Annotated in this window: 56 protein-coding genes; 28 read left to right on the top strand and 28 right to left on the bottom strand. The window is 40.4% G+C overall.

What is annotated here, in order from left to right; all coding sequences use genetic code 11:
• Positions 1-208 precede the first annotated feature (208 nt).
• Positions 209-1,210: a c-type cytochrome gene (locus tag MMU05_RS07145; RefSeq protein ID WP_241140990.1), complete on the top strand. Its 1,002-nt coding sequence runs from the start codon at positions 209-211 to the stop codon at positions 1,208-1,210.
• A 113-nt stretch (positions 1,211-1,323) separates the two neighbouring features.
• Here MMU05_RS07145 and MMU05_RS07140 read toward each other — a convergent pair whose 3' ends face one another.
• From MMU05_RS07140 to MMU05_RS07130, 3 genes are all read right to left on the bottom strand, one after another.
• A complete protein-coding gene (locus tag MMU05_RS07140; protein WP_241140989.1) occupies positions 1,324-2,709 on the bottom strand; it encodes a Gfo/Idh/MocA family oxidoreductase in 1,386 nt (461 codons plus the stop codon).
• Between the two features lie 206 nt (positions 2,710-2,915).
• Positions 2,916-4,100: a Gfo/Idh/MocA family protein gene (locus MMU05_RS07135; RefSeq protein ID WP_241140988.1), complete on the bottom strand. Its 1,185-nt coding sequence runs from the start codon at positions 4,098-4,100 to the stop codon at positions 2,916-2,918.
• 3 nt (positions 4,101-4,103) lie between these two features.
• On the bottom strand, positions 4,104-5,018 hold the full coding sequence (locus MMU05_RS07130) for a sugar phosphate isomerase/epimerase family protein (RefSeq protein ID WP_241140987.1): 915 nt from the start codon (positions 5,016-5,018) through the stop codon (positions 4,104-4,106).
• A gap of 188 nt (positions 5,019-5,206) precedes the next feature.
• Between MMU05_RS07130 and MMU05_RS07125 the strand changes: the two genes are divergently transcribed.
• Positions 5,207-5,566 carry a cupin domain-containing protein gene (locus MMU05_RS07125; protein WP_241140986.1) on the top strand — a complete coding sequence of 120 codons (360 nt, stop codon included), beginning with the start codon at positions 5,207-5,209 and terminating at the stop codon, positions 5,564-5,566.
• 204 nt (positions 5,567-5,770) lie between these two features.
• On the opposite strand, the gene MMU05_RS07120 is transcribed toward MMU05_RS07125, so the two are convergent.
• Complete coding sequence (locus tag MMU05_RS07120) at positions 5,771-6,523, bottom strand: SDR family NAD(P)-dependent oxidoreductase (protein ID WP_241140985.1); 753 nt, start codon at positions 6,521-6,523, stop codon at positions 5,771-5,773.
• A gap of 362 nt (positions 6,524-6,885) precedes the next feature.
• Here MMU05_RS07120 and MMU05_RS07115 point away from each other — a divergent pair, with 362 nt between their 5' ends.
• Together MMU05_RS07115 and MMU05_RS07110 are read left to right on the top strand one after the other, a co-directional pair.
• Entirely contained in the window at positions 6,886-7,752 is an 867-nt protein-coding gene (locus tag MMU05_RS07115) for an AraC family transcriptional regulator (protein WP_241140984.1), read from the top strand.
• Between the two features lie 90 nt (positions 7,753-7,842).
• A complete protein-coding gene (locus tag MMU05_RS07110; protein ID WP_241140983.1) occupies positions 7,843-8,619 on the top strand; it encodes a hypothetical protein in 777 nt (258 codons plus the stop codon).
• Positions 8,620-8,634: 15 nt separating this feature from the next.
• On the opposite strand, the gene MMU05_RS07105 is transcribed toward MMU05_RS07110, so the two are convergent.
• From MMU05_RS07105 to MMU05_RS07065, 9 genes are all read right to left on the bottom strand, one after another.
• Positions 8,635-9,321, bottom strand: a complete 687-nt coding sequence (locus MMU05_RS07105) for a CPBP family intramembrane glutamic endopeptidase (protein ID WP_241140982.1) — start codon at positions 9,319-9,321, stop codon at positions 8,635-8,637.
• Positions 9,322-9,337: 16 nt separating this feature from the next.
• Complete coding sequence (locus MMU05_RS07100; protein WP_241140981.1) at positions 9,338-10,411, bottom strand: Gfo/Idh/MocA family protein; 1,074 nt, start codon at positions 10,409-10,411, stop codon at positions 9,338-9,340.
• Positions 10,412-10,602: 191 nt separating this feature from the next.
• Complete coding sequence (locus MMU05_RS07095; RefSeq protein ID WP_241140980.1) at positions 10,603-12,216, bottom strand: glycoside hydrolase family 99-like domain-containing protein; 1,614 nt, start codon at positions 12,214-12,216, stop codon at positions 10,603-10,605.
• Between the two features lie 246 nt (positions 12,217-12,462).
• On the bottom strand, positions 12,463-13,431 hold the full coding sequence (locus MMU05_RS07090) for a transketolase family protein (protein ID WP_241140979.1): 969 nt from the start codon (positions 13,429-13,431) through the stop codon (positions 12,463-12,465).
• Between the two features lies 1 nt (position 13,432).
• A complete protein-coding gene (locus tag MMU05_RS07085; protein ID WP_241140978.1) occupies positions 13,433-14,284 on the bottom strand; it encodes a transketolase in 852 nt (283 codons plus the stop codon).
• Positions 14,285-14,293: 9 nt separating this feature from the next.
• Positions 14,294-14,743 carry a thioredoxin-dependent thiol peroxidase gene (bcp, locus tag MMU05_RS07080; protein ID WP_241140977.1) on the bottom strand — a complete coding sequence of 150 codons (450 nt, stop codon included), beginning with the start codon at positions 14,741-14,743 and terminating at the stop codon, positions 14,294-14,296.
• 29 nt (positions 14,744-14,772) lie between these two features.
• Positions 14,773-16,629, bottom strand: a complete 1,857-nt coding sequence (locus MMU05_RS07075) for a M23 family metallopeptidase (protein WP_241140976.1) — start codon at positions 16,627-16,629, stop codon at positions 14,773-14,775.
• The gene (locus tag MMU05_RS07070; RefSeq protein ID WP_241140975.1) at positions 16,616-17,227 is read right to left on the bottom strand and encodes a fumarylacetoacetate hydrolase family protein; all 612 of its coding nucleotides are present in this window, start codon (positions 17,225-17,227) and stop codon (positions 16,616-16,618) included. The genes MMU05_RS07075 and MMU05_RS07070 overlap by 14 nt, the downstream gene beginning before the upstream one ends.
• Before the next feature lie 284 nt (positions 17,228-17,511).
• Entirely contained in the window at positions 17,512-18,063 is a 552-nt protein-coding gene (locus MMU05_RS07065) for a hypothetical protein (protein WP_241140974.1), read from the bottom strand.
• 199 nt (positions 18,064-18,262) lie between these two features.
• On the opposite strand from MMU05_RS07065, the gene MMU05_RS07060 reads away from it, so the two are divergent.
• Both MMU05_RS07060 and MMU05_RS07055 read left to right on the top strand, forming a co-directional pair.
• The gene (locus MMU05_RS07060) at positions 18,263-18,724 is read left to right on the top strand and encodes an antitoxin Xre/MbcA/ParS toxin-binding domain-containing protein (RefSeq protein WP_241124672.1); all 462 of its coding nucleotides are present in this window, start codon (positions 18,263-18,265) and stop codon (positions 18,722-18,724) included.
• 6 nt (positions 18,725-18,730) lie between these two features.
• Positions 18,731-19,186 (top strand): RES family NAD+ phosphorylase, encoded by a 456-nt coding sequence (locus MMU05_RS07055; RefSeq protein WP_241140973.1) that lies wholly within the window; start codon positions 18,731-18,733, stop codon positions 19,184-19,186.
• A 259-nt stretch (positions 19,187-19,445) separates the two neighbouring features.
• Here MMU05_RS07055 and serA read toward each other — a convergent pair whose 3' ends face one another.
• The 4 genes from serA to MMU05_RS07035 all read right to left on the bottom strand — a co-directional run bounded on the left by serA (position 19,446) and on the right by MMU05_RS07035 (position 23,446).
• The gene (gene serA, locus MMU05_RS07050) at positions 19,446-21,338 is read right to left on the bottom strand and encodes a phosphoglycerate dehydrogenase (RefSeq protein ID WP_241140972.1); all 1,893 of its coding nucleotides are present in this window, start codon (positions 21,336-21,338) and stop codon (positions 19,446-19,448) included.
• A gap of 134 nt (positions 21,339-21,472) precedes the next feature.
• Positions 21,473-21,964: an NUDIX hydrolase gene (locus MMU05_RS07045; protein ID WP_241140971.1), complete on the bottom strand. Its 492-nt coding sequence runs from the start codon at positions 21,962-21,964 to the stop codon at positions 21,473-21,475.
• A complete protein-coding gene (locus tag MMU05_RS07040) occupies positions 21,961-22,584 on the bottom strand; it encodes a CatA-like O-acetyltransferase (protein ID WP_241140970.1) in 624 nt (207 codons plus the stop codon). Before MMU05_RS07040 ends, MMU05_RS07045 begins: the two co-directional genes overlap by 4 nt.
• 10 nt (positions 22,585-22,594) lie before the next feature.
• On the bottom strand, positions 22,595-23,446 hold the full coding sequence (locus MMU05_RS07035; protein WP_241140969.1) for a DUF2911 domain-containing protein: 852 nt from the start codon (positions 23,444-23,446) through the stop codon (positions 22,595-22,597).
• 202 nt (positions 23,447-23,648) lie between these two features.
• On the opposite strand from MMU05_RS07035, the gene MMU05_RS07030 reads away from it, so the two are divergent.
• Complete coding sequence (locus tag MMU05_RS07030) at positions 23,649-24,569, top strand: 2-hydroxyacid dehydrogenase (protein ID WP_241140968.1); 921 nt, start codon at positions 23,649-23,651, stop codon at positions 24,567-24,569.
• Positions 24,570-24,581: 12 nt separating this feature from the next.
• Positions 24,582-25,424, top strand: coding sequence for a universal stress protein (locus MMU05_RS07025; protein ID WP_241140967.1), 843 nt, complete (start codon positions 24,582-24,584; stop codon positions 25,422-25,424).
• Between the two features lie 5 nt (positions 25,425-25,429).
• Here MMU05_RS07025 and MMU05_RS07020 read toward each other — a convergent pair whose 3' ends face one another.
• The gene (locus MMU05_RS07020) at positions 25,430-26,155 is read right to left on the bottom strand and encodes a tetratricopeptide repeat protein (RefSeq protein WP_241140966.1); all 726 of its coding nucleotides are present in this window, start codon (positions 26,153-26,155) and stop codon (positions 25,430-25,432) included.
• A 106-nt stretch (positions 26,156-26,261) separates the two neighbouring features.
• Here MMU05_RS07020 and holA point away from each other — a divergent pair, with 106 nt between their 5' ends.
• The 9 genes from holA (at position 26,262) to trmB (ending at position 36,834) form a co-directional block, all read left to right on the top strand.
• Positions 26,262-27,284: a DNA polymerase III subunit delta gene (holA, locus tag MMU05_RS07015; RefSeq protein WP_241140965.1), complete on the top strand. Its 1,023-nt coding sequence runs from the start codon at positions 26,262-26,264 to the stop codon at positions 27,282-27,284.
• A gap of 15 nt (positions 27,285-27,299) precedes the next feature.
• Positions 27,300-30,287: a tetratricopeptide repeat protein gene (locus MMU05_RS07010; protein WP_241140964.1), complete on the top strand. Its 2,988-nt coding sequence runs from the start codon at positions 27,300-27,302 to the stop codon at positions 30,285-30,287.
• A gap of 16 nt (positions 30,288-30,303) precedes the next feature.
• Positions 30,304-31,980: a TonB-dependent receptor gene (locus MMU05_RS07005; protein WP_241140963.1), complete on the top strand. Its 1,677-nt coding sequence runs from the start codon at positions 30,304-30,306 to the stop codon at positions 31,978-31,980.
• A 97-nt stretch (positions 31,981-32,077) separates the two neighbouring features.
• A complete protein-coding gene (locus MMU05_RS07000; protein WP_241140962.1) occupies positions 32,078-32,827 on the top strand; it encodes an SPOR domain-containing protein in 750 nt (249 codons plus the stop codon).
• Between the two features lies 1 nt (position 32,828).
• The gene (locus MMU05_RS06995; protein ID WP_241140961.1) at positions 32,829-33,521 is read left to right on the top strand and encodes a MotA/TolQ/ExbB proton channel family protein; all 693 of its coding nucleotides are present in this window, start codon (positions 32,829-32,831) and stop codon (positions 33,519-33,521) included.
• 1 nt (position 33,522) lies between these two features.
• Entirely contained in the window at positions 33,523-33,915 is a 393-nt protein-coding gene (locus tag MMU05_RS06990; RefSeq protein ID WP_241140960.1) for an ExbD/TolR family protein, read from the top strand.
• A gap of 1 nt (position 33,916) precedes the next feature.
• A complete protein-coding gene (locus tag MMU05_RS06985) occupies positions 33,917-34,876 on the top strand; it encodes an energy transducer TonB (RefSeq protein WP_241140959.1) in 960 nt (319 codons plus the stop codon).
• Between the two features lie 3 nt (positions 34,877-34,879).
• Positions 34,880-36,169, top strand: a complete 1,290-nt coding sequence (locus tag MMU05_RS06980; RefSeq protein ID WP_241140958.1) for a bifunctional folylpolyglutamate synthase/dihydrofolate synthase — start codon at positions 34,880-34,882, stop codon at positions 36,167-36,169.
• Positions 36,170-36,171: 2 nt separating this feature from the next.
• Positions 36,172-36,834, top strand: coding sequence for a tRNA (guanosine(46)-N7)-methyltransferase TrmB (trmB, locus tag MMU05_RS06975; RefSeq protein ID WP_241140957.1), 663 nt, complete (start codon positions 36,172-36,174; stop codon positions 36,832-36,834).
• Positions 36,835-37,063: 229 nt separating this feature from the next.
• Here the strand turns inward: trmB and MMU05_RS06970 are convergent, their stop codons facing one another.
• Positions 37,064-37,567 (bottom strand): GNAT family N-acetyltransferase, encoded by a 504-nt coding sequence (locus tag MMU05_RS06970; protein ID WP_241140956.1) that lies wholly within the window; start codon positions 37,565-37,567, stop codon positions 37,064-37,066.
• Between the two features lie 603 nt (positions 37,568-38,170).
• Complete coding sequence (locus tag MMU05_RS06965; protein WP_241140955.1) at positions 38,171-38,332, bottom strand: hypothetical protein; 162 nt, start codon at positions 38,330-38,332, stop codon at positions 38,171-38,173.
• Positions 38,333-38,367: 35 nt separating this feature from the next.
• On the opposite strand from MMU05_RS06965, the gene MMU05_RS06960 reads away from it, so the two are divergent.
• The 3 genes from MMU05_RS06960 to MMU05_RS06950 all read left to right on the top strand — a co-directional run bounded on the left by MMU05_RS06960 (position 38,368) and on the right by MMU05_RS06950 (position 42,969).
• The gene (locus tag MMU05_RS06960) at positions 38,368-41,061 is read left to right on the top strand and encodes a formylglycine-generating enzyme family protein (RefSeq protein WP_241140954.1); all 2,694 of its coding nucleotides are present in this window, start codon (positions 38,368-38,370) and stop codon (positions 41,059-41,061) included.
• A gap of 14 nt (positions 41,062-41,075) precedes the next feature.
• Positions 41,076-41,492 (top strand): alternative ribosome rescue aminoacyl-tRNA hydrolase ArfB, encoded by a 417-nt coding sequence (gene arfB, locus MMU05_RS06955; protein WP_241140953.1) that lies wholly within the window; start codon positions 41,076-41,078, stop codon positions 41,490-41,492.
• A 70-nt stretch (positions 41,493-41,562) separates the two neighbouring features.
• Entirely contained in the window at positions 41,563-42,969 is a 1,407-nt protein-coding gene (locus MMU05_RS06950) for a hypothetical protein (protein ID WP_241140952.1), read from the top strand.
• On the opposite strand, the gene MMU05_RS06945 is transcribed toward MMU05_RS06950, so the two are convergent.
• Positions 42,963-44,369 (bottom strand): tagaturonate reductase, encoded by a 1,407-nt coding sequence (locus MMU05_RS06945; protein WP_241140951.1) that lies wholly within the window; start codon positions 44,367-44,369, stop codon positions 42,963-42,965. The genes MMU05_RS06950 and MMU05_RS06945 overlap by 7 nt on opposite strands.
• 107 nt (positions 44,370-44,476) lie before the next feature.
• Here MMU05_RS06945 and MMU05_RS06940 point away from each other — a divergent pair, with 107 nt between their 5' ends.
• Together MMU05_RS06940 and yiaK are read left to right on the top strand one after the other, a co-directional pair.
• On the top strand, positions 44,477-44,764 hold the full coding sequence (locus MMU05_RS06940; protein ID WP_241140950.1) for a DUF1330 domain-containing protein: 288 nt from the start codon (positions 44,477-44,479) through the stop codon (positions 44,762-44,764).
• A 45-nt stretch (positions 44,765-44,809) separates the two neighbouring features.
• A complete protein-coding gene (yiaK, locus tag MMU05_RS06935; RefSeq protein ID WP_241140949.1) occupies positions 44,810-45,808 on the top strand; it encodes a 3-dehydro-L-gulonate 2-dehydrogenase in 999 nt (332 codons plus the stop codon).
• 94 nt (positions 45,809-45,902) lie between these two features.
• Here yiaK and MMU05_RS06930 read toward each other — a convergent pair whose 3' ends face one another.
• Positions 45,903-47,558: a UxaA family hydrolase gene (locus MMU05_RS06930; RefSeq protein ID WP_241140948.1), complete on the bottom strand. Its 1,656-nt coding sequence runs from the start codon at positions 47,556-47,558 to the stop codon at positions 45,903-45,905.
• Positions 47,559-47,663: 105 nt separating this feature from the next.
• Here MMU05_RS06930 and MMU05_RS06925 point away from each other — a divergent pair, with 105 nt between their 5' ends.
• The 5 genes from MMU05_RS06925 (at position 47,664) to MMU05_RS06905 (ending at position 52,343) form a co-directional block, all read left to right on the top strand.
• Positions 47,664-48,659, top strand: a complete 996-nt coding sequence (locus MMU05_RS06925; protein WP_241140947.1) for a PfkB family carbohydrate kinase — start codon at positions 47,664-47,666, stop codon at positions 48,657-48,659.
• A 95-nt stretch (positions 48,660-48,754) separates the two neighbouring features.
• Positions 48,755-49,417, top strand: a complete 663-nt coding sequence (locus MMU05_RS06920; protein WP_241140946.1) for a beta/alpha barrel domain-containing protein — start codon at positions 48,755-48,757, stop codon at positions 49,415-49,417.
• A 23-nt stretch (positions 49,418-49,440) separates the two neighbouring features.
• Positions 49,441-50,466: a TRAP transporter substrate-binding protein gene (locus MMU05_RS06915; protein ID WP_241140945.1), complete on the top strand. Its 1,026-nt coding sequence runs from the start codon at positions 49,441-49,443 to the stop codon at positions 50,464-50,466.
• Positions 50,467-50,555: 89 nt separating this feature from the next.
• Entirely contained in the window at positions 50,556-51,041 is a 486-nt protein-coding gene (locus tag MMU05_RS06910; protein WP_241140944.1) for a TRAP transporter small permease, read from the top strand.
• Positions 51,042-51,044: 3 nt separating this feature from the next.
• Positions 51,045-52,343, top strand: coding sequence for a TRAP transporter large permease (locus tag MMU05_RS06905; RefSeq protein WP_241140943.1), 1,299 nt, complete (start codon positions 51,045-51,047; stop codon positions 52,341-52,343).
• Positions 52,344-52,727: 384 nt separating this feature from the next.
• On the opposite strand, the gene pfkA is transcribed toward MMU05_RS06905, so the two are convergent.
• Together pfkA and MMU05_RS06895 are read right to left on the bottom strand one after the other, a co-directional pair.
• Positions 52,728-53,714, bottom strand: coding sequence for a 6-phosphofructokinase (pfkA, locus tag MMU05_RS06900; RefSeq protein WP_241140942.1), 987 nt, complete (start codon positions 53,712-53,714; stop codon positions 52,728-52,730).
• Positions 53,714-54,088, bottom strand: a complete 375-nt coding sequence (locus MMU05_RS06895; RefSeq protein ID WP_113924876.1) for a methylglyoxal synthase — start codon at positions 54,086-54,088, stop codon at positions 53,714-53,716. The genes pfkA and MMU05_RS06895 overlap by 1 nt, the downstream gene beginning before the upstream one ends.
• A gap of 227 nt (positions 54,089-54,315) precedes the next feature.
• Between MMU05_RS06895 and mscL the strand changes: the two genes are divergently transcribed.
• Positions 54,316-54,720 (top strand): large-conductance mechanosensitive channel protein MscL, encoded by a 405-nt coding sequence (gene mscL / locus MMU05_RS06890; protein ID WP_241140941.1) that lies wholly within the window; start codon positions 54,316-54,318, stop codon positions 54,718-54,720.
• Between the two features lie 34 nt (positions 54,721-54,754).
• Here the strand turns inward: mscL and MMU05_RS06885 are convergent, their stop codons facing one another.
• From MMU05_RS06885 to MMU05_RS06870, 4 genes are all read right to left on the bottom strand, one after another.
• Positions 54,755-55,207 (bottom strand): Spy/CpxP family protein refolding chaperone, encoded by a 453-nt coding sequence (locus MMU05_RS06885; protein ID WP_241140940.1) that lies wholly within the window; start codon positions 55,205-55,207, stop codon positions 54,755-54,757.
• A gap of 13 nt (positions 55,208-55,220) precedes the next feature.
• Entirely contained in the window at positions 55,221-55,595 is a 375-nt protein-coding gene (locus MMU05_RS06880) for a hypothetical protein (RefSeq protein WP_241140939.1), read from the bottom strand.
• A gap of 36 nt (positions 55,596-55,631) precedes the next feature.
• Positions 55,632-56,180 carry an RNA polymerase sigma factor gene (locus tag MMU05_RS06875; RefSeq protein WP_241141010.1) on the bottom strand — a complete coding sequence of 183 codons (549 nt, stop codon included), beginning with the start codon at positions 56,178-56,180 and terminating at the stop codon, positions 55,632-55,634.
• 156 nt (positions 56,181-56,336) lie between these two features.
• Entirely contained in the window at positions 56,337-57,260 is a 924-nt protein-coding gene (locus MMU05_RS06870) for a universal stress protein (protein ID WP_241140938.1), read from the bottom strand.
• Between the last annotated feature and the right edge of the window lie 153 nt (positions 57,261-57,413).

Genomic DNA, 57,413 nt, shown 5'->3' with positions numbered 1-57,413 from the left:
AAAAGCTTTACGCTGTAAATGTTGAGTTTTGATTTTATACAACTATCTCTTTTTCAAATACTTTACAATTCTTATAACCTCCCGGTCAAAGGGAAAGTTTTTAGGCACTTTGGGACAGAATATGATGCATTTCGTCCAAAGGCGTTTGATATCAAACAAATAATCCAGTAAATTCTCCCAGTACTTACCCCTAAACCATGACTTCGATATGATCAAGAAGATTTTGCTCGGTATTCTGACAGTTCTCTTTGTTGTGGCAGGAGCTTTTGTCTCTTACGTACTGCTTTCTTGGAACAAAATCTACGATATTCCCTATCCCGAACTTCAGGTCAGCAGCGACTCCACGGTGATTGCAAGAGGAAAATACCTTGTTCACGGTCCGGCCCATTGTTCCAACTGCCATGTGTCGAGCTTTGAAGACATGGTATCCGCGGATCAGGGAAAAGAGATACCGCTCAAAGGTGGCGCCCCTTTCCCGTTGGGGCCACTTGGGACTTTGTATATTCCCAATTTGACTCCTGATCCCAATACAGGAATAGGTAGGTATAATGATGGCCAACTTTTTAGGATGATGCGTCATGTGGTAAAGCCTGACGGGACGGCCTCCCTTTCGATATTGATGCCATTTTGGAACATGGCTGATGAGGACCTTGTCGCAGTTGTATCTTATCTGCGGAGCATGGAACCTGCGGAAAATCAGGTTCAAGAGTCTGAATGGTCTTTTATGGGCAAGGCAATCAAGGTTTTTGCATCCTCCTTTCATCCGGTTGAAAATCCTACACCGCCTTCCTATGCGCCGCCTATGGCCGCAACAGTGGAAAGGGGCGAATATCTTGCCCGATATGTGGCCAACTGCGTGGGATGCCATACAAGACGGGACCCAATGACATTTGAAGCGTTGAGTCCTGAATATTCCGGTGGGTTTGAATTCGAACCTTTTCCTGAATTTCATAAATACATTGGTGAAGATCCCGAATTATGGACCAGAAGTCCCAATATCACTCCCCACCCAAACAGTGCACTTTCCAAATTCAAAACAGTGGAGGAATGGAAGACACGATTTAGACAGGGAAGGATCATCAAGATTTCTCCCATGCATTGGGGTCCGTTTTCAAGGATGACTGACCCGGACCTTGAGGCACTTTATATTTACCTTAACAGTCTGGAACCGGTAGAAAACGACGTTACAGAGACGGTTTTTAAGAAATAGGCGGCAAGTAAAGGAGAGGGTAATCAGAACCATTATTCTAAATTCCCTTTTCTAACCAAAAAAATGAGATCTAAAATTCTCCAAGTCTTCGTCAATATTTCACTAGTCAAATTTCAACCCATTTTCATCGCAACAGGATCCCAAAGGATTGGTTTTTGCAAATCGATACTCAGGTTGCAGGCAAGGGAAGGGGCTGCCGCCCGTAATCCGAAGGAGGCATCCTCCAAGATGGGAGTTCCTGATCGGATTCCGTTGAAAAATGATATCAGATGGTCTAATCGGTCGTCATAACCTTTTGGAGCGTTGAAATTCACTTCTTTTCCCATTTCATAACCTCCCTCCCCATTGCCATAGGTCTCTTTGTACAACTTTTTGAAATCCGCTTTTTGTTTGGCTGAAAAGCTGTTAAAGGAATCATAACCTCCAAATCCCGGTTCTGCATGTCTTTTGATCGTACTGACTTTAAAGTCATTCCATCCAATATCAATGACACCTTCAGTGCCATACACTTTGAGTCCAAATCCCCCTTTGCCTTCACCGTCTGCAAGGTTCACTCTGGTATAAACCTGAAATGACCCATGTTTCTCATTTTTAGGATAATCCATTAGGGCATTGAGGATGTCATAGGCATCTCTGCCATCTTTCCAATATTTCAATTCCCCGATGCTGTAGATTTTATTTGGACCATAAGAATCAGTGATGGTATGGATGCTTGTCAGCAAATGCACAATCAGGTCACCTGCAGCGCCTGTCCCATAGTCCTTGTAATTTCTCCATCTGAAGAATCGCTTGGCATCAAAATCAGTTTTGGGGGCTTGGCCCAAAAAGGTATCAAAATCTACAGTAGCAGGGGAGGCGTCGGTGGGAATGGAGTATTGCCACGCGCCACGTGCATCCGAGCGGTCGCAGAAAGCCTGGACATAGGTAAGTTCACCGATCATCCCGCTTTGAAGGATTTTTCTTGCTTCCAAAATGGCCACAGAACTTGCCCTTTGGCTCCCTACCTGAAACACTTTTCCGGTTGCTTTTTGGGTATCGATGATGGCATGTCCCTGGGTGATTTGTTGGATCATGGGTTTCTCGCAATAGACATGCTTCCCAGCTTTCATGGCATCTACAGCCATACGCTCGTGCCAATGGTCCGGGGTGCATATCAAGACCGCATCAATTTCAGGCCTTGCCAATAATTCCCTATAATCCCTTGTGGTATAGAAATCCTTCCCCCATTTTTCTTTGGCGTATTCCAGTCTGCCTGTATACAAATCGCATGCACCGATCAATTCGACCCCATCCACCAAAAGTGCCGTATCCGTGTCATAGTGGCCGATGATGCCTGCACCGATCAAACCGATCCTGATTTTATCATTGGCACTGACTTTCATATTGGATCTTAGCTCAATTGATTTGGCATTCGCCTCATTTTGTAATCCCGTACCCAATCCTGCTAAGGCCAAAGACCCGCCGACCTTTTTCAAAAAATCCCTGCGTTGATTTCCCATTTTTATTTCTATCTAAATTGATTTTTCTAATGACTTTAATTCCTACATGCGTAGATTATTCAAATAACCCAATAACCAATAAACCTACCCATCGACACGATCAGTTACCTAAATCAAATAACCAAATAACCATTAACCAAATAACCAACCCTTCGACAAGCTCAGGGACCTTCAACAATTAACCAAATAACCAATTAACCAAATTGTCACCTCATCACAATCTCCCCGGTTTCTTTATTCTTCAATATCAGCTTTCTGTCCCCATTGGGAAGGATTTCTTCTTTGATAAACCAATGAAGGGCATCATGCTCCTGGTATACGGAAGGTTTGATCAAGCCTCTTTTTCCCCTCCAAACAGGAAGTTGGACCGGTTCCCAAAGTTTTGTTTTGGCTGACTTGTACGCAGCATCAATGATGGCATTGACCACGTAGCCGTCGTAAAAAGTTTCACGCGGTTGGACCCCTTTTTCGAATGCGTCAAACATGTCGTTGAACATATTGGGATAGCCTAATTCGTGGGCTTCGTCACCAACCGGAAACTGCCATCCTGAAGACGATTCTGCCTTTTCTGCTACATAATCATTTCCCGCACCACTAGTGAACATCTCAAATCCTGTCCTCAAGAAGGAATTGATCCAAATCGTGCCTTCCGTTCCCATCACTTCATCCCGCAAATCCATTCCTCCTCGAAATGTCCATGAAACTTCAAATTGGCCAATCGCCCCATTTTCATATTTGACCAGACCGATGGCGTGGTCCTCTGCATCAATGGGTTTGACTTGGGTATCTGCCCAACACATTACTTCCACAGGCAAAACAGCTTTTCCGATAAAATTCCTTGAAATCTCCACACAGTGACATCCCAAATCGAGAATGGCACCTCCACCGGCTTTTTCGATATCCCAAAACCAGTCTGAATGTGGGCCGGGGTGAGTTTCCCTTGACTTGGCCCAAAGCACTCTGCCTATTGCCCCCGATTCCACGCTTTTGACAGACTTGAGAAATTTGGGTGTGTAACAAAGGTCTTCTAAGTAACCTCCAAAGACCCCTGCTTCCTCACATGCCAAAGTCATCCGGAGTGCCTCCTCGGCATTTCTTCCCAAGGGTTTGGTACAAAGCACCGGTTTTTTGTGTTTGACACAAAGCATGACCGCTTCTTCGTGGACATAGTTTGGCAGGGCGATGACGACAATATCGGTTTCAGGATGGGTAATAGCTGCCTCCATATCGGTGGTAGTATGGGGGACATTATAGTCCTTGGCAAATCTCAATGCAGTTTCTTCCTTTCGTGCATAAACGACTTTTACCTGGTCTTTTCCCCTTCTTCCTATCAGAGAATCTGCATAAAAGCGACCGATAAAACCTCCTCCGAGAATACAAATGTTTACCATGTTTTAGCTGTTAAAGAGTTTGTTGATTGCTGCGTAATTGATTTTGTGCGCCTCGACAACGCTGTTGTTTTGGACGGTATTTTCTTCCAGACATTGCTCGATCACCAAATGGGCATTGATTCCCATTTTCTTGACTTCCTGCGCAAACCTGACATAATCTATATCACCTTCGGGTTGAAAAGTGTCAGTCCAGATTCCGTTTTGGGATTGTCTGAGGTGAAAAGATACAATTCTGTTACCGTACATTTTGAGCGTATCAAAAACCGCAACCTGTGAATTTCCCGAGCCCCGATAGATCCAATGAACATCCATGCAAAAGCCTAGGTTTTCGGGTGAAGTATTTTGGAGTACATGGTGAAATTCCCTTGCTCCGGCCTGCAACTCGACATCATGGGTATGGTAGGCCAACTTGATCCCCATATTCTTGAGGGATTTTCCAAGCTTATCCAAATGGCTACTTTGACATAGGAGTTGGCTGTCATTTTTGAGTTGTCCGCTTCCCCAACTTATCGGGTTGGGATTGGTCACGATGATTTTGGTACCCAATGGCTTGGCCTTTTGGGCTATTTCTAGAATTTGCGCAGTTGATCTTTGGGCGAGATCTTCTTCATGCATCAGGCTGCCGACATAGATGGATGGCAGCTTAATCCGGTATTTTTCCAAAAATGGAATCAATTCCTGGAGATGGGCGGCATCACTGATGGAAGGCTCAAATGCCGGAATTTTGGTTTTGGCAAATTCTGCCAAACAAGCATCCCAATCCTTTCCCCATTCTCTACCTTCACGGTTGTAAAAAGTGATCCAATTGTATTCATTGGCAGAAATAGGTAGGTTTTCTTCCCTTTCCAACAAAAGTTTTTGGCTGGAAAACAGTACAGCCAATCCGGGCAACATTCCTACAAAGTTTCGGCGGTTCATTGGGTTTGGGTTTGCGCAAGTTGTAATTTTGAATATACCAAAAAATGGTTTGGTCCACAAACAGCAATAGTGCAACCGGTTATGTCAAAAAATGGGATAAGAAAAAATAAACCAAATTCGTATCATTGCTTCAATGGAAAAATTCCTTGTTACTCAATAATTATTTCCAAAACCAAAATTCTGATTCCATGCAAAAAGTCAATCTCTCAGAAAAATTTTCTCTCTTTCAGGATTATTGGAATCCAAGGATTGCCGGTGAACTCAATGGGCAGCAGGTCAAGCTCGTCAAATTCAAAGGAGAGTTTGTCTGGCACAAACATGACCACGAAGACGAACTGTTTTTTGTCGTCTCAGGTAGTTTCAGAATGGAACTTAGGGACAAAGTTATTTTCCTTCAGGAAGGAGAATTTTTGGTTGTTCCCAAAGGGGTTGAACACCGGCCTGTAGCAGAGGAAGAAGTATCTATGATGCTCTTTGAACCTGCCGCTACTTTGAATACAGGAGATGCAAAAAGTGACTTGACAAAAGAAACGTTGGAAAAGATTTGATTTTAGTTATTTCGTTTTTTTAGGATTAAGTATATGCGCAATGATGGCAGTATATTTATTAACAGATATAAATCATGGATGGAAACCAAAATGTCCGGTACATCCCTGCCCGACGGCAGGCGGGGGTCTTCCGACTTCCGTCTTCCAACCCGTTTGTAAAAGAATATTGGCATACTGTCAAAGAAGCGGATACCAATTTTCTATTTAAACCTTCAATCCCATAAAACCACCGTCGATATTGAAATTGCTTCCTGTGATGAAGGATGCTTCATCCGAACCTAAGTAGTAGACCAAGCCTGCGATCTCTTCGGGAGTTCCCATCCTGCCTATTGGTTGGGTGGCGGCCAATTTGGCAAACATTTCTTTTTCCTGTCCCGGGTAGTTTTTTGCCAAAAAACCATCTACGAAGGGTGTATGAACCCGACCGGGAGAGATGGAATTGCATCGGATATTGTGACTCACATAATCCCGTGCGATAGAAAGTGTCATGGAATATACCGCGCCTTTGGTCATGGAATACGCAAATCGATCCGGAATACCTATGATTGCTGCGACAGAACACATGTTGATGATACAGCCGCCTCCATTTGCTTTGAGTTTGGGAATGGCAGCCTGACTACAGGTGAATACACCTTTTGCATTGACTTGAAATACCTTTTCAAAATCTTCTTCACTTGTATTTTCCAAGTTTCCAATATGAGAGATTCCTGCGTTGTTGACCAACACGTCGATTTTTTCAGGCAATCTTTCGAAAGTCTTTTTGACCTCCTCTAATTTTGAAACATCGGCTTGGAGGAAAGTAATTTTATGGCCTTTTTCAAGAAGTTCTTTTTCAACTTCATTTCCCAAGGGTTCATTATAATCAAGGAAATACACGTTGTTTCCTTTTGAAGCAAAAAGCTGGGTGATAGCCAAGCCTATTCCACTTGCCCCACCGGTGATAATGATGTTTTTCATGAGCTAAATATAAGAATGTGATTCGAAATAAGTAACCTGTGGTGGGGTGGGGGAGAGGCTATTTTGAAGTTGGTGGGTTGTGATTCTCCTTTTTCTTCAAGCTCAAAATGTAAATAATTGAAGTCATCTTTCGGAAGGGCAACTATTTTAAAATAGAAAGCAACAGGTGATATGGGTTAGGTTTTTCGTATCAACTGGCATCAGTTATTAAAATGCAGTTATAGGTATTAGTTAATTATATCCAAAACATATCAAAATATCGATATTTTGAACAAAATACAGTCAGAATAAGCAAAAAAACAGTAAGATTGCAAATTGATTAATGTGGAATTTAAATCTTCGTAAGAACCCCAAAATTCAACATGAAAGCAAAATTACTTGAGCGAAGGAAGCCTTTTGACAAATCCTTTATCTCTGCCATCCACAACTACCCGCATTTTCTCAATATCTGGCATTACCATCCCGAGCTGGAATTGGTATGTATGGTCAAGAGCACGGGGACGCGCTTTGTAGGCGACAGTATTCTTCCCTTTTCTGAAGGAGAATTGGTTTTGATAGGAGAGAATGTGCCCCACATGTGGCAAAATGACAAGCCGTATTTTGAGAAAGAAAGTGGCCTGACTGCAGAATCCATCACGCTGCATTTCAGAAAGGATTTTGCCGGAGAAGGTTCACTGGATATTCCTGAAATGATCCAAATAAAATCACTCTTTGAAAGGGCTTCACAAGGAATACTCTTCACAGGAACTCTGAAGGAATCAGCCAAAGAGAAAATGCTCGCCATTCATCATGCGGAAGGTTTCCAAAGGTGGGTGGGATTGATGCAACTGCTTCAAGAGCTTTCTGAAGAAACCGATTTTAGGTATTTGTCTTCAAAGGGTTTCCAACATCCAAAGGAAAAAAACGGTGATAGCAGGATCGATAAAGTGTATTCATTTACCTTCAACAATTTTCATAGAAACATCACGTTGGAAGAGGTGGCGGACCTCGCCAATCTCAATCCAACGGCATTTTGCAGGTTTTTTAAGAAAAATACCAAGAAGAACTATTCCAAATTCCTAAATGAAATCAGAATAGGGTATGCCTGTAAGTTGCTTTTGGAAGAGAAGATGAATATTTCGGAAATAGGCTATGAATCAGGGTTTAACAACCTGTCTAATTTTAACAGACAATTCAAGTCTTCCATGGGTTTGTCACCCACTGAGTACCTTGCCAAACACCAACCTTAATTAAAGTATTACTTTAATTGAATTACACTAACTAATTGGCATAAAATTTGGTATAGTTTCTCTCCCGAGATAATTACAAACCAAATAGCCATGAGAAAGAAATTAAGCAGTTACATTTTTTTGATTTTCATTTTATTGGGATCCTGTATGACGGGTTCGGAAGATGAGGATCTCAGCCCGGTTTATGAAGATTATCTTGTCCTGATGGCTATCGATGAAAGCAGCATCGACAATGGAAATGAACCAAACAACTTTTCTGAAACAGATGTCAATGATCAGATTGCAGCTGTGGGCCAAAGAACACAACTGAAATTTTTTAAGGATAATGTGGGTAAGACAATTGATCTACATACAGGACAGGTGGGTGATGAAGGCTGGTTTGCTCTAAAGAATATTCCAAATAGATGGGTCAATGCCGGACCTTCTGACAATGGTGCCAAGAATTACCTCACTCCCGGTCCGGGATTGGGTGCTCCCAATATTGACAATGACCGGGAAGTGCTATTGGATGAAATACCTTTGGTGACTCCTATGAGGGCTACGGGATTGAAAATGCTAGTGGGTTCCAAAGTTTTGGCTGTGGTTTATGACGGTGACATAAATGTTAACTATTCGCCATTGGAAGGCAATCTTCAGGGAGCCAATCTTGGATTGGTTGCATTTGAGGTAATTGAAATAAAAACAAACACAGCCGGAAGCGATTCAGATTTACCTGTAGTAACCATTAAAATATTAAATGTAGATTCCATCAGTCAGTTTGGAATTGTTCTTTTTTCAAACGCACCAGAACCACAGTCCTCTTCTGTACCAAAAGATACCAACCCACCCGCCTCGGGAGATTTACCGGTTTTTGTGTTGGCAAATTGACTTTTGAATTTCCATTTATTCTAATTTTTCAATTCCGGTTTTGAGTTTCTTTGCAAAAAAACTTGCTTCGTAGCCAAATGATATTGAAAGGTGAATGATGATAGCCGTCCACAGATTTCCAAAGTAGACTACCATCAAGCATAAGATAACCCCGAATAAAATGCTTCCCAACGCTTCTTTTTGTCCGCCTAAAATATGGAGGAGTGCGTAAAAAAAGACATTAATACCGATTGCTACAGGTATGGAAAATATAGAAGTCAAATCATCCAAAAAATAACCTCTAAACCATATTTCATAGGAAATTAGAAAAAGAAAGCGGATGACAAAATAAAGTAAAATGACAACAAGGGATGGATTTGGTTGAAGATTACCAGAATTAACATCCAACTTTTTTGATTGTGATCTACCCGCTAAGAATGCCAAAGTAGAAAGTCCAAAAACCAAAAGCAATTGGATTGAACTGACTGAATTTTCATCAGAGGCAAAAAGTAAAGAAAGGCTGTGCTGTGACAGGATTGTTGGAACCACTGCCCAAACCATAATCCCCCAAGTCAAGAGAAAAAACTGAAGGCTATTGTATTTGGCCCAGCCATTTTGAGAAAAGAACCTGAGGCTATTTTTTCTAAATGCCCACCAACTCACTAAAAACATGCTCAAAAAAGCAAATCCGTGGTAAACGAATCCTAGGCTTGGCACGTCCATCCTTTTTTAATTGGTTTTAGAGGAAAACTATATTTCCGGATTTCACAGATTCATCACAGGCGAAGGCAATCCTTAGGCTATTGATGGCATCTTCCAAATGATCAGTCAGGTCAATGTTTTGCTGGATAGCCTTAAGGAAATACTGTTGCTCCCGGTCACAAAGCCCTTGATGATCAGGTTCATCCGTCATATCGATCCAAAAATCTTTTTTTGTAAAATGATTTTTTTTATCTAAATCAGCATGATGGACTTTGATGCTTTCGGTTTTGGTATGGGAATCCACATTGTCTGATTTCCCGGCTGACCCAGCAGATTTTGCTACGATTGATACTGCTCCTTTTGGGCCAAAGACATCCTTGATAAAAAAGGCATTGTCGGAAATCATTGGCCCCCAACCTGCCTCATACCATCCTACTGAACCATCCTCAAACCTGATCTGAAGTTGGCCATAATTGTAATTGTCAAGGGGTATTTCATCAGATAACCTTGCCCCGATAGCAGATACAGAAACTGGCTTTGACCGGGTCATTTGGCACATCACATCAATATAATGCACGCCACAATCCACAATCGGACTCAAACTTTTCATGAGATTTTTATGCACATCCCACATGTAACCATGGCTTTGCTGGTTGAGGTTCATCCGCATGACTAGAGGTTTGCCGAGTTTATGTGCTTCTTGTATAAATCTCTCCCAAGAAGGATGATGTCTCAAAATATAACCTACAACCACTTTTTTATTGGCTTTTTTGGAAGCGTCTATGATTCGTTGTGAACCTTCTACCGTGTCGGCCAATGGTTTTTCGATAAAGACATGGCAACCACTTTCCAAAGCTTTGATGGCCATTTCCTCATGCGTATCGGGATAGGTAGAAATGCACACCGCATCCGGTTTCGATTTGTTCAGAGCCAATTCAAAATCATCGAATAAGGCATATTTACTTCCTAATTTCTCATTCAGTCTGAGTTTACTTTCTCCTCTTGCCACAAGGCCACAGATTTCAAATTCAGGCATATTGTGATAGGAGGTGGCATGGGAAGCTCCCATATTTCCACAACCAACTACAAGGATTCTTATTGGTGTCGACATTTTTTATCCTTCGTTAATTATTCTGAATTATTTCAATATGTATGTATGCTTTTTGCCACAAACCATGTAAAACCCGGATTGAAAATCCATTGCAGTGGCTATGGACTGTCGACAGTGGTCTATGGACTGATTATCTGCAGTTTAAATCATTATTTTTGGGATAATAGCAAAGTAGCGGATAATCATATATTTCAATTTCCCTTAGCAAATACCTCCTTAATGGCCTCCAAATAATCAAATCCATGACCTTCGGTAGGTTCGATATAATTGCCTTCAAGGTATTCATTCCAACAGCATATCATCACCGTGTTTCCGTTTGATGCCCTGTATTTTTCTGAAAATTTCTGAGCTTCAAGAAGTTTATCCCTGAATGTTGATTTCGTGCTGTGGACATTGTCTTTGATTGGCTCGCTCGGGAATCCTGTTTGTTGCGGCCATGTACCTCCCATCGGTCTCATGTCCCAACCCATGGCCACAGGAATTTGGTATTCAAAATTGGGATCATTTTTGAACATCTCAGACCATTTTTCCCAATGACTTCTGTAAGTAGACCGCATGTCACCGAAGCTTTTATTATCCCTTTCCATAAAAGTATGGTAAAGATATGCCGTCATTCCCTCAAATCCCATTCCCTTCAATCTGGGTACATAATTTTGAAAAAGCAGTTTGTTGGTATAACTTCCACCTCTCCAGGGCTCCTTCGCATTCACTGCTACCCATTTGGTCGGAAGTGCATATAGTTTTTCTCTTTGAGCCATGGCTCCTGCGGCTGCAGCGATGAATTTTATTCCTTTGTATCCTGCTTTTTGTGCTAAATTTTTGGACCTGTCAAGCAATTCCTTCATGGTAATGCCATAGAAAGCAGCCCTTGATTCCAGATCTTGTGGAAAATAGAGATACACTATCGGTCTTCCCGTTTCATCCTTGAGATAATCTTTTCTGCCAAAATATTTGTCAATCCATAGTTGGGTGATTTTATCATGGACTTTGAGAAAAAGTTGCTTATCTGGAATCTCTCCCGGATAATTCCTTCCGGCTGCAAGGCTTTCTGGAGACCCAAGATCCAGCCAAAGCCTCCACCTGTCTTCACTGTCATCTACCCAATTGATGGCCCATTTCATTTGTTTGTCTTCGGGTAATTTTTCATTCTCACTCAACAAAACAGTCAATTGTTCATTCCATTGTTCGATTCCAGGAACTTCGACACGGCCATCTCTTGCGGGATCTGTTTTCCATCCTGCCGGATAGTAAGTATCTGCCTGTGGTGCAAAATTCAAATGGTAATAATAATGCCTTCCAAAGAACCAATTGAAAGCAAAAAAATCAATACCATAGCTTTTCATATATTCCAGCTGCTTTTTGGCAACTTCAGGATCATTTCTTTTGTAAAAACCCTTGAGACTAGAGTGCGGTTTCCTTTCCAAAAATGGGCCCTCGTAAGGATAGCTTGCATTGTAAATTCGGCCTTTTGGGCCCCAAATAGCAGTATTGTTTGTGTGACCACAGTTCTCATTTCCAGTTAGGCAAGACCAAAAACTATCAATGTCATTGTTTGGATCTGCTGAAAGATTCCACGACGGCATAAAATAAACACCGACCAAAGTTCTTTTTTCTGCCTTGAAGTTTTCAAGATTGATGTTTCCCACAGGACTTTTAGCAAAAGAATTTGAAGTGGAAAGCTGGGAAGTGGCAATATAGTCTGAATCCAATGCACCGGTTTGGAAGGCTGTTTTTTTGGAAGAACAGTTATCAGGACCAAACATGAAAAGGGACAAAATAAAAAGGTAGAGCAGGAATTTCATCATGATTATCATGTTGGGTTAAGGATAACCTAAAATTAAAAAAACCGTGATGGAAAAGCCACCACGGTTTCAAATTTTTACGCTTTATATTTTATTTATGTGTATCCGTTTTATTACACTTAACCAAATAAATTATGGTTGGGGAACAATTAGCGGTTCTGTGGACAATGGACTGTCGTCCGTGGACGAATATCCGCATTCGATAAAGTCTCCAAAAGCCCAACGTGCAACATTGCGGATATTCATATTTTATTTTCTTGCGATAGCTTTTTTGGCTGCCTTCACAATATTTTCTGCATTCAAACCATATTTTTCCAATAATTGAGTGGGCGTACCTGATTCTCCAAAGGAATCCAATACTCCGATATATTCTAGCGGAGCAGGGTTGTTTCTTGCCAAAGACTGTGCAATGCTATCTCCCAAGCCACCGTTGATCTGATGTTCTTCTGCGGATACAGCACATCCTGTTTTGGCAATGGAAGCCAACACTGCCGCTTCATCAAAAGGCTTGATGGTGTGGATATTGATCACTTCTGCATAGATGCCTTCTTCGCGGAGCATGGCTTCTGCCACGACAGCTTCCCAAACCAAATGTCCTGTTGCGAAGATGGTTACATCTTTACCTTCGATCATTTTCCATGCTTTACCGATTTCGAATTTTTGGTCTGCCGGTGTGAAAATTGGCCAAACAGGACGTCCAAATCTCAAATATGCGGGACCGACATGGTCTACCAAGGCTAAAGTTGCGGCTTTGGTTTGATTGTAATCGCATGGATTGATGACAGTCATATGCGGCAACATGCGCATCATGCCCACATCTTCCAAAATTTGGTGTGTTGCTCCGTCTTCTCCCAAAGTCAAGCCTGCATGAGAGGCACATATTTTGACGTTTTTGTCGGAATAAGCCACAGATTGCCTGATCTGATCATAAACCCTTCCTGTGGAAAAGTTGGCAAAAGTACCCGTAAAAGGAATTTTTCCTCCAATAGCCATACCTGCAGCCAAACCTATCATGTTTGCTTCAGCGATACCTACCTGAAAAAATCTTTCAGGAAATTCTTTTTGAAAGGCTCCCATTTTCAATGATCCGATCAGGTCAGCACAAAGTCCTACGACATTTGGATTATTACGTCCTGCTTCCAACAATCCGTCACCGAATCCTGAGCGGGTATCTTTTTTATCCGTGTAGGTATATTTTAAGTCTAAGGTCTTTTCCATTTTAATAGTCTCCTAAAGTTTCTTCCAATTGTCCCAAAGCATTTTCAAGTTCAGCATCACTCGGTGCCACACCATGCCATTTGTGAGTGCCTACCATGAAGTCTACTCCGTAACCCATTTCGGTATACAGGAGAATCATCACAGGTTTTCCTTTTCCGGTAAGTCCTCTTGCTTTAGCCAGACCATTTACTACTGATTCTATATCGTTTCCTTTTTTTACTTCGATCACATCCCATCCAAATGCTTCCCATTTTGCTTTCAGATTCTTCAGATCCATTACCTTGAGTGTTGGTCCATCTATCTGTTGCCCGTTATAGTCAATGGCCGCAATCAGGTTGTCTACTTTGTGGTGCGCAGCGTACATGCCGGCTTCCCAAATCTGACCTTCCTGTTGCTCGCCGTCACCCATCATCACATAGACAAGCTTGTCGTCCTCATCAATTTTTTTGGCTTGGGCAACACCGATGGCTACAGAAAGTCCCTGTCCCAATGAACCGGAAGCGATTCTGATTCCCGGAAGTCCCTCATGAGTAGCCGGATGCCCCTGAAGCCGTGAATTCAATTTCCTGAATGTCTCCAATTCCTCTGTGCTGAAGTATCCGCTTCTGGCCAATACACTGTACCAAAGTGCAGAAACGTGCCCATTGGAAAGAAAGAACATGTCTTCACCCTTGCCATCCATCTTGAATTTGCTGTCGTGCGTCATCTCATTGAAATAGAGCGCAACAAAATATTCAGTGAGGCCTAAGGCAGCGCCAGGGTGTCCTGACTGTACGGCATGAACCATACGGAGGCAATCCCTTCTAACTTGAGAACAGATTTGTTTGAGTTGATCGATAGATTGTTTTTCCATTAGTTGGAATTATTTGAGTATTTGATTGGTATGGTTTTTAGTATCTACTTTTTCGATTATTTCTGTCAAAATCCCATTTTCATCTATGACAAAAGTGGTTCTTGCAGTTCCCATATACTTTCTGCCATACATGGATTTTTCTACCCAGGTACCGTATGCTTCATGGACTGTGAGGTCTTCATCAGCAATGAGCGGGAAGGGGAGATTTTGTTTTTCGATAAATTTGAGGTGGGATTTTTCAGAATCTGAACTTACTCCAATCACGATAAAACCTGCTTTTTGCAATGCTTCATAATTGTCTCTGAGGTTGCAGGCTTGTGCCGTACATCCCGGGGTGGCATCTTTTGGATAAAAATAAAGGACGACTTTTCTTCCTTTGAAGTCGGAAAGTTTGATGATGTTTCCGTTTTGGTCTTTGGCTTCAAAACTTGGCGCCGGATTTCCTACTGCTAATGACATAATGGTTTTTGTTTAAAGTTGAAGATTGATTAAAGTTTGGTGGTATAGCGTTTTTCATTCCCTGCCATATCCCTTACTATCAATAGAACTTCTCCTTTGAATGGTTGTTTATCTAATTTTTCGGACCAGATCACACTTTGTTTGTGTTCATACCTCATGAGTATCCATTTTCCGTCAACGTAAGCTTCAAAATCTTTGATACCGGATTTATTATCTTTGATCACAAATCTCAACTCTGAGGCATTGACCCTGACCGGGGCAATTGTAGGAGCGGACCTATCGACGTCCAGAACAAAAGTACCAAAATTTCTGGTTTTGAATCTGATATCTTCTGATTCCCATTCACCACCAACGAAGGATTTTCGTCCATTATCTGCCTGAAAATAGACATGGGTGTTTTTTTTGTCTCCTATATATCCGGTATTTCTGATAAGTACTTCCATGTTGCTTTGAAGGTATTCAGAAGGACTGTTGATTCTGATGGATGGCCCATTGCCATTTTTTTTCCTTTCTATGCGGAGAAATAGATCATCCAAAAGTGTGTTTTCTGAAAATTTGATTTCGACATCATTATTGGCAAAAGAGATTTCTTCGCCAAAGGGAATTTTGACAAGGACACCGGGTTTAATGATTTCTGTACAAAGGTCTACCGAGTCAGGAACGCCATAGCGCATATCCCAAAGGTAGTTTCTTCGGCCATCTTGGATATAGGCAGGAGGGATTTCCATTTCAAGACTGTTTACAAAAACCTTGGCCAAAGTACCCCATTCTGAACCGGCAGTCTGAATGACCATCACTTCCTTATTGAATGATATATTGGTAGTCTTATTTGCAGAAATGGCCTGGCTTCCTATCTGAGTTTTTGCATCTTCTCCCTCGACCTGCAGACTTAGAACCCGGGCATTGCCGAAGTAGTCTTTCATCGTGACTTTTAGCTGCTTTTTCTCCCCTGTTTTGGCAGAGATAGCGCCGGCAGTCAGGGAATCCGGTTCGTATATCTTGAGTTGATTGTTGGGATACTGGTAGAGTCTGATAAACCTGTTTTGGTACATATGACTCAAAAAGAACCTCCCTTTATTGAAGTCGACATGGTCAACATTGATACGGTAAAGCGGTTTTTCGTTTTCGAGCATTTCTATGACCGGAATCCCAAAAATATTATTGACACCGTCCATTTTATCCACCGCATAGATTTCTACACCAACCCGTCCAGTAATTTTTACAGGTTGGTGAAGAATATACCTTCCGCCTTCGATGATGGGGGTAAATTCTTGTCTTTGGTATCGGCCATTGACCCTAGCATCAGAATCGAGTGGGCTTAGGGCGATTTTGTATAAAACCGGAGGTGTTTTGTCCACTACTTCTTTGAACCTAAAAATAAATGGGTCTATGGCACGGTCAAGGCTATCTCTGATTTCGAAATGTAAGTGCGGTCCGCCTGAACTCCCTGTATTGCCACCATTTCCTATGATTTCCCCTTTTTTGATGGGGAGGAATTCAGGATCAGGAAATACTTCCAATTCGTTTTTCTGGGCAAAGTACATCTCCTTCCGCATGAATTCCATGATCTTGGGAGAGAGATTCCGAAGATGGGCATAGACGGAAGATTGGCCGTTGGTATGCTTGAGGTAGATGATATTGCCATAGCCAAAGGAAGAAATTTTGATCCTGTACACGTATCCATCAGATATGGCGAGGATGGGTTCTCCATCGACACCGCCGATTTTGACATCTATTCCCGAATGGAAATGGTTGGGACGGATCTCACTGAAATTTCCTGATAGGAGATTTCTGCTTCCGGGCTTGACCGGAAAAAGGTATTCCTGGGCATGGAGGAGGAAAGGAAAAAATAAAAATAAAATGAGGAGGTATTTACTTGACTTCAAAATCCAATAGCTTTTTGTCTTCTATAAACGCTTCTAACCTATCTCCAACAGAGACTTTTCCAACCCCCGCAGGAGTTCCTGTAAAGATGAGGTCCCCTTTTTTCAAGGTGAAAAATTGGGACACATATTCAATGATTACAGCAAAATCAAACAACATCGTGGAAGTATTTCCTTTTTGCCTCAACTCCCCATTGATATGGAGGTGAAAATTGATATCTGCAAAATTTTTGAACTCCGACACAGGTAAAAATTCCCCGATGGGAGCGGATCCGTTAAAAGCTTTGGCGATTTCCCAAGGAAGTCCTTTTGCTTTGCATTTATCCTGCAGGTCTCTTGCAGTGAAGTCAATCCCGATCCCGATTTCATCAAAGTACCGGTCAGCAAATTTTTTTTGGATATGTTTGCCTTCCTTACACACCTTCAAAACCAATTCTACTTCATGGTGGATATTTCCCGAAAAGTCAGGATGGTAGAAGGGAGCGTTGTTTTTGAGAACGGCTGTATCAGGCTTCAGGAATACGACAGGGGCGGAGGGGCGTTCGTTTTTCAGTTCCTCGATATGTTCCGCGTAGTTTCTTCCGATGGCAATAATCTTCATAAGGGAAGGGGAATTTTGACTAGGGCAAAGAAAGGGATTTTTTGTGGAAAGACATAGGGGTATTATCCAGGAGGCTGACCCTTAAGCTGGTAAAATTGGTGTTTTTTTTAATTTAAAAAAGCCTATAGTTCAAAACCTTCAACCAAAATGGAAAGAGCCCTAAAGGTCAGACTTGATTTTATTAAGGAACTTAAATCAGGACTAAGAATGATTAGTGGGTTGAAAAATATTTACTGCCTCCAAATACTCACAGAAGAGTTTTTTCTTATTTCCGACATCCAATTTCAATGATTAACCTTTTGGAAAGAATAGGTAACCTTTGCATCTACCCATTCATTTGTGGAATGGTCAAACAGTCTTTGTGAAGTCACCAATTCCACATAGTTATTTCCAAGATTGGTTTTTAGAGTTTCAATGACAATTTCCTCATGGATTTGCTCTGGAAACTCAAATTGATAGGGATATGTATTCCAAGATAAAGTAAGTGCTCCATTACTTTCTTTGTCGACTCTTCTTCCATTCTGATAAAACTCTAAGTAAACTTTGTTTTCAAATTCAAAATGATGGGGAAGCCTAAGAATGACTTGAGAAAAATTAACGTTAAAATATTCAGGGCTATAGAGATTTAGAAAAGTTAATCCTGAATATTCACCTTTACTTTCTAGTTGTGCGAGTAAATTCTCTGAAACATAACCATCTCCCGTGAGATCCAATGGTTGTTCAGCAATTATTGATTGTGGCAGATATTCACCAAAAATAGTTTCAGGATCTTCTTTTTCTGCACAAGAAATAAAAAGTAAACCAGTGAGTACGAAGCTGAGGATTTTCTTAATCATAGCAAAGTGGCGAAAGTTGAGTTTAAATTTCGTGAAAGCTTATAGTTTTTCCAAATTTAAACTAAACTTATTCTGATAAATTTTCGAGAAATTAATTGAAGAGAAAGGAAGGAATTTTGTCTCCGAAAAAAAGTGAGAAAATATATAGATTTACCGGACAAATTACGTTATCTTAGAGGACAAATTACGTGATATTGGAATGGAAAAGAAACCCTCAATTGTAAGCGAGCCCGCGGTGGCCTATTACAAAAAGTCCCGATTGTCTGCCCATGACATTTTGAATGTGGAATACGGAAGATTGGATGAGCCATTCCAAAGGGTGGATACTTTCCGTAAAGGCCTAAAAAAGAGATCCTTTGAGGGATTGAAAGAAATATCGGGTCTTGATAATAATACTTTGGCGGCAGCTTTGGCTGTCTCCGCTAAGACACTTCAGAGAAAAGATGTTTTTGATGTCGTTCAATCTGAAAAGATGTATGAATTGGCAGAGTTATATGCTTTGGGTACCAATTATTTTGGCAGTGAGGGTTTTAGGCGTTGGATGGAGAGGCCACTTTTTACCATTGGTAATAGAATTCCACTTGATCTTCTTGATGTTTCTGAAGGCCTTGATATTTTAAAGACCGAGATTATGCGCCTGCAGCACGGTATTGCTATTTGAGGATAGATGAAAGTTTACCGTATTGCTTTGAATCAATATTGCGATGTCAGTGGTGAAGGTGCCAAATTGTATGGAGGCAGGTGGAATTTTCAAGGTTTTCCGGCTTTATATGGGAGCGCATCCATTTCTTCTTCTTTGTTAGAAAGACTTACGATTGATTCCGAATTATTTTCTTCAGAAAGGTATGTGTTGTATTCGGTCATGGAGTTTGATGTTCCAGACAAAAGTGTATTTGTTCCGGACATGAATGAGTTACCGGAAGGGTGGGATGCAATACCACCTTTGAAAGTTTCTCAGGATTACGGAACTCAATTACTTCAAAGTGGAATCCTTTGTTTTGGTGTGCCTTCTATTGTCGATAAAACTTCACTCAACTTTGTGATCAATCCATTATCCCAAAATTTTCCTTCAGTTACTTTCCGGGTTTATCCTCTAAATTTAGATCTACGGATTATCCGTTAAAAAAGAAAAAAGGTCCAAGATTTGATCTTGAACCTTTCAAAGGAAGAATTTCATTTCTTCTTTTCATCAGTTTTTTTACCTGGTAACATCAGTTTGATTATAAAACCAAAGCCTATGATCAGGTGGAGAAGAATCAGAAACAGGATTATTTTTGTACCGAAGGTCATAACCTAATTTTAGAGATTGTACAACTTTCCAAAACCTCAGTTCCACTTTATTTTAGCATTAAAATCTAAAATCTTTCAATTGCTTTAATATCTCAATAAAGTACCCTAAATCTGATCGTACCAGGAATTTCTTTCATAGCTTCAATCATTTCAGGAGAATAAGCCTTATTGATATCAGAAATCACATATCCGATTTTTTCATTGGTCTTGAGGTATTGGCCTACAATGTTGATGTTGTAGCTGGCTAGGATTTGGTTGATTTTAGCCAAGACGCCTGGTTCGTTATGGTGGACATGGATCAACCTGTGGGCATCTTTTAAGAATGGCAATTGGATATTGGGGAAGTTTACTGAATTGTAAGTATTTCCTGTATTGATGTATTCCATGATTTTTCCCGGAACAAATCTGGCAATGTTTTGCTGGGCTTCCAGGGTAGAACCACCGATGTGAGGTGTCAGGATGGTGTTTTTCATACCTATCAATTCTGAAGCGAATGGCTCATCATTATTTTTTGGTTCGTGAGGGAATACATCCACTGCAGTACCGGCAATATGTCCTGATTCCAAAGCAGCTTTCAGTGCAGGAATATCTACTACATGGCCTCGGCTGAGATTGACGAGATATGAACCTTTTTTCATCATCTCAATTTTAGATTTGTCGATCAGGCATTTGTTGTCTTTTCGGCCGTCCACATGTAGGGTTATCACATCACAGGTCTTGAGCAATTCATCCAAAGAATCGATTTTTGTGGCATTTCCGAGCGCAAGTTTTTCGATGACATCATAGTAGTAGACATCCATGCCCATGTTTTCTGCCAAAACTGAGAGTTGGGCACCGATATTTCCATATCCTACAATTCCTAACTTTTTACCTCTGATTTCAAAACTGCCTGAGGCAGATTTGTCCCAGATTCCTTTGTGCATTCCGTGGCTTTTGTCATGGAATCCGCGCATCAGGAATATGATTTCAGCAATAGCCATTTCTACTACCGAACGGGTGTTGCTGAAAGGAGCATTGAACACAGCAATGCCCTTTTCTGTACAAGTTTCCAAATCAATCTGATTGGTACCGATGCAAAAGGCGCCGATAGAAATCAGCCTATTCGCATTTTCAAGAATTTTTTTGGTTACATTGGTTTTGGAGCGTATGCCAAGGATACTGACGTTTTTGATTTTTTCGGCAAGTTCTTCTTCGTTAAGGGCAGAGCTGATGACTTCTACATTATAGCCTTCATGTTTCATCAATTCCACGCCGATTGGGTGGACATTTTCTAGAAGGAGTACATTGATTCGGCTTTTTGGGTAAGAGAATTTCTTGTTCATTTTATTGACGTAAAGGATTTCATCTAAACTAGGGGCAATGTGGTCCGCTTTGGAGGTCACTTTTGGTCTTTTGACATTTTCAGTGAAGGCGTAGAATTTATTGGCAAGGCCTGATTCTTTGATTTCATAATCCGTGTAGCCATCTCCAATTACGTAGATGTCTCCTTCGAGATTGAGTGTTTTGATGGTTTTGGATTTACCGCCGTTTTTGGAAAGGACATTGTCACGGTTGAAATCTATGATTTTGCCGGCATCGTCATAGATAAACTCATTGGCAAAAACATTTTCAGCTTTGATTCCATACTCCCCGACTATGGGCGTGATAAAATCCTTGAAACCGTTGGAAATGATGATGATATTGTCTGCGTTTTCTTCAAAAAATTCTTTGTTCCGCTGAAATGATTTGGAAACTTTTGTTTTCAGTTCGGTGATCAACTCAGAGATTTGAGGCTTGGAAGCTTCCAAGATATCCAACCTTCTTTCGAGACTTTCGCGGAAGTTGAGACTTCCTTCCATCCCAAGATCGGTGATGTCTTTGATTGCTTGGATTTTTTCAGCTCGTTTTGGATCATTCTTCAGACTGATTTCTCCCAGCACATCCAAAGCTTCAACCTGTGTAAATGTACTGTCAAAATCAATAATAAATTTCTTATTGTGGGGCATTATTGCTGTGGATTTTTTATGATCTAAGCTCAAAATTAGCATATTATTAAAAAGTAATCCCTTTTATTGAACAAAATACTTTTGTGATTTTTGGCACTTAGTCCTGAAATCGATTGAGAAGCTTACATTCATATTTATCCGATCAGTCTTTCGCCCGTCAACTCATTGACCAACCATTTGATCTCCATGTTTTCATCATATTCGGAATCAAGAACGAATTTTTCTTTGTCCAAAAGAAATCTGTAAATATACCAATCTGTCTTTGGGGTAGGGATATTTAATATCTGATCAAATGAAATCCACTCCAACGTGCCTTCATTACAATCCGGAGGTGGTATTTTGTCAATTTCGGCCAAGTATATATAGCTGATCCAATTGTAGTTGATAGGGGACGTTTCAGTCAGGATGCCACAAAAATCCATAGTTTTGATCAAGATTCCTGTTTCTTCCATTGTTTCCCTAATGGCACCGTCAAGTGGAGTTTCGTACGGATCTAATTTGCCTCCGACAGGGGTATAGAGGTCTTTATTGGGTTCCTTTAGTCGTTTTAAGAGCAGGAAACTATCTCCGTTTTTGAGTACACAGATTGTTGCTGCTTTTTTTATGCCAATGGGAATGCTGCTCATCTATCCAATAGTTTTTGAAATTCATCTATAAACTGACCGACATGATGCCCATCCATCAGGGCATGGTGTACGTGAATGGATACTGGCATGGTTTTATTTCCCCCAGAATCTGTGACTTTACCAAATGAGATCTTTGGGCATGAATCAGAAAATGAAAAACTTCGGGCGTGTGACAATGAAGTAAAGTCAATCCAAGGAATGGAAGAGAAATGGATGACATTTTCTCCTGAACCCGAATGATCAAGCCCGGTGCTGTTTCTCACTTTTTCTATTTCAATTTTGGCATATTTCTCAAATTCCTTAAAATTCTCAAAGTAATCCATGTAAGAAAAGCCAAATGTCCCATTTTCACGGTTGATGGTGGGGGAAGCATTGATTTTTTCAAATATCAATACTTGGCCATCTCTGATTCTATACCGGAATGGTTCTATGGAATTTGCAGCCTGAAGGGCAGAATGGAGATAATATAGAAAAAACGAACTTCCGGTTAATTTGGCGTTTTGATAGGCTTTTGTACAGTTCAGCCTTACCGTCACCCCAAAAAATGGTTCTTCAAATTTGCTGAAAAACAAAAAGTGGTCTTTGCGGGACCACTTTTCAATATCAAGAATCTTAAACATGTTGTAAATATTATTTAATGGATTTGATCAATCTCTCATTAAGACCGACGTAATCAGGATTTTTAGCTTCCTTGGCCATTTCCATAGATTTTGTAGCGCTTTCTATTGCCTCTTTTTTCTTGCCCAAAGCCAGCTCAATTTTAGCTTTTAAGTGCATTGTCCAGTATTTTGGATCTTCGCTGACAGATTTTGTAATCCATTCATAGGCCAGATTCATATCTTTATTATTGGTAAAATAATAATTGGCAGCCTGATATAACAAACCGGGATTTTCAGCTTCCTTATCAATGACCAATGCTTTGATTTCAGCCATTACGATACTGTCTACCTCGGTTTCGATTCTGAATTTGACCCTGGTGGTTTCCCATTTCATGGCAATGGTAGCTCCTGTGTCGGTCATGTCCACAAAATTGATTTCCATGGTTTCGTATTTTTGACCTGTTTTTCCCGATTTTACCTTGAATCTGACAAGGTCATCTTTTGCATCATATCCTACAGCTCCCCATAGTTTTGTGTTTTTGGAAAGGATAATGGTCCATTCATTCTTGTCAGGAATGGAATAAAGAGCATAAGATCCGGCAGGAATAATATTTCCTTCGACTTTTGCTTCATTCTTAAATGTGATGATAGTAGCACCGTTTGCGCCTGTTCTCCACACTTCCCCAAATGGAACTAATTCCCCGAATATTTTTCTTCCTTTGGTACTAGGCCGACTATATTCAATGCTAACATCTGTAAGTCCTATTTTTTGACTTATGGTTGCAGTTGGACTGGCTTGGGGCATTTGTATCTGTTGGGCTACAGCAACAGTAGATAATGTGAGGATTATTATAAATTGCAATAAAATGGATTTGCTTTTCATTTTTTTGTATGTTAATTTAGTTGAGTTAGAATTGACGTTTGTAAAGATAATAAATTATTCAATCTGTAGAATTTAGGGCTTTTTGAATATGCATAATCAATATTTTGGATGATTGGACATATTGTAACCGCTTAAAAAATTGTTTTTTAATTAATAGAATAGAAAGGCAATTTTGAACCGGATTTTAATTTTAGAAAGAAGAATGAGTATAGCAATTATTTCACCTGGAAGGGATGTTAGTTCTTGGGTAAAAACTTTTAACAAAGCAGACCCGACTGTCGACATTCAAATTTTTCCGGATATCGGGGACAAAGAATCTGTAGAGCTTGTCATTTTATGGCAGCATCCAAAAGGTATTCTCAAGGAATTTCCCAACCTGAAGCTGATATGCTCAATGGGTGCAGGAGTTGACCATATTTTAAGTGATCCTGAGATACCACTTACATTGCCGATCACCAGAATTGTTGATCCGGGGCTTACTGTTCCAATGACCAATTATGTGGTCATGGCCACTTTAAACTACCAAAGGCAATTGTACAGGTATCAGTCCAATCAAAAAAAGAAGATTTGGGATATGAGTAATCCCGAACTTGATCTTCAGGTTGGAGTCATGGGGGTCGGGGCATTGGGTGGGGATGTTATTGAAAAATTGAAGATGTTGGGATTTTCGGTGTTTGGATATGGTAACAGCCCTAAGTCAAGTACGGATTACCCCTATTTCTATGGAGATGAACTACCTCAATTTTTAAATAATGTAAACCTTATTATTTGTATGTTACCTTTGACACCTAGCACCGAAAATATTCTGAACCTGGATTTTTTTCGAAAGTGTAAAAAAGGTACTTACATCATAAATGTAGCGAGAGGCAGTCATCTTGTAGAAGATGATCTGGTGACAGCAATCGGTGAAGGCATCATATCAGGTGCTTTTTTGGATGTTTTTAGGAAAGAACCTTTGCCACAAGAACATCCCTTTTGGAATTCTGACAAAATTACAGTTACGCCGCATATAGCAAGCGTAACAAATCCAAATTCTGCCATACCACAAATAATTGAAAACTATAAAAGGATAAAAAGCAAGAAAAAACTACTGAATCAGATAAACCCAATTTTAGGTTATTAACAAGTCAATAAAATGGACACTACTTTTAAGATCGTTTGCCCGACAGATTTCTCTGAATGTTCACTCAATGCCATAGAATACGCTGCCAAATTGGGAGAAATGTACAAAGCCGATTTATTTTTATTCCACGTCCCTGACAAGGAAGATTACCAAAAACTGGCTTCAAGTGAATTTCACGCCGGAGACCAATACAGTTTTATTCAAAAAAAGCTGGATAATCTGGTGAAAATTGTCAGCCAGGAAAGTATTCCAAAAGGATTGAAATCCTGCCAAAGTGAATTCATTGAAGGAAAGACTGTCAACACAATTTTGGATTATGCTGATGCCAATAATGCCGACCTGATCATCATGGGAACTGAAGGTGTCAATGATTTTAAGCAAAATTATATTGGCACCAGAGCGAGTAGGCTGGTTGAAAAATCTGAAAGAGATGTGATGGTTATTCCTAGGAAGGTTTTTTTCAAGTCCCCAAAAAAGCTGGTGTACGCTACGGACTATTTGGAAGAAGATAAATTGGCCGTTCAAAAAGTGGTTGAATTGGCCAGATTCTGGGAAAGTGAAATCGATATAGTCCATGTAAGTACCAAGATGAAGAATATCGATAAGTCCTTACATATTACGATGGTGCAAGAGATAAAGCCATTTATCAAATATGAAAAAGTGAACTTTGTTCTCAAATCCTACAGAGACGAACCGGGACTCGGCCTAGAAAATTACCTGATCATTGCCAAAGGCGATATTCTGATTACCCTAAGCAAAAAGAAAACTTGGTTTGAACAGATTTTTTCCAACAACCTTTCGAGGAAAATGTCTTATTTCATCAATAAGCCACTACTTGTAATCAAAAAAGTGTAAGCGTTCTATTTTGAAGAACCAACAAACTTTGATTTTATAAATACTACAAACTCTTGTCGGGTAGAAGGGTTGGTCAGGATATTTCTGACCATTTGAAGATAGCTCCCGGCTGTCATTTTTTTTGTACCTGTCTTGGACGGATTTTCGGTGCGGTTTTTGTCCTGTATTTTTGTTTCAGGTGAGGATTCGGTTGTTTCTCTTGGCTTATACCCAATAAGGTCATCGGCTTTTGAGAAACTTGATTTTGCCCTTTCTTGGTAGCCTAATTTTTCCTCCACCAAGCCTTTGTTATTATAAGCTACTGAGTCCTCAGGATCGAGTTCTATTGCTTTTTCATAGTCCTCAATTGCCCCAGCCAAATCCCCGATTCGGTCCCTAAAATATGCCCTGCTTGCAAATCTGTAAGGATTTTTAGGGTCAAGGTTGATAGCCCTGTCAAATTCAGTCATGGCCTCTTCATTATTCTTCATCAAATGGAGGACGACAGCCCTGTCGTTGATGTAGGAGGGATTATAGGGGTCAAAGTCAATCAGTTTGTCGAAATCGCTCAAGGCCGAATCAAAATCTCCCAAACGGGTATAAACCCTTGCCCGGAAAAAGTAAAATTCAGGGTTTTTACTATCGTCTTCGATGGATAAATTGATTTGGGTTAACGCCTCTTGGAATTTTCCCTCTTTAAAATAGGACACACTTAGTTGAAATTCTTCCACGTCTGTTATTTGTATTTTCAAGTAAATACAAAATTAAGGGTAATAAAGTTTAAAATTACCTAAGTGCTCATGCGGTATTCTTTTCCCAAAATGTTTTCTTTATATCTTTGAACCGAAAACTCAAACCATGGCCAATAAAGCAGAAGATGTATTGAAAGACCTCAAATCGGGGAAATATGCACCTATCTATTTTTTGCAAGGTGAGGAACCTTTTTTTATAGATCAGATATCAGATTTTATTGAGGCCAATGCTTTGCAGCCTCACGACAAAGGCTTCAATCAGGTGGTCATGTATGGCAAGGATGTCACAATACCCGACATTTTGAACAATGCCCGCAGGTTTCCCATGATGGCCGATAGGCAGGTGGTCATTGTGAAAGAAGCACAGAATATCCCGCAGCTTGGCAAAGAAGAAATCGATCAGATGCTGATCAATTATATCAAGAATCCCCTTCCAAGCACCATTTTGGTATTTGCTCATAAGTACAAAAGTGTAGATGGAAGAAAAGCCTTGGCAAGGGAATTGGACAAAAGCACTGTTTTTGTCAAATCTGAGAAGATTAAAGACAATTTGTTGCCCGGTTGGATAGAAAGTTTTGTTAAAAGTAAAGGCTATTCTATTGACAATACAACTTCGTTTTTTTTGGCGGACAGCATTGGAAATAACCTTGAAGTAATCTCCAACGAGCTTTCAAAGCTGTTTCTCAACCTTCAAGGCGAAACAAAAATCACCAAAGACCATATCCAAAAATTCATTGGGATAAATAAGGAATACAACACTTTTGAGTTGACCAAAGCAATGGGAGTGAAAGATGTGGTTAAGGCCAATAAAATCATCCATTATTTTTCTCAAAACCCCAAAAGCCATCCGGTGATACCGATTATAGCTCTGGTTTATAACTTTTTTAGCAAAGTCGCCTTGGTCCATTTCAACAAACAGATGCCGGACGCAGAACTTGCGCGAGTGACCGGGGTACATCCATATTTTCTAAAAGAATACAGGATTGCTGCGAATAATTTCCGCTTGGGCAAGGTTATTGATTGCTTCGCATACATTAAAGAGGCGGATTTGCGTTCTAAGGGAGTCGATGCAGGGGAAATGGAAGACAGGGAAATTCTTAGAGAATTAGTATTTAAAATTATGCATTAAAGGCATCATTCACCCATGAGGAAAAATTTTGTAGTGTTTTTGATTTTGTGGAGTACCCACACCGTAAGTGCGCAGACAGGTTTATACCAATCAGGCAATCAGAAAGTTTTAGACGATAACTTTGAATTGTTCGACAAACATCTTTTTTCAGCTTCAAGGTTTGAATATGAAGAACTTAAAGAAGCCTATTTTGATGAAAGTCAACTGGTGTTGGTGGACTTTTTCCACGCAATTTCAGCCCTGAAAATAGAAAATCCCGGAGCAGCCGATCTCGTCAATAATTTTATAAGGACATATCCCAACCATCCCAAAAAGAACGAGGCGGCATTTATATTAGGCAGTTTCTATTTTGACAAGAAAAATTACCGGGAGGCTATACCTGCATTTCAAAAAATCGAAACTTCAGCCATCAAACCTGACCAAAAATCAGAAATCTATTTCAAGACAGGGTATTCTTTTTTTCAGCTCAAGGATAATAAAAATGCCTTGAATTATTTCAATCAGGTAAAGGTCGAGAGGGGTGAGTATTCGGCAGACGCCTATTATTATGCAGGGTTTATTTCAAAAGAAGCAGGAAATTTTGATCAGGCTATCAAGGATTTCAAGGAAGCAGAAAAAGCAAATTTCTATGCACCCAAGGTCCCCTATATGCTTGCGGGAATTTATTACCAACAAGGGTATTTCGATGAACTGATCGCCTATGCAGAACCGGTTTTGAAATCCCGGCCCAACCTAGACCGCAAGGAAGAAATCCATTTATTTTTAGCCGAAGCTTATTTTGAAAAGAGAAATTTTGCAGCGGCAGCACAGAATTATGATGCTTTTGTAAATGCCAAAAAAAGGGATTTGGATAGGTCACAAATCTACAAAGCGGGAGTAGCCCAGTTTGAAATTGGAAACTTCCAAAGAGCTACAGACTATTTCAAAGTATCCGCAGTCATAGAAGATGAAATCGGACAGGTTTCCAGTTATTATCTCGGGCATGCTTATCTCAAATTGAACAACCCCCAGTTTGCTTCAACAAGCTTCAACGCTGCCTATAAGAACACGAGTGATCCAAAAATCAGGGAAGATGCTTTGGTGAATTTCGCCAAAGTCAATCTAGAGAGGGGGAGTTTTCAGGAAGCGGTCAACGCACTTGATGCTTATTTAGAGAATTTTCCAAATGGGATTTATGCAAATGAAGCCGAAACGTTGTTGACAGATGCGCTCATCAATACCAACAATTACCTGCGGGCCATTGAGCATATTGAAAAAATGCCCAAAAAGTCGGATCGTCTGAAAGCTGCCTATCAAAAAATCACTTTCTACCAAGGTATTGTCTATTATAGGGACAAAAAACATGATCAGGCAACAACCTATTTTGATAAATCCTTAGCCTCTCCGGTTGACAGGGATTTGGTGATTCAGGCCCATTTTTGGAAGGGAGAAAACTATGCTACTACTGACCGTAGTCCCCAAGCCATCAAGTCGTATGAAACGCTCCAAAGTCTCAATCCAAAACCTACCGATCCTTATTTGTTGAAATCTTACTATGGGTTAGGCTACACCTTTTTTAACCTACAGCAATATGCCAAAGCAGAAACCCAATTCAGACAGTATGTCGAAAAGGGAGGCAAAAACGATGACCCCGACAAATATGATGAGGCTTTGGTTAGGTTAGGTGATGTGTATTTTGTCCAGAAAAAATTCCCTGAGGCACAGACAGCCTTTCAAAGGGCAATAAATGAGGGAGGTTCTTCTGTTGATTATGCCTATTTCCGGTCAGGGGTGGTTTTTAATTTCCAAAGCAGAAATCAGGAAGCCATAAGCCAATTGGATAGATTGATCACGGGATATCCTAACAGCTTGTATTTTGAGGATGCGCTTTACCAAAAGTCGCAGATCAACATGGAAGAATCACGCTATGCAGATGCTCGCGAGGGATATTCAAGGTTGATCACTTCCCGTCCTAACAGTCAATTTGTTCCTTACGCTTTGGAGGGTAGGGCTGTGGCCAATTTTTCTCTCCAAAATTATGATCAGACGATAGAGGATTATAAGACGATTTTGCAAAGGCATCCCAATTCTTCCAATGCGGAAGCGGCACTTGTTGGATTGCAGGAAGCCTTGGCGCTTCAGGGAAGGTCCGGGGAGTTTTCCCAATATCTTGGAACATACCGAAATGCAAACCCTGACAATAAAAGCTTACAAAACCTTGAATATGAGGCGGCAAAAAACCTTTTCTTCAGCAATTCCTTTGACCAATCCATCAATGCTTTTTCCGGGTATTTGAAAAACTATCCGCAATCTGCCAATAGGGATGAGGCCAATTACTTCATCGCCGATGCACATTACAAGTTGGGAAGAAAAGAGCAGGCTCTGGCCTATTTCTATGAAATTGAGAAGGTCAAAACCTCCGTTCAACGGTCTAAAGCTGTCCCGAGAATTGCCGCCATTGAGATGGAAAACAATAATTATAAGAAGGCGATAAGTTTTTACAGGGAAGCCATCAACTTTTCCAGAAATAAAATTGAGGAATTTGAAGTCTTCTCAGGGTTGATGAGGGCTTATTATGAGACACAGAAATTTGATTCTGCTGCATATTTTGCAGATAAAGTAATTCCGCTTGGAAGCGTGACCCAAGATGCTGTTCCTGAAGCAACCTTGGTTAAAGCCAAATCCCTACGGCAATTGAAAAAAACAGCCGAAGCTGACGAAACGCTGATGGATTTGATCAATGAATATAAGACAGTTCATGGTGCAGAAGGCTTGTATCTTTTGGCAGAAAGCCAAGCTTTGAAGGGAAGCTATCAGCAGTCGAACAATACCATATTTGACTTCTCAGGCCCATTCTTCCCACATGATTATTGGTATGGAAGATGTTTTATTCTTTTGGCTGATAATTACCTGAAACTGAATGAGGTGTTTCAGGCCAAAGCAACTTTGGAATCAATTCTTGAAAATTCCAATAACACTGAAATCAAAGAAATGGCAAATAAAAAATTGGCTGAAATAAAATAGTATGAAAGAAAATCAGATGAAACAAACCGTCCAAAAGGCTTTCATATTTGCTGTTTTAGGCCTTATAATATTGGTGGGAGTTCCCAAATTGGCATTTAGCCAGGAAAAAGGGGAAGTCAAAGACCAGGAATTTATTATCAGAAAGGACAGGGTACTGACATTGCCTGTGCAGCCTCGAAGATTTGAACGTGCACCGGCATTGCCTTCTGCAAAAGGAAGTACTAGCTTTAACTACGATGTGAAGCAATATTTCCTGACCCTTCCACCGATTGGGATCAAAGCGGAAGCTTCACAAAAAAATTTCCCGAAAGTGACAGAGGAAAAATACCCCGGATTTGCCAGGATAGGATACGGCAACTACGGTTCCCCGCTTTTGGAAGGAAGGTATAATCTCTGGGAGGATGAAAATTATAATATAGGTGCAAAATTCAGGCACCAAAGTTTTGCCAAAGGACCGGTAAGAGGGTCTGAATCTGCCGAAAGCTTCAACGATTTCGGATTAGACGGTACTTATTTCATGGATGTGTTTCAGCTTTATGGAGGGGTTAAGTATGACAGGCATAAATTCAATTTCTATGGTTTTGATCCGGCAAACCTGAATTTGGTGGACTATCTGCCGAGCCAAAATATCTTTAATACTTTTCAGTTATTTGGGGGCATTCAGAATATTGACAAAATGGACGGAGTCAATTACAATGCAAGGCTAGGCATCCGGGCTTTCAATGATAATTTTCTGGCTTCTGAAAATGAGGTTTCTATCACTGCCAATTCTTCTTATTGGTATAATGACAATTTGAACGGAACCATTGATTTTGATATATCTCTTACAAGTCCAAAAGATGAGTTTTATGGAGATATCAATAGAAATTACTTTAAAACCAAGCCAAACATAAGTTACAGGGATGAGGCATTGAAAATATCCGTCGGCGTAAATATTGTGTTTGAAAATGATGTGACACTCAATAAAAAATCAGATTTTCATGTTTTTCCAGCCTTGGGTGGCGAATATATGCTGAGCAAAGAAATCGGCATTTATGGGGCTTTCGAAGGAGATGTATTGAGGAAAACTTACTACGATTTTGTGATGGAGAATCAGTTTTTGGGACCAAGTACCCAATTACTCAATACCATCCAAAACTTCAAAACAGGTGCAGGTATCAAAGGAACCTTGCTTCAAGGCCTCACTTATGAAGCAGGATTCAATATAGGGAAATATAGGAATATGCACTTTTTCGCAAATAGTCCTTCCGACAGCTTGAGGTTTAATTTGCTTTATGATGAAATGACCCGAGTCCTGAATTATACTGTGAAAGTGGGTTGGGAATATGAAGGATGGTATAATTTGACGGCAACTGCAGATTATTTCAATTATTCTTTAAGTACCTTGGGGGCTGCTTACCAAAGACCAGAATGGGAGATTACACTCAATAATCAATTTAAGCCTGCCGAAAAATGGCTAGTTTATTTCAATGCCCATCTGATGGGCGGGATAGTTGGATTCAACCAGCAAAGTGACCTGACAGAAGTCTTACCTGCGATTTTGGACTTACAATTAAAGGCTGATTATCAGATAACAGAAAGGATTTCAGCATTTGCAATAGGCAATAACCTTTTGAATAGAAATAACCAGCGGTTTTTGAATTATCCGGTAAGGGGAATTCAAGGTATTGTAGGAGCAACAATTAAATTTTAGATTTACTTTGGCTTTGATTGATACCTTTGTTCAAAAACCAATTTGCCAATTCACCCATTTCATTTAGTTTGCAAGGCTTTAAAGATTTAAACCGATAATGAAAAAGGATCCTGAAAATACCCCCAATTCAGACGATAAAGACTATGGCTTTCCTTTTGTGAAAGTCGAGCCCTTACAGAATCCTTTGCAGAATGAAACTTTTGCTCTTTCAGATGAAGATAAGGAAAAGGGATCCGTTCCAAAAGAAACCTCAGAAAGTTCTGTTGTCCCACCTGCTGCCATCCAACACAAATCAAAAGAAAAACCTAAGAAAGAAAAAAACAGGGTTCCTTTGTTACTCAGTCTGGTTGTATTGATTTTGGTTGTTTTGGCTTCAATGGCTTATTTCCTTTATTATAGTCCTGGACAAAACGGGAAAACCGAAACATCCGAAGTAACAGAAGAAAAAATCGAAACACCACAAGTGGAGCCCCAAATTGAAATCGAGAATCTTCCTGAATCTGTAGCGGATAGCCTTCCTGTTAATGTTGTGGAAACACCTCCCGCAGTAATTCCAGCACCGACCAACTCTACGGCCTCAGGTGGAAAGCTGATCGTATTGAATGCCAAAGAAGACGTCAGCTATTACCATTTGGTAGTCGCCAGTCTTCCCAATGAAAAAATAGCAAGGGAAGAAGCTCAGGTCTTTTTAGAAAAAGGAAAAGATATCTGGCTGATTTTTCCATCTGGAGATACCAGAAATTACCGTCTTTCCGTTGGAAAGTACAGCAGTTTTAAATCTGCAACCGAAGCATTGGCAGCAGCCAAAGCTGACTTTAATGAATCTACTTGGATTTTGAAATATTAACATGATTTTAGCACAAACCTTGAGTACCGATGGCCAAATGATGGCTGATTCTCTTTCTTTGATGGAACCTGGCAAACCAAGTATCGGGTTGCTTGACTTATTGATCAAAGGTGGATACATGATGATCCCGCTATACATTCTTTTTGTAATCGCGGTTTTTATTTTTGTGGAAAGACTGATTACCCTCCGCAAAGCGGCAAAATCTCCCAAACACCTGATGGACCAAATCAAAATTTTGGTGCAGAGCGGCAAAGTGGACCAAGCAAAATTTCTTTGTCAGGGTGAAAGTACACCTGTTGCGAGCATGATTGCCAAAGGCTTGGAAAGGATTGGAAGTCCTCTGAAAAACATTGAAGTTTCCATTGAGAATGTCGGAAAAATAGAAATCTATAAGCTGGAAAAAAATCTGGGGATTTTGGCTACTGTTGCAGGTGCTGCCCCCATGATTGGTTTCTTGGGAACGGTGACGGGAATGATCCAGGCGTTTATTGCAGTGGCACAGGAGGAGGGAATGGTTTCCCCCAAATTATTGTCAACAGGGATCTATGAAGCGATGATAACCACAGCCGCAGGTTTGGTAGTGGGGATTATTGCCTACTTAGGTTATAATTACCTGGTCAGTCAGGTTTCCAAATTAGTCCACAGTATGGAATATACCTCTGTGGAATTCATAGACTTATTACAGGATAAATAATATGGGCTTACAATCCAAACATAAAGTAGATGCCGCTTTCAGCATGTCATCCATGACAGATATTATCTTCCTGTTATTGATTTTTTTCATGTTGACTTCTTCTTTTATTACCCCTTCAGGGCTTCCTGTGAATTTGCCATCAAGCGAAACTTCGGATATTATCATGCAGGAAGTGACCGTGACGGTAACCAAAGACCTCAAGTTTTCCGTTAATGATAGGGTAGTAAGCAGGGATCAGATCAAATCTGAACTTACCACTCTTCTTAAGGAAAAAAAAGGGCAGGTAGTCCTACATATTGACAAGCAGGTTCCGGTGGAATATTTGGTTGAAATCGGAGGCATCGCTGCAAGTTTAGAAGCAAACGTTTCAATCGCAACACAACCCTATAAGTAGTATGCAGATTTGGGAAACAGATAACCAAGAAGCTGAAAACAAAAGAAAAGCGCTGATCATCACCATTTTGGTGAATGTGCTGTTGTTGATTGCTATCTATTTTATCGTGGTATGGAAAGAACAAATTCCGCCGCTTCCAACCTACGGCATGGAATTGAATTTGGGATTTACGGACCAAGGCAGCGGAAATAACCAAACCACTACGCCTGCATCTGAAACCCTCACCAATAATACCGAATCTCCTGCACCGGGGGAACAAGCCACCAAACCTGTCGAATCTTCTGTACCTGTTTCCGAACCAAAAACTGAGGCTGCAAAACCTAAATCTTCCCCTGCCAAAACAACTTACGAGTCCCCATCCAAAGCCCCAAGCCCGATAAAGGCAAGTGAAAAATCTAGTACGGCAAGCAAAGATCCAAGTCCGGCCAAAAAGGAGCCTACTCCTGTGACCCAACCTTCCACTGCTGAAGCAGAGAAAACTACTACTAAAGCAGCAGAAAAACCAAAGATTGATCAGCGAGCAATTTTTGGAGCAGGAGGAACTTCAGGTACAGGTTCAAAACCAGCCTCAGGAAGTGCACAAGGATCTTCCACCCAAAAAGGGGATGAAGGAAAACCGACAGGCACTGTTGACGGAAGGGCAATAATGGGTTCAGGATCAGGGGAAGGAAATCCCGGACCGGCTTCAGGTGTTGGTCTTGAACTTGCAGGATGGGATTTTGCCTCTAGACCAAACATCAGGGACAATGTATCTACCCGAAACGGGAAAATCGTTTTTAAAATAACCGTTGATGACAATGGCAAAATCGTGCAGGCTGTTCCATTGGAGTATAATGTGTCCAATGAAGTTTTGGCTTATTATAGAACAGTGGTAAATCAAGTCAATTTCAAACGTCAATCCGGTAATCCGACGGCCGATTATTCAACCGGTAAAATCACTTTTATCATCAAAGTCGATTAATCCATGACTTACCAAGAGACGTTGGACTATCTGTTCAATGCTTTACCGATGTTTCAGAGGATCGGAGCCGCAGCATTTAAAAATGATTTGAATAACACCCATGCACTTTGTGCCCATCTTGGTAATCCCGAGAGAAAGTTAAAATGTATCCATGTGGCAGGCACAAATGGCAAAGGAAGCACTTCGCATGCACTTTGTTCTGTTCTGATGGAAGCGGGATATAAAGTTGGATTATATACTTCTCCCCATCTTAAATCATTCACAGAAAGGATCAAAATCAATGGAATAGACATTCCTGAAAATGAGGTTGTTGAATTTGTAGAAGATTACAAGACTTTTTTGGAAGAATTAAAACCGAGTTTTTTTGAAATGACTGTAGGCATGGCATTTTGGTATTTTGCCAAGGAGAAAGTTGACATTGCAGTGATCGAAGTCGGTATGGGTGGAAGATTGGACTCTACAAATGTGGTGATGCCTGAAGTTTCAGTGATTACCAATATCAGTTATGACCATATGCAGTTTTTGGGTGATACTCTTCCGCTGATAGCAGCTGAAAAAGCAGGAATCATCAAGTTGGGAATACCGGTGGTAATAAGCCAAAAGCAGCAAGAAACTTTTTCTGTTTTCCAAAGCAAAGCAGCGGAAGCGCAATCACCCATATATTTTGCCGAAGATTATATTCAGGTCAAAAGATCAGGAAAGAATTCAGACGGCAAGAGATCATTTGAGATCTCAGATGAAGGAAACCAGTATACCATCCAAATTGACCTTCATGGCAATTACCAGGAAAAGAACCTCGCAGGAATCCTTCAGACCATCAAAATTCTCAACACTTTGGGTTGGAAAATCGAAGATAACCAGGTAAAAAAGGGATTGTCAAGTATTGTTTCCAATACCGGCTTAAAGGGGAGATGGCAGATTTTGGGAGAAAATCCATTGATTGTTTGCGATACAGGCCATAATGAAGATGGGATCAGGTTGATTGTAGAACAGATCAATGAGTTGGCTTTCAATCAACTTTTTATGGTCATTGGTATGGTGAATGACAAGGATATTGCAAAAGTACTTTCTATCCTTCCTAAGGACGCCTGGTACATTTTCTGTCAGGCTACTATACCGAGAGCAATGGATGCAGAGGAATTGGCTAAAAAGGCCTTTGAAGCAGGTTTGGAAGGTGAAATAGTCAGGGATGTGAATTCAGCCATCGAAAAGGCCAAGGGCTTGGCTTCAAAACAAGATTTAATATTTATCGGCGGAAGTACTTTTGTCGTCGCCGAAATCAACGATTTGTAATCATGAGCAGAAGAAAACTGGAAAGGTTCAAAGAAAATGAACAAAGCCGTAATGTCATCCAACCCGGAAAAGAACTCTTTGAAACGATCAAGGGACATTGGAAATCTGTTCAATTTGAAAATGAAAATCCTGTAGTCGTAGAATTGGCATGTGGAAGAGGGGAGTTTACTGTTGGTTTGGCGAGGGAATATCCAGGCAGCAATTTTATCGGGGTGGATATCAAAGGATCAAGAATCTGGAAAGGAAGTACCATTGCCATAGCAGAAGGATTGCACAATGTGGCCTTTTTGAGAACCCAAATTCAGTTATTGGAAAGGCATTTTGACCAAGGAGAAATTGCTGAATTGTGGATTACATTTCCTGATCCGTTTCCCCGGGATGGAGATGAAAAGCGCCGTCTGACTTCTCCAAAATTTCTCGAAATGTATAAACCGTTATTGGAGAAAAGTGGAATCATCCACTTCAAAACCGATAATACAGGATTATTTGATTACACTTTGGAGTTGATACAAAGCCGGCCTGACTGTGAAATTTTGATCCATACGCATGATTTTTATGCTTCTCCCTTCAAGGACGAGCATCACGGCATCCAGACAAAGTATGAGAAAATGTTCAGTGAGAAAGGCGAAAAAATCAAGTATTTGAAATTCAGGTTTATAGGTTGATTTATTTTAATATGATTATCCTCTTTTATACCAGTAGCCAAATATCATTTTTCTCCACCTCGGCAAGCTCGGTGAACGGATATCGTGAGATCAGAGGGGGGTGGTAGAAATGCGGCAAAGCCGCATTTCTACCACCCCCCTTCAATATCAATAAATTCCGGTGGTCGAGCCTGCCGAGACCATTCTGTAAGTAATCCTATTCTGGTAAGAAGGCGGATAACCATATATTTTAATTTATTTTCATCTCCATCACAATGTCATCCATGATAAACCCGTTTCCGATGTCGATCACTTCTCTATAAGCTTCATAAAATCCGATGTGCTTGTAAAATGAAATGGCTTTTTCATTAAACCTGTTCACATTAAGGTATAAAAACTTATCTCCATTCCTTAAGGCAATGTCCATGACGTGGCTGATCAACTTTTTCCCAATCCCTTTTCCCTGCGTATCCGGTAGGATGTAGATTTTATGGATCTTGGTTTTTTTCTGATCCTTGCAATGGACTTCATAGGCAGCAAATCCCAAAAATGAATCCTCTTCTTTGGCCAGTAAAAAAACATGTCCTTTTTCATTGACCTGCTGTTCCAATGCCTTGAGGTCATACATCCAATTCAGCATAAAGCTAATTTGATCAGGCGTAAGAATATTCGAAAAAGCCACGGGCCAAGTTTGATGGGCTATTTTTTGGACGAAATAAAGTTCTTCCGATGAAGCTTTGACAATTTCAATCATAGAGAATAGGGTATAAGGCGAGGACTGATTTTTGGTAAGGTTTTTATATCACCAAAAAAACAAAAAACCCTTCAGAATTGAAGGGTTTTTATTGGGTGAATTAAGCAAAAAAATTAATTGTCGATAAAAAAATAATTCTTTGAATGAAAAAAAGATTTTTTTTAGAGATAGATAAGATTAACCGAGAATTAACTTTTAAATCCTCATTTACTTTTAAATGAACAAAGGAAAAACTGTCGGGTGATGAGTCCTTTTTCCCTTATCGATGAGTTAAAACTATACAAACGAAACCAAATAAACAAAATAAAAAATATGCTAATTCAGTAAAATATTTATTTAAATCGTTTTTACTCAAAAATACCAAATAATAGTTTGAAACAGTTATTCTTTGCTACCAACAGCATTTATTTGTTTTTTTGTAGTTAAGTCCAGAATTATAACTTTAACTTTTGTGAATACCAATGCCATTTTTACTCCTACCATCTGAAGCTGAAAGGCAAAAAAAAAATGAAAAAAAATGAAAAATATTTTTTGTGGCGGTTTTAGAAGCTAAAAAATTACCTTGGACTTATAGATTTAAATTTTTCGGATTAAATTTTTCCTCTATATCTGACGATTTATTTTTATTTTCCTTAAAGTAAGCCCCACGATTTCCTGAAATAAGATTTTCACCTCTTCCAATTCCAATAAAAATGAAAACAAGAAAGATTTTCCCCATAATTCTGAGCTTCCTGTTTCAACTTTTTCCTGTTTTTCTTTTTTCACAGAATTTTGTTTTGGATTGGGATAGAAATCTGAATTTGAAAAGAATTCAAGAAAACGAGATTAATCGCCCGGTTCCTGTTTTCTCTTTTCTGCTTAATGGTGAAAAAAAGAATTCTAGTGATTTTTCACCGAATGAAAAGTCTTGGAATTTGGATGGGCAGATTTCCTTGAGAATTGATAGTGTAAAGAATGGCCAAGACAACTGGACTGCCGTATTTACTTTTTCCAATATTTCAGAAGATACGCTGAAAGTCGAAAATTTCATTCCGTTTGGAGGTTTAATAGATCAGGTCTATATCACCGGAAAAGGCGATCACCGGTTGTCCCGTTCCCACCTCTTCAGGCCGGGATATGATCCGGTCAATGTCATCCTCCCTGACAATGCCTGGGAATTGGGCTATTCAAGTTTTGAAGTCGGAAATCAAGGATTTGCAGGTCTAATGAGACGCAAGTATTGGGATGGGGCGCAAAGGAGAAGGTTTGAGACTGTTTTGCCCCCCAACTCCAATGTCAGCTACAGGATGTATGTAGATTCCTTTACGGGCGGTTGGCAGGAAGGATTGAAGCATGTTTTCCAAAAGAGGTTCATTTACGATTTGGATGATTTTGACTACAGTATGTACCAAAGGGAAGACCTGCAATGGATCCGGAAGTCTTATGCCATGCATTTAATGATGGCTTGGGATGCTGATTTTTATGATAGGGAAGGAGAGAGGTTCACCATTTTTGATTTTCAACAAAGGAACAAGGAATGGTTTGGCGGGGATGATGTGATCGGAATCTGGCCTACCTGGCCTACTTTGGGATTAGACCAAAGAAATCAGTGGGATTTGTTCAGAGATCTTCCGGGTGGATTGGAACAGTTGGCATCGATATCTGACAGCCTGAATCGATTGGGTACCAAATTCTTTATCTCTTATAACCCGTGGGATGAAAGTACCCGGTTAGAAGGGCATTTGGAGGGCATGACAGCTCTGATTAAAGCAACCAAAGCTGATGGCGTAGTCTTGGATACCAAAGGGAGTTCGAGCCGTGAAATACAGCAGGCTGCTGACTTGGCAAAACCTGGCGTAGTCATGTACAGTGAAGGGATGGCTGTACCCAAAGACATGCCAGGGATTGTTTCAGGAAGGGTTCACAATGCGCTTTATTATCCTCCTTTACTAAACCTCAACAAACTGATCAAACCGGATTTTGCCATTTTCAGGGTGGCTGAATTGGCCTATGACCGGATCAGAAGGGAATATGCCACCTCATTTTTCAACGGATATGGAACTGAACTGAATATTTTCAGACCTGGAAGGCCTGAATGGATGGAGGAGGATTACCGGTTTTTTGGAAAGACCTTGAGGATTTTGAGGGAAAACCATTTCAATTTTATTTCATTTGGATATACTCCTTTGATTCCAACTTTTGTCGACCAGGTATTTGTCAATAAATGGCCTTTAGAAAATAAAACCGTATACACGATTTTCAGCCTTAAGCCTGAGGGATTTTTGGGAAACCTTTTCGAAGTTGAAAAACCTGCATCCGATAGGCATTATGTCGATCTGTGGAATCATGAGGAAGTGCAGGTTCAGGAATCAGAGGAAAAATATTTGATTCCTGTCGATTTGGAAGCTTTTCACAAGAAATGGCTGGGAACAAACAATGAAGGAGCGGTGGGGAGTATTGCATATTTCCCCAAATTATTAGAGGTGGGTTTGGAACAAAATAAGTTGAGTATCAAAGCCTCCAAAGGAAATGAAATCAGGGTTTGGGCGGGAGTTCCGGAATATGGGAATTCGTATTTGAGTTTAAAATCAGGCCTGCATTCTGTGGATATCCAAGAAAAATTTGGCAGGTATGAAGGCAAAATAGTAGTCCAATTGTTTAAGTCAGAAGAACTGATAGATGAACATGTCATCGAAATGGAATATGGAATTCCGAGAATGATAAGTTCGCCCGAAAAGACTCCAAGATCTGAAAAAGCGCCAAATGGAATGGTAAAAATCCCTTCGGGAAGTTTTGAAATGAAGGTTTCTCAGGGAGACCAATTTATCCCTTATCCAACGAAAGGCTATCCCCGGACTATATCTATGGATGGTTTTTATATGGATACGTATCCTGTTACCAATAAGGAGTTTAAAGAATTTCTTGAAGCTACAGGTTATCAGCCATTGGATAAAAACCGTTTTCTTTCTCATTGGGCCCAAGGTCAAATTCCGAAAGATATGGAGCAGCATCCTGTAGTGAATGTAAGCCTAGAAGATGCTCACGCCTATGCAAAATGGGCAGGAAAAAGACTTCCTACAGAGGCCGAATGGCAATATGCAGCATCATCAGGTGATGGAAGGGATTGGCCTTGGGACCAAAACCTTAAAGTGAAAAAGAGGTTTGAATATGTGACCAACACCCTGACTGTAGAGCATTTGGATGGATTGGGGGAAGAGTTTTGCAATATTGGGAATGGAATACCTGAAGCAGTGGGAAGCCATCCGAAAGGTAAAAACCCTTGGGGTTTGGAAGATTTGGTGGGTTCAGTCTGGCAGATGACGTCGGATATTTATGACAATGGAACCAATCAGATGATGATTCTGAAGGGTGGTTCCTATTTCAAACCATCCTCAAGTTGGTGGTATGTACAGGGCGGGCCGAGGGAAACACATTACCGGCAGATGCTGCTGAGGGTTTCTCCAGGATTTGAAAGAAATGAAACTGTGGGATTTAGATGTGTTGCGGATTATTAAATGAAACTTTGTAAATGACCATTTCTGAAAAAATTGCGAATCAGGTGTTAGACGCTGAACTTCAGTTTCAATTTAGCCGAAGCAGCGGTCCCGGTGGGCAAAATGTAAATAAAGTCAACTCCAAAGTTGAGCTGAGGTTCAATATTCCGAATTCACAGATCCTTGATGAAACTGAAAAAGCGACACTTTTGGAAAAACTTTCATCCAAAATCGATACGGAAGGAAACCTGATTATCCAAAGTCAGGAGAAGAGGTCGCAGATTCAAAACAAAGAGATTGCTGTAAGAAAATTCTATGACCTGCTCAAAAAAGCTTTTCATAAAAAGAAAATAAGGAAAGCCACCAAACCCGGGAAAGGTGCCATCGAGGATAGATTGAAGGAAAAGAAAGCCCTTTCCGAGAAGAAAAAAGGAAGGAGAGGAGAGTGGTGATTTAATTATTTTAGAATTTATTAGTTTCAAATAGTTTAGATTTTTTAATTTGATAAATCAATTAAACTGAATGCTGAAAAAAGGATTTTTAAAACCAAGATTAACTTTAGAGGTTCTTAGCAAAATCTCCTTTTGGAGAGCAATTATTTTTGGGTTGGCTTCTTCAATTGTTTTGTGTTTGTTTTTGAACTTCAACAGGGAATTTTTTAGATTTTTTTCTTCCTTAAATGAATTGGTTCACTATTCTGAAGAGGAGTATTTCTTTGCAGATATTTTCTATGCAGCCTTCTCCTCAGTATTTGGTTTTGGTGTTACGATTTATTTTTGGGTTAAAGATTTGAAGTTTAATAGGCGGTTCAAGTTTTTGAAAATGTTGGCATTGAGTAATATTTTCCTATTTATGATATTTCCATTGAATGCCATCAGTAGAATGGGTACCGTCATATTGATGCCATTAGTGAATATTCCAGGATATGATCGGCATTTGCAACTACATCTTGAATTCCCAATAATTTTCATTTTAGTTCCAATTATGATGTTTTTGCTTTATTGGCAAGTCATCCAACGTTTGTTTAAGACAAATTTTTGGATGATAAAATCCCTTTTGGTAATTATCGCTTGGACTTTGATTTTGTTTAAAGGCCTTTCTTTGGATAGATCAATTATTGATGACTCTTATAGATTTTCTGTCAGGGATAGATTGGAAAATATTGATTTAAAATTATATGAGTATCCGCAATGTTGCACGTTGGGCTTGAAAGGACTTTATCGGGAGCGGATACTCGCTCATGGACGACGATCCGCTGTCCACAGAACCGCTAATCGTTCCCCAACCATTATTTGTTTGGCTACGTGCAATAAAGCGGACACGCATATAAAATTAAATAAAGCAAAAAATGCAGGAGTGGAATTTTCTCCGGAAACCATAAGGACTTTAGAAAAATTCCATACAGATTCAAAGCTTCAGATGATGGAAGACGTCAATGTTGGATTTAAATTGGCCAAACCGCTTTCAATTGATACCTTGATCTTAGCAAAAATCATTTTAATCAACCTAGATCATATTAAAAACTTCCCCCCTATAGTATATCATGAAGAAAAATGGGACCTGATGTGGACCTATCCATTACCGGAAGATGTTTATAGGCAACTAAAATTTCATCGTCCAAATGATATTGAGACTCGAATTTTATTTGAAATCCTTAGCGAAATGGTAAATATTTCTAATTCAAGATTTGGAGATTCTCCAATACTCAATAAAAATTTGGATCCATATTTTCAAAATCAAAAATATGAGAGGATTGTTTTGATCAGCAACACAATTACAATTCAGAGTAGGCTGATACAAGTGGTTCAGAAATTATTAGCTAATGAGGTATATAAGGAATACCATCCAATGATAAAAAGCATGGTTTTTGAATTGGATTCTGAAAGACATAAATGGGTTGATCTTGAATTAGACGATTTGCCTCATTGAGTGAAATGTAAAATCAATGAATATTTAATTCTTGCTTTTAACCCTTGCACTTGAGTCAAATCCATTCCCCATAAATCCCCATTGGCAAGTACTGCTTCTACTATTTCTTCAGGGTCCTCCTTTTTCCATACTTTTTCAAAAAAAGCCAACACCTCAGGTTCATCTTTCAATGGAATGGATTCACCATTGATTTCTCCTTTGTAAAACCGGATTAGGTCAGCGAATGACCGAATTAGATTTTCAGGAAATTGCCTGGTTTGACTGTGGTATTCCAAAATTGTCGGTAAGACCCTGACCCTGAACTTAGAGATGGAATTGAGGGAAATGGATATCAATTCATGACGGATAAATGGATTTCTGAACCTATCCAAAACTTCAGCGGCAAATTGCTCCAACTCCTCTTTTGGTAAATCAAGGGTCGGGATGATCTCTTTATAAATGGTGTCCGAGATATATGTTGAGATTTCAGGATCTTCCATCACTTCCCTTACAGTCCTGATTCCTTTCAGATATGCAACAGGAACCATCGCCGTATGTGCACCATTTAAGATCCTGACTTTTCGGAGGCGATAGGGTTGCAGGTCTTTGACGATGTGTACGTTCAGCCCTGTTTTTTCTGTTTGAAAAATAGCCTTCAATGCTTCAGGACCTTCTATTGCCCAAAAGTGATAAGGCTCGGCAACAACTGCCAAATGATCTCTAAAGCCTGTTTTCTTCTCAAACTCTTCAAAATTCTCTTTAGGAAATCCCGGGACAATCCGGTCTACAAGCGTATTGCAGAAGGTGCAGGTTTTATCTAGCCAAGCAAGGAATTCCTGAGGGAAATTCCACTTTGCCGCATACCTCATCACACATTCTTTGAGTTGGTCCCCGTTATTTTCAATGAGTTCGCAGGGGAGTATTGTCAAACCCTTTGTTTCATTTCCTTCAAGAAATGTGAACCGCTCAAATAGCAGTGCCGCCAACTTCCCCGGAAATGATGCCGTCACTTTGTTGGGATCGGTATCTTTTTCATCGAAAACTATACCCGCTTCGGTGGTATTGGAAATAATAAATTCCAAATCAGTTTTTTTGGCCAAATCCAAATAGAAACCATAATCAAGGTTCGGATTGCTTACTCCATTTATCGAGGTGATCAACTTTTGTTCATCAATGATTTTGCCATTTTGAAAACCTCTGATCAAAACGTGATAATTGAAGTTTTGCTTCCCAAAACCTTCAGGAATGGATTTTCCATGGCTTTGGATAATATGGATGGAACCATCAAAATCTGTTTTTTCATTCAAAATCTCAATCATCCAATCGGCAAATCCACGGAGAAAATTCCCTGTACCGAATTGTAGGACTTTTACAGGTCTTTTTTTCTTTTGTACCAAAGAGATGGAATCAAGGTTTGTCATAGCAGATTTAAATCTAAAATTAGACAGCAGTTTTATGGCTGTTTACATAAAAGTTTGTCAAACATCAGGGATTTTTTCTAAACTTTGATGTACTAAACAGAAAAAATATGCCTGCATTGGTTCTTGTTGAGGTCAGTATCCATGACCCTGAATTGTATGAATCTTACAAAAAGCTTACTCCCGGTTCCATACTTCCTTTTGGCGGAAAATTTGTAGTGCGTGGAGCACAAACAGAATCTTTGGAAGGAGATTGGAATCCTGAAAGATTGGTGATCCTAGAATTCCCTTCCGTCCAAAAAGCAAAGGAATGGTGGAACTCCGAAGAATATACCAAAGCCAAAAATATCAGGTACCTGGCTGCCAAATCCAAAATGTTGGTCGTGGAGAGCTTGTGATATCGCTTTTGAATTTTTGATTTAGCTCCTCAAAATCCATCAACCATGCGCGTAGCCTACCACGAAGTTATTCAGACTCTTGAAAAAATCCTTCTTAAATATGGGTTTGCAGAAGACAGGGCCGTCCTGTGCGCTTCTCTTTTTGCCCAAGCAAGCTTGGACGGTGTGGCTTCCCATGGATTGGACAGATTTCCTGTGTTTTTGGAAATGATCCGCAAAAAACTCGTCCTCCCAAATCAAGAAGCAAATCTTGTGGAAAGCTATGGTGTTTTTGAAAGATGGAACGGAAACCTCGGTCCCGGTCCACTCAATGCGCATCAATCTATGGATCGGGCGATTCGGATTTCAAAGGAATTTGGAGTGGGAATCGTTGCGTTACAAAACACGAACCATTGGATGAGGGCGGGGAATTATGGTTGGCAGGCCGCTGAATCCGGTTGTATAGGCATCTGCTTTACCAATACCAAACCCAATATGCCTGCTTGGGGTGGGAGAGAACCGAAGCTTGGCAATAATCCTTTGGTTATCGCGATTCCGCGATCAAGTGGTCATATTGTTTTGGATATGGCCATGTCACAGTTTTCTTACGGAAAATTGAAAACCTATCTGCGGGAAGGCAAAGAAATGCCCTTTGATGCCGGGTTTGATCCTCATGGAAACCTGACCAAATCCCCCGAAAGCGTCATAGCCAACGAATTGGCTTTGCCAATAGGATTGTGGAAAGGAGCAGGTTTATCCCTGTTGCTTGACATGTTGACCACTATTTTGTCAGGTGGAAAAGCAACTTTTCAGGTTGGTGAAAGTGGGGAAGAATCCGGTTTGTCTCAGGTTTTTATTTGCCTGGCTGCTGAGAAATTGGGAATAATGGAATGGTCTGATCAAAAATTGGATCAAATTGTGGGAAACCTGAAAAGCTCTTTGACTTTTGCGGACAAAGAAATCCGTTACCCCGGTGAAAACAATATGAAAACCCGCGAAGAAAACATGCTGAATGGGTTTCCTGTGGATGAGCAAATTTGGAAAAGCATCATTAAGGAACTATGACAAAGGGAAAGTGTTACGTATGGGTCAACTTTCAAACCTTCCAACTTTCCAACCTTTAAACTCATCAACCTTCCAACGTTAAAAACCTTTAAACTTAAAGCGAAACGCCTCTTTTCCAAGGAATGAAATCATCCTGAGCCAATAAGACCGCTTTTGGTTTAACCTCTCCCGAAGCCACTTTGATGATGGTTTCGAGTATTTCTTCACCCATTTCCGGAATGCTTTTTTCGCCTGAAATGATACCTCCTGTATCAATATCGATGATGTCAGGCATTCTGTTGGCAAGTTTTGTATTGGTTGCGATCTTGATGACTGGAGCAATTGGATTCCCTGTCGGGGTTCCCAAACCGGTGGTAAACAGCATGACATTGGCCCCGGAACCTGCCATGGCAGTCGTACTTTCCACATCATTGCCGGGAGTGCAGACAAGATTGAGACCCGACTTCTGAAAATATTCTGCATAATCGAGCACATCTGTGACGGGCGATGTTCCGCCTTTTTTTGCAGCTCCGGCTGATTTTATCGCATCTGTGATCAAGCCGTCCTTGATATTGCCCGGCGAGGGATTCATATCAAAACCCGAACCCACAGCGACAGCTGAAGCTGAATATGCTTTCATCAATGCGGCGAATTTGTCAGCCGACTCTTCGGTAGTACATCGGTTGATCAGTTCCTGTTCCACCCCGCACAATTCAGGAAATTCTGAAAGCATGGTAGTTCCTCCTAGAGCGACTATCAAGTCTGAGGCATACCCGACTGCAGGATTTGCTGAAATGCCTGAAAATCCATCCGATCCGCCGCATTCCAACCCAACTGTAAGCTTACTTAGCGGTGCAGGTTTTCTTTCCTGTTTGTTGGCTTCAACCATTCCCAAAAAGGTTTTTTTGATGGCTTCTGAAAGAAGTTGCTGCTCGGTCCCTTCCTTTTGCTGTTCCAGAATAATGAGCGGTTTTTTTAATTCCGGATTGATTTTATGGAGTTTTTCTTTCAAGATTGAAGGCTGTGCATTCTGACAGCCCAAGCTCAGTACCGTCGCCCCGGCCACGTTAGGATTGTTGATATATCCTGCCAAAAGTGCGCAAAGGGATTCTGAATCCCTTCTCGTACCGCCGCAGCCTCCCTGATGATCCAAGACTTTGATGCCGTCAAGATTCGGAAACAATAATTTGGACTCCATTTCCTTCGCCTTCTCTACGTTCAGGTTTACGATTTCATCTTGTTTTCCTTCCTGATGCAGCTTCACCATGTTTTTGACCATTGACTTAAATGGATTTATTTTTCCATAACCCAAGGCATCATTAAAGGCATCTTTGATGACTTCTACGTTCCGGTTTTCACAAAAAACCAATGGGATGATCAACCAATAATTTGCTGTCCCTATCTGACCGTCTTCCCTGTGGAAGCCCATAAAAGTCCGTCCTTGAAACCTACTTATGGAAGGAGGATTCCATTGGTAATTTTCGGTTTTCTTGCCATAAAATCCAGCCTCGTGGATTGTGTTTTGGGTTGTAATCAGACTTCCCTCAGGCAAGTCTATCATAGTACGGCCGACGACTGTCCCATACATGAAGATCAAATCCTCTTTAGCCAAGGGCACAATGGTAAACTTATGTTTTGCCTGAATTTCCTTTCGAAGTCTGATTGTCTTTCCTCCAAAATCTATCGTACTTTCTGCAGGTAAATCCACCAAAGCGACCAATACATTGTCCTTTTCGTGGATTTGAATAAAAGTGTTTGGTTTGCCAGCCATGTATTTTTTTATCTAATCTGAAATCGTTTGCATTAACTTATATCCTGTATCTCTTGAAAACAAAATTTAAGTGTTTATTTTCAGGAAAGATTAGCATTTTAGACAATGGGCAAAAAAATTATTACCATAGGCGAAGTAATGATGCGCCTCAGCACTCCGGGACACGAAAGGTTCGTTCAGGCAAATTCGTATGAAGCTGTTTTTGGAGGATCGGAAGCAAATGTTTCGATCTGTCTCGCCAATTGGGATCAGGAAACTTACCATGTTACTGCTTTTCCCGGACATGATATCGGAAAAGCTGCGACCCGATATTTGAGACAGACGGGCGTCAAAACCGATTTCGTTTATTTTTCAGAGGGAAGGATGGGTCTTTACTTTCTTGAAAACGGTTCCATGCAGCGTTCTTCAAAAATCATCTATGACAGATTTGATTCTGCTTTTTCCAATTTTGATGGAAAAGACCTCGATTGGGATTTGGTTTTTGATGGGGCGGATTGGTTTCATTGGACAGGAATAACTCCCGCACTCAGCCAAAATGCTGCAGACATGACGCTGAAGGCACTTAAAGCTGCATACGATAAAGGATTGAAAATCAGTGGGGATATCAATTACAGGAGAAATCTTTGGCAATATGGAAAAGGACCTTTGGACGTGATGCCCGAGCTGATAAGGTATACTCATGTATTGGTAGCAGGGAAATCTGATTTCGAAAACTGTATGGATATCGCCCAAGATGATTGGGGAGATGCCTGCTATCAGGCCAAAAAGGATTACCCGCAGATCAAATATATTACCAGGACAAAAAGGGAATCGGTTTCTGCATCCCATAATCGGCTTAAAGGTGTTTTATGGAACGGTGAAGAAATCCTTTTTTCAAATATTTATGAAATGACCCATATCGTCGACCGCGTGGGAGGGGGTGATGCCTTCATCGCAGGTTTGATTTATGGGCTATTGCATCTTTCCGATCAGGAAGCCATTGAATTTGCTACCGCATCCTCCGTCCTGAAACACAGCATAAAAGGTGATGCCAATTTCGTGTCTTTGGAGGAGGTGCATGATTTGGTCAAAGGAGAAAATATTGGCAAGCTATTGAGGTAAGGTTTAATTTCTAAGTCATTCTATACATAACTCTCTCATTTACAGATTTCCAATAACCTATAACTAATAACCTATAACTAATAACCAAACCAGTAATGAAATATACCCACCAAGAAATCCTTGATAAAATGGCTGAAACGGGAATGATTCCTGTATTTAACCACAAAGATATTTCTGTCGTCAAGTCAGTGATAGATGCATCCTATAATGCCGGGATCAGGGTTTTTGAATTTACCAACCGTGAAGCAAATGCTTTTGAGGTGTTCAAAGAGTTGAAGATTTATTCTGAAAAATATTCTGATTTGCTTTTGGGAATAGGGACTGTTTTTTCGGCAAAAGACGCTTCACGTTTTCATTACATCGGGACGGATTTCGTGGTTTCGCCTGCTTTGATTCCTGAAGTTGCCAATTACTGCACGATGAAAGGGATTTTTTGGGTTCCCGGATGTGCCACAGTCACGGAAGTGTTTCAGGCAAAGTCCATGGGCGCGCTTTTGGTCAAAGCATTTCCCGGAAATTTATTGGGTTCCGGCTTTATCAAAAGTGTTTTGTCAGTCATGCCTGATATCAAAATGATGCCTACTGGGGGTGTGGAACCAACCTTGGAAAACCTTTCTGAATGGTTCAAAGCCGGAGTGCAATGTGTAGGAATGGGTTCGCAGTTATTTGACAAAAAAGCCATTGAAAAGGGAGAATTTGAGTTTTTGGAAAAGAACATCAAAAATGCTTTGGCAACAATTCAAGAGATTCGAAAATGAATTTCCAATCTTATAATAAACCCATGACTGATTTAAATTCAAAAAAGAAAAATCGGAATCGTTTGTCTTTTTTTTCAAGGCCAACTTTTTTGATCTTGTTTTCACTGATTTTATTTTCTACCTGCAAAGGTCCGGGAGGGGTGAGGGTCATCAAATTGGGCCATGGGCTTGGGGTAACACATCCTGTCCATGAGGCCATGGTGTTTATGGCCGAAAAGGTTGCCGAGAAATCAAATGGACAGATGCAGATCCGGATTTATCCAAACCAACAATTGGGTACTGAAAGGGAGTTGGTGGAATTGCTTCAGATTGGAAGTTTGGGAATGACAAAAGTTTCCTCAGCAACGATGGAAAGTTTTGCTCCAAGGATGCAAGTTTTGTCTATGCCATATTTGTTCAGAGACGATGCCCACAGGGATAAGGTATTGAAAGGAGAAATCGGTAAGCAACTGCTACTTGACGGGGAAGATTTTTGGTTGAGGGGTTTGTGTTATTACGATGCAGGCAAAAGGAGTTTTTACACCAAGACCAAACCGATAGAAAACCCATCTGACCTGAAAGGATTGAAAATCAGGGTCATGGAAAGCAATACCGCTATCAATATGGTGAAGAGTTTGGGAGGTTCTCCGACTCCTGTTTCATACGGCGAGCTTTACACCGCATTGCAGCAAGGGATCGTTGACGGCGCCGAGAATAATCCGCCAAGCCTATATACTTCCAAGCATTATGAAGTCTGTAAGTTTTATTCCATCAATGAACATACGGCCGTGCCTGATGTGCTGATCGTCAGTACCAAAGTCTGGAAACTGCTTGATGATCAGGAGAAAAAATGGCTTCAGGAAGCCGCTGACGAGTCTGTGGTGTATCAGTATAAACTGTGGGCAGAGTCCGTCGAGGAATCTTACCGGGAGTTGAAAAAAGCTGGAGTTACCATTTTATATCCTGAAGTGGCCGGCTTCAGAGAAGCGACTGAAGTAATGTACCTGGAGTTCAAATCTACTCAACCTGAGCTATTTGAAATTGTAGACAAAATCAGAAAGACTGAGTAAAGAATTCTATTGTTGAGGATAAGCATATTTATTTCAAGCCATTAAAATTCTCTGTTATAATATCAATTCAACCCAAAATAAGTTAGCCAATGCTTAACCCTACTTTTAAATTAAAACTTGATAAAGTGGTTTCGGGCCTTTTGGTCATTTTGATGGCTTTGATGGTTTTCAATGTGACTTGGCAGGTTTTGTCGAGATATGTCGTCCAAAACCCAAGCTCATTTACTGATGAACTGTCAAGGTATATGCTAATTTGGTTGGGGATGTTGGGGGCTGCCTATGTCGCAGGACAAAATCAGCACATTGCTATTGACCTGCTTCCAAACCGCCTTATTGGCAAATCCAAAATGAAATTGATGATCCTTATCAATGTTATTGTCCTGTTTTTTGCTTTTTCTGTGATGGTAATGGGAGGGATCAATCTGGTTTATATCACATTTATCCTTGGTCAAAAGTCGGCTACGATGCAGATTCCACTTGCCTATATTTATACCATTTTGCCGATAAGCGGACTGCTGGTTATCTATTACCAGGTTTTTCAGATTTCCAATCATTACAGACTTTATAACTCCTGATCCATGGAATATATCAGCATCATTATATTGGTTCTTTCCTTTATCACTTTATTGGCAATAGGAGTGCCTGTGGCTTGGAGTCTGGGAATCGCAAGTTTTATTACCCTATTGGTTTCAGTTGCTGCCGGCCCATCAGCAACAACTATTGCACAGCGGATGGCAACAGGATTGGATAGTTTTGCCTTGCTGGCTATTCCCTTTTTTGTTTTGGCAGGAGAGATAATGAATAAAGGAGGAATTGCCAACCGCTTGATAGAATTGGCAAAATCTTTGGCAGGAAGACTTCCCGGGAGTTTGTTATATGTAAATGTGATCGCGGCGATGCTGTTTGGGGCTATTGCCGGTTCAGCTGCTGCGGCTGCATCCGCATTGGGAAGTATCCTTGGCAAAAGGATGGAAACAGAAGGTTATCCTAAAGAACTTGGTGCGGCTGTCAATATCACTTCCTCGACTACGGGATTGATCATTCCTCCATCCAATATCCTAATCGTGTATTCCTTGGCTTCAGGTGGTGTTTCTATTGCAGCATTGTTTGTAGCCGGTTATTTGCCGGGAATTTTTATTGGGTTTGTATTGATGTTAACAGCTGCCGTTTTTATCAAAAAGGAAAAATTACCCGCCGGTGAAGGAGTTACGCTGAAGGAGTTCGGAAAAACTTTTTTCCGCGCATTTCCTTCTTTGATGCTTTTGGTGATCGTAATCGGTGGGATTGTAGGAGGTGTTTTTACAGCAACCGAAGCCTCTGCCATTGCTGTGATCTATACTTTGGGATTGTCTCTTTACTACAAAGAACTAAAATTAAGAGAATTGCCCTCTATATTATTGAAATCATCGGAGACCACAGCAATAGTGTTGTTGCTTATTGCGACATCGATGAGCATGTCTTGGGTGATGTCAAGTGAGGATATCCCTCAGGCGATTACCAATTCCCTGCTTTCTGTAAGTGATAATGTTGTGGTGATATTGATTCTGATCAATCTCATTCTACTCTTTGTCGGTATTTTTATGGATATGACGCCGGCGGTGCTGATTTTTACGCCGATCTTCCTTCCAATAGTTATCGAATTGGGAGTCGATCCGGTTCATTTTGGCATTATCATGATTGTTAATCTTTGTATTGGATTATGTACGCCACCAGTAGGCTCAGTTTTGTTTATTGGTGTTCAGGTCGCAGGTACTACTTTAGAGAAAGTCATAGGTCCTTTGATTCCATTTTTTATAGCGATGATTTTTGGCCTGATAGTTATCACCTTGTGGCCGGGCTTGACATTATGGTTGCCAAAGCTTTTTGGATTAATGTAAAAATGATTATCCGCTACTTTTCCACTAGCTCAAAATTAAAGATTAAAACTGCGGATAATCGGTCCATAGACCAAGGTCGACAGTCAATAGCCACGGCACGGGATTTTCAATCCGAGTTTTAAATGGTTTGTGGCAAGAAAGCGTTTGTAAAAAAAAACAATGTGCGTATCCGCTTTATTGCACGTAGCCAAACAAATAATGGTTGGGGCACGATTAGCGATTCCATGGACTGTGGATCGTCGTCTGTGGGCAGTTATCCCCATCCAATAAAGTCCTTTCAAGCCCAACATGTTACATTGCGGATACTCATAAATGTAAAAAGTGAATAGAATAGAAGGAGCAAAAAAAAAGGAGGTTTTCGCCTCCTTTTTTGCTCTAAGTTGATTACGTTGATAAAATTTTTGCGATTCTAAAGTCATCCTCATCGACCTCTTTGTGGCCCACAATTGCTTTTGCAATAGGAGTGAAGACCACTTTGTTATTGATAATTCCTGCCATCACATCGTATTTTCCCTGCATCAAACCTTCCACAGCAAAAACACCAAGCTTACTAGCCAAAACCCTGTCCAAGGAACTTGGAGCGCCGCCTCGCTGAAGGTGACCAAGAATGGTCACTTTGATGTCATAGTAGGGGAGTTCCTTTTTAATTTTTTCCGCGATCTCAACTGCACCGCCGCTTTTTCCTCCTTCTGCAACAATGACAATGTTGGAGGATTTCATGGCTTTGGTTCTAGCTTTCAGTCTTTCTACCAGCCTTTCGATGGGCATTTTCTTCTCAGGAATCAGCGTGGCCGCTGCCGCACTGCCTATTCCAGCGTTGATGGCGATAAAACCTGCATCTCTTCCCATCACTTCGACGAAGAAAAGGCGGTCATGAGAAGTTGCTGTATCCCTTATTTTGTCAATCGCTTCTATCGCTGTATTGCAAGCGGTATCAAATCCGATAGTCAGGTCAGTTCCGGCCAGGTCATTGTCAATAGTTCCGGGCAAACCGATGGATGGGATTCCATATTCATTGTAAAATAAATGCGCACCTGTCAAAGAACCGTCACCACCGATGATGACCAAGGCATCGATTCCGTGTTTCACAAGGTTATCATAGGCCTTCTTTCTTCCTTCTGTTGTCCTAAACTCACTGCTTCTTGCTGATTTTAGAAATGTCCCGCCTCTTTCAAGTACGTGGGCAATATTCTTAGACTCCAGCTTTTTGATGTCATCCTGGATCATTCCTTCATATCCCCTGTAGATGCCGTACATTTCAAGATTATAATAAAATCCTGCCCTGACCACGGCCCTGATAGCGGCATTCATTCCCGGGGCATCTCCACCCGATGTGAGTACGCCTATTCTTTTGATTGTCTTTGGTTCCATTAAAATTTTGAAGTTAATTGTTTGAACATAAGGTCAGCTGCTGCGGGATTGGTCGCAAGGGGGATGTTGTGGACATCGCATATCCTCATCAGCATCTGCACATCAGGTTCGTGTGGGTGTTTGTCCAATGGGTCTCTAAAAAAAATAACCATGCTGAGCTCTTTTTGGGCTGCCATAGCGGCAATTTGTGCATCGCCACCGATAGGCCCGGAAAGCATTTTTTGGACCTGAATCCCTATTTTCTCTATGTGTGATCCGGTTGTGCCGGTAGCCACTAGCTGAATGTTAGAATTCTGCAATTGCTTTTTGAAACCACTTAGGAAATGGACCATGTCGGCTTTTTTTCCATCATGGGCAATCAATGCTATTTTCATAATTATGGTAAATAGGTTTTCAGGGTAAATTTATGAAAAATTATAGCTTATGCCCCTTTGGAAAAATTTTTTAATCCATTCCATTCCAATTTTTATTGAATTTGGATTGTATCATAAGGTTCAATTTATTCTACAAAACCACTAAATTCAATAAAAAATAATTGTATTTGTTTTTTTTGATTATTTTGGAACATTATTTCCCAAACAAAACAAAACCATTTTAATTTATGAGCCTTATTAAAGAATTCAAAGAGTTTGCCATGAAAGGCAATGTGGTCGATCTGGCTGTCGCTGTAATTATCGGTGGAGCCTTCGGCAAAATTGTCTCTTCATTTGTCAATGACATCATTATGCCGCCTTTGGGCGTTTTGCTAGGCGGTGTGGATTTCAAAGACCTCACTGTTGTCCTCAAGGAGGCAGAAGGTGAATTACCTGCGGTTGTTTTGAGCTATGGTAATTTTATCCAAAATATTGTTGATTTCCTGATCATCGCCTTTGTCATTTTTATGGCAATCAAAGCAATGAATTCATTCAAGAAGAAAGAAGTCGAAGCACCGGCACCGCCACCACCCGCACCGCCAAAATCTGAAGTTCTTTTAGAGGAAATTAGAGATCTCTTAAAGAATAAATAATTAAAAAAAAAGCAGCTTTAAAGCTGCTTTTTTTTTAGTCTTTCGGGCCGCCATCTTTTCCGCCACGATGTCTCTGATACACTTGACGTGTAAATTCCCTGTTTACTCCACCAAGTTTGATCGCTTGTTGGGGCGAGATGACCTTGGTTATCTCTTCCATAAAAGTTTTCTCCCGATCCAATAACTGTTGTTGGATTGAAAACCTCTTTTGGATAATTTCTTTGGCCCTAGTTTCAGTTATTTCCTGCATGGATTCCCTGTTTAGGGTGGATACCTTATCCATCATTTTGGTCCTCTCTTCATTATATTGATTGAAAAGTGGCCAAAACTTCTCTGCCTGTTCCGGCTTGAGGTCTAGTCGGTTGGTGATAAATGCCACCCTTGCGGCCTCCAATTTTTCTTTGTCATATTCAGTTGTTGGCTTTTGGGCATATGCCGCAAGACCCAAAAACAAAATGACCGTCTGTATCCACAATATTTTTTTCATAACCTTTCCTGTTTTACCACCATTCTCCATTTTCTGCACCAAATTGGTTTTCCTCAGCAACACCCCATTCTTCTTCTATGATTTCATCCAAAATCAGATTGGGATTTTCTGAAAAGTTAAGGATATCTTCTGCCTCCCATTGACCTGAACTGATATATAAATCAATTTCCTGTTCGAGATTTGCTTCAATACTTTGATCAACATTGATGTTATTTTTGATCGCAAAAAAGAAAACTCCTATCACAATCACTGCTGCCGCAGCGGTCATCTGCACAAAATACATCGTCCTGCTTTTTCTATTTTCCTTTTTTTCCAAGATAATGTTGGGCAGGTTTTCGAAATATCCTTCCGGGGTTTTGAAAACATTGTGATCGGGTAGATTCTTCATATTACAATGTGTTAGACATGTTTAAGATACTGAGGTTTAGTCAGTATGAAGTTCATTTTCTATTTTTTTGACGGCATGGTGATAACTCGCTTTCAAGGCACCCACTGAAGTTTGGGTAATTTGGCTGATTTGTTCATAACTCAGGTCATCAAAATACCGCATGTTGAACACGAGCCTTTGCTTATCAGGCAACTTTAGAAGGGCTTTTTGAAGCTTGATTTCTATTTCTTCTCCGGATATAAGCCCCGATTGGTCCAGATAGCCTGACATGGCTTCCATATGGTCTTCAATCGGAAAGAAAAACCTCCTCTTCTTTTTCTCCAAGAAATTGAGGCTTTCATTTGTCGCTATTCTATACAACCACGTAAATAGGGTAGAGTTTCCATGAAAGCTTTCGATGTTCCTAAACGCTTTGATAAAGGTATTTTGGGTGACATCATCTGCATCTTCGTGGATGATGAGCATTTTCCGGATAATACCATAAACTCTTTTCTGATACATTTCTACAAGCAACCTAAACCCTCTCTCCCTTGATTCGGGATTTCGGATCATTTCCAAAAGTTCTAGGTCACTGATTGATATCATCGGATTCTTTGACATGAATATTGCCAAGAAGTTTAATCCTGAGCGTAATGTATTTGAAGTTAATTATATCTGACGGATAAAACCCCAAATCAAAAAAAAATCCGGTCCTAGGAAAATACCTGAGGTCCGGATATAGTGTGTTTAATCAGCGATTGTCTAGATTTCAAGGATGTAATCGAGGATTCCGGCATTTTTACCTTTAGGCCTTGTGACGAGAAGTGGAAAGGTTTCATTCAGTTGGATCAGGCGCTCCGCCATACTTCCAATAAACAAAGCCGTGGCTGCAGTTCTTCCTTTGACACCGATGATTATGCCATCTGCTTGAATTTCTTTCGCTTTGGCGATGATTTCCTCCACAGGGTCATCGTCGTCATCCTGTGTATAAATAGGAGTGATTTTGATGTTTTTGGTGTCTATGTTTCTTATAAATTTCTTAAAATTGATCTCGGCGTGCATCAGCATGATGGAAGTGAACTCTTCAAAGCTTTTGCCTGTAAAATGATATCCCGAAGGTATCGTAAACACATTTTGACAAATTATCTCTGCTTTTCCGCCGTATTTTTCTACGATCAGGACTGCCTCTTCCAATGCGTCTTTGGAATAATCTGAAAAATCCGACGGAACCAGTAGCTTGTCCATTTTTGGTTCAGCTTTTTCGGGAATAATCAAAAGGGAGCAACTCGCTCTTCGAGCAAGTCTTTGCGATACAACTCCTGTGCCCGGTAGTGTTACCTTTCTGCCTATGATAATCATATCGACAGACTTTTCGTGGGCAAGTTTTAAGATTTTTTTGCTTAGCTGACCTTCTTTGACAACAAAGGAAAATTCTATATCCTCTTTTTTCCCAAAGTTTTTTTCTACCATTTCTATCATCTGTCTTTTTCTTTCCTCAACCATGTTTTCAATGAGATTCGGAAATTCCTCCAATACTTCCTTTGGAATTTGGAGGTTTCTGATGACGTTGGTAAAATAGATTTTCTTAGTCTGATTGACCCGAGACACAAAAGAAGCAAACCTTATCAAGGTTTCATCCAAATTACTTTGGTCAAGACAAACGAGGAGCTTTTTTATTTGATACATTTTATTTAGCCTTTTCGAACAGCAAAGTTACGTGAATCCAATGATGAAAAATAGTTGAATGAAGAATAAAATTTTGTCAATTTATCGATTCAAAATTAAAGACGGATTTTTATACTGCAAATCAGCGGATTTTGAACAAATAGTTTTGACAGG

Origin of the sequence: Cognataquiflexum rubidum (genome assembly GCF_022538115.1) — a bacterium.
GTDB lineage: Bacteria > Bacteroidota > Bacteroidia > Cytophagales > Cyclobacteriaceae > Cognataquiflexum > Cognataquiflexum rubidum.
The sequence above is the reverse complement of the archived record's forward strand: the minus strand, read 5'-3'. Positions and strand labels throughout refer to the sequence as shown.

What these genes read in the sequence shown, in the direction of transcription:
- MMU05_RS07145 (WP_241140990.1), top strand. Translation starts at nt 209, where the DNA reads ATGATCAAGAAGATTTTGCTCGGTATTCTGACAGTTCTCTTTGTTGTG.
- MMU05_RS07140 (WP_241140989.1), bottom strand. Translation starts at nt 2,709, where the DNA reads ATGGGAAATCAACGCAGGGATTTTTTGAAAAAGGTCGGCGGGTCTTTG.
- MMU05_RS07135 (WP_241140988.1), bottom strand. Translation starts at nt 4,100, where the DNA reads ATGGTAAACATTTGTATTCTCGGAGGAGGTTTTATCGGTCGCTTTTAT.
- MMU05_RS07130 (WP_241140987.1), bottom strand. Translation starts at nt 5,018, where the DNA reads ATGAACCGCCGAAACTTTGTAGGAATGTTGCCCGGATTGGCTGTACTG.
- MMU05_RS07125 (WP_241140986.1), top strand. Translation starts at nt 5,207, where the DNA reads ATGCAAAAAGTCAATCTCTCAGAAAAATTTTCTCTCTTTCAGGATTAT.
- MMU05_RS07120 (WP_241140985.1), bottom strand. Translation starts at nt 6,523, where the DNA reads ATGAAAAACATCATTATCACCGGTGGGGCAAGTGGAATAGGCTTGGCT.
- MMU05_RS07115 (WP_241140984.1), top strand. Translation starts at nt 6,886, where the DNA reads ATGAAAGCAAAATTACTTGAGCGAAGGAAGCCTTTTGACAAATCCTTT.
- MMU05_RS07110 (WP_241140983.1), top strand. Translation starts at nt 7,843, where the DNA reads ATGAGAAAGAAATTAAGCAGTTACATTTTTTTGATTTTCATTTTATTG.
- MMU05_RS07105 (WP_241140982.1), bottom strand. Translation starts at nt 9,321, where the DNA reads ATGGACGTGCCAAGCCTAGGATTCGTTTACCACGGATTTGCTTTTTTG.
- MMU05_RS07100 (WP_241140981.1), bottom strand. Translation starts at nt 10,411, where the DNA reads ATGTCGACACCAATAAGAATCCTTGTAGTTGGTTGTGGAAATATGGGA.
- MMU05_RS07095 (WP_241140980.1), bottom strand. Translation starts at nt 12,216, where the DNA reads ATGATGAAATTCCTGCTCTACCTTTTTATTTTGTCCCTTTTCATGTTT.
- MMU05_RS07090 (WP_241140979.1), bottom strand. Translation starts at nt 13,431, where the DNA reads ATGGAAAAGACCTTAGACTTAAAATATACCTACACGGATAAAAAAGAT.
- MMU05_RS07085 (WP_241140978.1), bottom strand. Translation starts at nt 14,284, where the DNA reads ATGGAAAAACAATCTATCGATCAACTCAAACAAATCTGTTCTCAAGTT.
- bcp (WP_241140977.1), bottom strand. Translation starts at nt 14,743, where the DNA reads ATGTCATTAGCAGTAGGAAATCCGGCGCCAAGTTTTGAAGCCAAAGAC.
- MMU05_RS07070 (WP_241140975.1), bottom strand. Translation starts at nt 17,227, where the DNA reads ATGAAGATTATTGCCATCGGAAGAAACTACGCGGAACATATCGAGGAA.
- MMU05_RS07065 (WP_241140974.1), bottom strand. Translation starts at nt 18,063, where the DNA reads ATGATTAAGAAAATCCTCAGCTTCGTACTCACTGGTTTACTTTTTATT.
- MMU05_RS07060 (WP_241124672.1), top strand. Translation starts at nt 18,263, where the DNA reads ATGGAAAAGAAACCCTCAATTGTAAGCGAGCCCGCGGTGGCCTATTAC.
- MMU05_RS07055 (WP_241140973.1), top strand. Translation starts at nt 18,731, where the DNA reads ATGAAAGTTTACCGTATTGCTTTGAATCAATATTGCGATGTCAGTGGT.
- serA (WP_241140972.1), bottom strand. Translation starts at nt 21,338, where the DNA reads ATGCCCCACAATAAGAAATTTATTATTGATTTTGACAGTACATTTACA.
- MMU05_RS07045 (WP_241140971.1), bottom strand. Translation starts at nt 21,964, where the DNA reads ATGAGCAGCATTCCCATTGGCATAAAAAAAGCAGCAACAATCTGTGTA.
- MMU05_RS07040 (WP_241140970.1), bottom strand. Translation starts at nt 22,584, where the DNA reads ATGTTTAAGATTCTTGATATTGAAAAGTGGTCCCGCAAAGACCACTTT.
- MMU05_RS07035 (WP_241140969.1), bottom strand. Translation starts at nt 23,446, where the DNA reads ATGAAAAGCAAATCCATTTTATTGCAATTTATAATAATCCTCACATTA.
- MMU05_RS07030 (WP_241140968.1), top strand. Translation starts at nt 23,649, where the DNA reads ATGAGTATAGCAATTATTTCACCTGGAAGGGATGTTAGTTCTTGGGTA.
- MMU05_RS07025 (WP_241140967.1), top strand. Translation starts at nt 24,582, where the DNA reads ATGGACACTACTTTTAAGATCGTTTGCCCGACAGATTTCTCTGAATGT.
- holA (WP_241140965.1), top strand. Translation starts at nt 26,262, where the DNA reads ATGGCCAATAAAGCAGAAGATGTATTGAAAGACCTCAAATCGGGGAAA.
- MMU05_RS07010 (WP_241140964.1), top strand. Translation starts at nt 27,300, where the DNA reads ATGAGGAAAAATTTTGTAGTGTTTTTGATTTTGTGGAGTACCCACACC.
- MMU05_RS07005 (WP_241140963.1), top strand. Translation starts at nt 30,304, where the DNA reads ATGAAACAAACCGTCCAAAAGGCTTTCATATTTGCTGTTTTAGGCCTT.
- MMU05_RS07000 (WP_241140962.1), top strand. Translation starts at nt 32,078, where the DNA reads ATGAAAAAGGATCCTGAAAATACCCCCAATTCAGACGATAAAGACTAT.
- MMU05_RS06995 (WP_241140961.1), top strand. Translation starts at nt 32,829, where the DNA reads ATGATTTTAGCACAAACCTTGAGTACCGATGGCCAAATGATGGCTGAT.
- MMU05_RS06990 (WP_241140960.1), top strand. Translation starts at nt 33,523, where the DNA reads ATGGGCTTACAATCCAAACATAAAGTAGATGCCGCTTTCAGCATGTCA.
- MMU05_RS06985 (WP_241140959.1), top strand. Translation starts at nt 33,917, where the DNA reads ATGCAGATTTGGGAAACAGATAACCAAGAAGCTGAAAACAAAAGAAAA.
- MMU05_RS06980 (WP_241140958.1), top strand. Translation starts at nt 34,880, where the DNA reads ATGACTTACCAAGAGACGTTGGACTATCTGTTCAATGCTTTACCGATG.
- trmB (WP_241140957.1), top strand. Translation starts at nt 36,172, where the DNA reads ATGAGCAGAAGAAAACTGGAAAGGTTCAAAGAAAATGAACAAAGCCGT.
- MMU05_RS06970 (WP_241140956.1), bottom strand. Translation starts at nt 37,567, where the DNA reads ATGATTGAAATTGTCAAAGCTTCATCGGAAGAACTTTATTTCGTCCAA.
- arfB (WP_241140953.1), top strand. Translation starts at nt 41,076, where the DNA reads ATGACCATTTCTGAAAAAATTGCGAATCAGGTGTTAGACGCTGAACTT.
- MMU05_RS06950 (WP_241140952.1), top strand. Translation starts at nt 41,563, where the DNA reads ATGCTGAAAAAAGGATTTTTAAAACCAAGATTAACTTTAGAGGTTCTT.
- MMU05_RS06945 (WP_241140951.1), bottom strand. Translation starts at nt 44,369, where the DNA reads ATGACAAACCTTGATTCCATCTCTTTGGTACAAAAGAAAAAAAGACCT.
- MMU05_RS06940 (WP_241140950.1), top strand. Translation starts at nt 44,477, where the DNA reads ATGCCTGCATTGGTTCTTGTTGAGGTCAGTATCCATGACCCTGAATTG.
- yiaK (WP_241140949.1), top strand. Translation starts at nt 44,810, where the DNA reads ATGCGCGTAGCCTACCACGAAGTTATTCAGACTCTTGAAAAAATCCTT.
- MMU05_RS06930 (WP_241140948.1), bottom strand. Translation starts at nt 47,558, where the DNA reads ATGGCTGGCAAACCAAACACTTTTATTCAAATCCACGAAAAGGACAAT.
- MMU05_RS06925 (WP_241140947.1), top strand. Translation starts at nt 47,664, where the DNA reads ATGGGCAAAAAAATTATTACCATAGGCGAAGTAATGATGCGCCTCAGC.
- MMU05_RS06920 (WP_241140946.1), top strand. Translation starts at nt 48,755, where the DNA reads ATGAAATATACCCACCAAGAAATCCTTGATAAAATGGCTGAAACGGGA.
- MMU05_RS06915 (WP_241140945.1), top strand. Translation starts at nt 49,441, where the DNA reads ATGACTGATTTAAATTCAAAAAAGAAAAATCGGAATCGTTTGTCTTTT.
- MMU05_RS06910 (WP_241140944.1), top strand. Translation starts at nt 50,556, where the DNA reads ATGCTTAACCCTACTTTTAAATTAAAACTTGATAAAGTGGTTTCGGGC.
- MMU05_RS06905 (WP_241140943.1), top strand. Translation starts at nt 51,045, where the DNA reads ATGGAATATATCAGCATCATTATATTGGTTCTTTCCTTTATCACTTTA.
- pfkA (WP_241140942.1), bottom strand. Translation starts at nt 53,714, where the DNA reads ATGGAACCAAAGACAATCAAAAGAATAGGCGTACTCACATCGGGTGGA.
- MMU05_RS06895 (WP_113924876.1), bottom strand. Translation starts at nt 54,088, where the DNA reads ATGAAAATAGCATTGATTGCCCATGATGGAAAAAAAGCCGACATGGTC.
- mscL (WP_241140941.1), top strand. Translation starts at nt 54,316, where the DNA reads ATGAGCCTTATTAAAGAATTCAAAGAGTTTGCCATGAAAGGCAATGTG.
- MMU05_RS06885 (WP_241140940.1), bottom strand. Translation starts at nt 55,207, where the DNA reads ATGAAAAAAATATTGTGGATACAGACGGTCATTTTGTTTTTGGGTCTT.
- MMU05_RS06880 (WP_241140939.1), bottom strand. Translation starts at nt 55,595, where the DNA reads ATGAAGAATCTACCCGATCACAATGTTTTCAAAACCCCGGAAGGATAT.
- MMU05_RS06875 (WP_241141010.1), bottom strand. Translation starts at nt 56,180, where the DNA reads ATGATATCAATCAGTGACCTAGAACTTTTGGAAATGATCCGAAATCCC.
- MMU05_RS06870 (WP_241140938.1), bottom strand. Translation starts at nt 57,260, where the DNA reads ATGTATCAAATAAAAAAGCTCCTCGTTTGTCTTGACCAAAGTAATTTG.